The 41,314-nt window shown below is 45.3% G+C and carries 28 protein-coding genes and 2 tRNA genes; 13 read left to right on the top strand and 17 right to left on the bottom strand.

Annotated elements, in window-relative coordinates; translation table 11 throughout:
* The 4 genes from VIM72_RS30535 to VIM72_RS30550 all read right to left on the bottom strand — a co-directional run.
* The coding region (locus VIM72_RS30535; protein ID WP_332006583.1) for a phytanoyl-CoA dioxygenase family protein at positions 1-434 on the bottom strand (434 nt) is incomplete at its 3' end.
* A gap of 68 nt (positions 435-502) precedes the next feature.
* Complete coding sequence (locus VIM72_RS30540) at positions 503-3,481, bottom strand: glycosyl hydrolase (RefSeq protein WP_332006584.1); 2,979 nt, start codon at positions 3,479-3,481, stop codon at positions 503-505.
* A 186-nt stretch (positions 3,482-3,667) separates the two neighbouring features.
* The gene (locus VIM72_RS30545) at positions 3,668-5,446 is read right to left on the bottom strand and encodes a RagB/SusD family nutrient uptake outer membrane protein (protein WP_332006585.1); all 1,779 of its coding nucleotides are present in this window, start codon (positions 5,444-5,446) and stop codon (positions 3,668-3,670) included.
* Positions 5,447-5,457: 11 nt separating this feature from the next.
* Positions 5,458-8,595 carry a TonB-dependent receptor gene (locus VIM72_RS30550; RefSeq protein WP_332006586.1) on the bottom strand — a complete coding sequence of 1,046 codons (3,138 nt, stop codon included), beginning with the start codon at positions 8,593-8,595 and terminating at the stop codon, positions 5,458-5,460.
* Between the two features lie 379 nt (positions 8,596-8,974).
* Here VIM72_RS30550 and VIM72_RS30555 point away from each other — a divergent pair, with 379 nt between their 5' ends.
* Complete coding sequence (locus VIM72_RS30555) at positions 8,975-9,868, top strand: AraC family transcriptional regulator (RefSeq protein ID WP_332006587.1); 894 nt, start codon at positions 8,975-8,977, stop codon at positions 9,866-9,868.
* Positions 9,869-9,900: 32 nt separating this feature from the next.
* Here VIM72_RS30555 and VIM72_RS30560 read toward each other — a convergent pair whose 3' ends face one another.
* Together VIM72_RS30560 and VIM72_RS30565 are read right to left on the bottom strand one after the other, a co-directional pair.
* The gene (locus VIM72_RS30560; protein ID WP_332006588.1) at positions 9,901-10,785 is read right to left on the bottom strand and encodes an AraC family transcriptional regulator; all 885 of its coding nucleotides are present in this window, start codon (positions 10,783-10,785) and stop codon (positions 9,901-9,903) included.
* Positions 10,786-10,936: 151 nt separating this feature from the next.
* Complete coding sequence (locus VIM72_RS30565) at positions 10,937-11,758, bottom strand: hypothetical protein (protein ID WP_332006589.1); 822 nt, start codon at positions 11,756-11,758, stop codon at positions 10,937-10,939.
* Between the two features lie 431 nt (positions 11,759-12,189).
* On the opposite strand from VIM72_RS30565, the gene VIM72_RS30570 reads away from it, so the two are divergent.
* Positions 12,190-12,762, top strand: coding sequence for a hypothetical protein (locus VIM72_RS30570; protein ID WP_332006590.1), 573 nt, complete (start codon positions 12,190-12,192; stop codon positions 12,760-12,762).
* Positions 12,763-12,957: 195 nt separating this feature from the next.
* Here the strand turns inward: VIM72_RS30570 and VIM72_RS30575 are convergent, their stop codons facing one another.
* Positions 12,958-13,515: an AraC family transcriptional regulator gene (locus VIM72_RS30575; RefSeq protein WP_332006591.1), complete on the bottom strand. Its 558-nt coding sequence runs from the start codon at positions 13,513-13,515 to the stop codon at positions 12,958-12,960.
* A gap of 184 nt (positions 13,516-13,699) precedes the next feature.
* On the opposite strand from VIM72_RS30575, the gene VIM72_RS30580 reads away from it, so the two are divergent.
* Positions 13,700-14,311 (top strand): hypothetical protein, encoded by a 612-nt coding sequence (locus VIM72_RS30580; protein WP_332006592.1) that lies wholly within the window; start codon positions 13,700-13,702, stop codon positions 14,309-14,311.
* 108 nt (positions 14,312-14,419) lie between these two features.
* Here the strand turns inward: VIM72_RS30580 and VIM72_RS30585 are convergent.
* The 6 genes from VIM72_RS30585 to VIM72_RS30610 all read right to left on the bottom strand — a co-directional run bounded on the left by VIM72_RS30585 (position 14,420) and on the right by VIM72_RS30610 (position 24,143).
* Positions 14,420-14,504: transfer RNA gene (locus VIM72_RS30585), tRNA-Ser, on the bottom strand.
* A gap of 210 nt (positions 14,505-14,714) precedes the next feature.
* The gene (locus VIM72_RS30590) at positions 14,715-16,136 is read right to left on the bottom strand and encodes an efflux transporter outer membrane subunit (RefSeq protein ID WP_332006593.1); all 1,422 of its coding nucleotides are present in this window, start codon (positions 16,134-16,136) and stop codon (positions 14,715-14,717) included.
* A 41-nt stretch (positions 16,137-16,177) separates the two neighbouring features.
* The gene (locus tag VIM72_RS30595; RefSeq protein WP_332006594.1) at positions 16,178-19,342 is read right to left on the bottom strand and encodes an efflux RND transporter permease subunit; all 3,165 of its coding nucleotides are present in this window, start codon (positions 19,340-19,342) and stop codon (positions 16,178-16,180) included.
* 133 nt (positions 19,343-19,475) lie between these two features.
* Positions 19,476-20,669: an efflux RND transporter periplasmic adaptor subunit gene (locus VIM72_RS30600; RefSeq protein WP_332006595.1), complete on the bottom strand. Its 1,194-nt coding sequence runs from the start codon at positions 20,667-20,669 to the stop codon at positions 19,476-19,478.
* A gap of 345 nt (positions 20,670-21,014) precedes the next feature.
* Complete coding sequence (locus tag VIM72_RS30605) at positions 21,015-21,899, bottom strand: helix-turn-helix domain-containing protein (RefSeq protein WP_332006596.1); 885 nt, start codon at positions 21,897-21,899, stop codon at positions 21,015-21,017.
* Between the two features lie 123 nt (positions 21,900-22,022).
* A complete protein-coding gene (locus VIM72_RS30610) occupies positions 22,023-24,143 on the bottom strand; it encodes an endonuclease MutS2 (RefSeq protein ID WP_332006597.1) in 2,121 nt (706 codons plus the stop codon).
* 429 nt (positions 24,144-24,572) lie between these two features.
* On the opposite strand from VIM72_RS30610, the gene msrA reads away from it, so the two are divergent.
* The 4 genes from msrA to ygiD all read left to right on the top strand — a co-directional run bounded on the left by msrA (position 24,573) and on the right by ygiD (position 27,214).
* A complete protein-coding gene (gene msrA, locus VIM72_RS30615; RefSeq protein WP_332006598.1) occupies positions 24,573-25,220 on the top strand; it encodes a peptide-methionine (S)-S-oxide reductase MsrA in 648 nt (215 codons plus the stop codon).
* A 243-nt stretch (positions 25,221-25,463) separates the two neighbouring features.
* Positions 25,464-25,883 carry a hypothetical protein gene (locus VIM72_RS30620; RefSeq protein WP_332006599.1) on the top strand — a complete coding sequence of 140 codons (420 nt, stop codon included), beginning with the start codon at positions 25,464-25,466 and terminating at the stop codon, positions 25,881-25,883.
* Positions 25,884-25,940: 57 nt separating this feature from the next.
* Positions 25,941-26,351: an Rrf2 family transcriptional regulator gene (locus VIM72_RS30625; RefSeq protein WP_332006600.1), complete on the top strand. Its 411-nt coding sequence runs from the start codon at positions 25,941-25,943 to the stop codon at positions 26,349-26,351.
* 41 nt (positions 26,352-26,392) lie between these two features.
* Positions 26,393-27,214: a 4,5-DOPA dioxygenase extradiol gene (gene ygiD / locus VIM72_RS30630; RefSeq protein ID WP_332006601.1), complete on the top strand. Its 822-nt coding sequence runs from the start codon at positions 26,393-26,395 to the stop codon at positions 27,212-27,214.
* A 106-nt stretch (positions 27,215-27,320) separates the two neighbouring features.
* Here ygiD and VIM72_RS30635 read toward each other — a convergent pair whose 3' ends face one another.
* Complete coding sequence (locus tag VIM72_RS30635) at positions 27,321-29,714, bottom strand: ABC transporter permease (protein WP_332006602.1); 2,394 nt, start codon at positions 29,712-29,714, stop codon at positions 27,321-27,323.
* Between the two features lie 155 nt (positions 29,715-29,869).
* On the bottom strand, positions 29,870-34,501 hold the full coding sequence (locus VIM72_RS30640) for a DUF3320 domain-containing protein (protein WP_332006603.1): 4,632 nt from the start codon (positions 34,499-34,501) through the stop codon (positions 29,870-29,872).
* 190 nt (positions 34,502-34,691) lie between these two features.
* Between VIM72_RS30640 and VIM72_RS30645 the strand changes: the two genes are divergently transcribed.
* The 3 genes from VIM72_RS30645 (at position 34,692) to VIM72_RS30655 (ending at position 35,944) form a co-directional block, all read left to right on the top strand.
* Positions 34,692-35,105: a hypothetical protein gene (locus VIM72_RS30645; RefSeq protein ID WP_332006604.1), complete on the top strand. Its 414-nt coding sequence runs from the start codon at positions 34,692-34,694 to the stop codon at positions 35,103-35,105.
* Positions 35,106-35,273: 168 nt separating this feature from the next.
* Positions 35,274-35,732, top strand: coding sequence for a DUF6934 family protein (locus VIM72_RS30650; RefSeq protein WP_332006605.1), 459 nt, complete (start codon positions 35,274-35,276; stop codon positions 35,730-35,732).
* A 35-nt stretch (positions 35,733-35,767) separates the two neighbouring features.
* Positions 35,768-35,944 carry a hypothetical protein gene (locus VIM72_RS30655; RefSeq protein ID WP_332006606.1) on the top strand — a complete coding sequence of 59 codons (177 nt, stop codon included), beginning with the start codon at positions 35,768-35,770 and terminating at the stop codon, positions 35,942-35,944.
* Between the two features lie 355 nt (positions 35,945-36,299).
* Here the strand turns inward: VIM72_RS30655 and VIM72_RS30660 are convergent.
* Positions 36,300-36,373, bottom strand: a tRNA-Arg gene (locus VIM72_RS30660).
* 114 nt (positions 36,374-36,487) lie between these two features.
* Between VIM72_RS30660 and ung the strand changes: the two genes are divergently transcribed.
* Positions 36,488-37,159 (top strand): uracil-DNA glycosylase, encoded by a 672-nt coding sequence (ung, locus tag VIM72_RS30665; protein WP_332006607.1) that lies wholly within the window; start codon positions 36,488-36,490, stop codon positions 37,157-37,159.
* 11 nt (positions 37,160-37,170) lie between these two features.
* The gene (locus VIM72_RS30670; protein ID WP_332006608.1) at positions 37,171-37,914 is read left to right on the top strand and encodes a lysophospholipid acyltransferase family protein; all 744 of its coding nucleotides are present in this window, start codon (positions 37,171-37,173) and stop codon (positions 37,912-37,914) included.
* Between the two features lie 43 nt (positions 37,915-37,957).
* Here VIM72_RS30670 and VIM72_RS30675 read toward each other — a convergent pair whose 3' ends face one another.
* The gene (locus VIM72_RS30675; protein WP_332006609.1) at positions 37,958-40,588 is read right to left on the bottom strand and encodes a putative LPS assembly protein LptD; all 2,631 of its coding nucleotides are present in this window, start codon (positions 40,586-40,588) and stop codon (positions 37,958-37,960) included.
* Between the two features lie 326 nt (positions 40,589-40,914).
* On the opposite strand from VIM72_RS30675, the gene VIM72_RS30680 reads away from it, so the two are divergent.
* On the top strand, positions 40,915-41,314 hold a 400-nt coding region (locus VIM72_RS30680), incomplete at its 3' end, for an N-acetylmuramoyl-L-alanine amidase (RefSeq protein ID WP_332006610.1).

The following is a 41,314-nucleotide window of genomic DNA, read 5'->3' on the forward strand; positions in this document are numbered from 1 at the left end:
CATATAGACAGGGCCCGCCTGTCGGTGAACGACCAGAAAGGCGTATCCAGGTGCCATGAGGTAGGGTTGGCCCAGGGTCGCTTTATGAGCACCTGGTCGTGCCAGATGCGGGTACCATCCCACCCGGCCAGCTCTGCGGCCATTTTGCCCAATCTTTCATCCAGCATCATCTGCTTTGCGGCATCATTGGTTTGCCAGATATTAATCATCTGGTCAAACACCTTTCCAAAATATTCACTTTCTTTATTGATCCCATCGTCTTCGCCTATTTTCTTATCGCTGCCGGGCATTTTCCTGCCCTCCCGCTGTTCAACGGCTTCCGTAACAACCTGCCGCCAATGGGAAAGTTCTTCCTGGTTAAGAAAGTTCTCAATTACTAAAAATCCATCTTCCCTGTAAGATTGAATCTGCTTTTGCGTGAGTAACGTGTTCATATATCTGCAACTTTTTTTGAAAAAACATCAGGCGTACCATACAAATACCTGTAAGCCCCATAGTATCATTATTTTGCCTGTATTAACTTAACGGGGCCTAACAAACCAGCATTGTACTTATCAAAATCAGGCGTCCCCACCCAGCCCCAGGTACGGAGTTTGCCCATATCTGCCTTCATCCACATTTCATTCACCATCAGGTTCCCAACCCGTATTCTTATTTTGTTTTCTCCCTCCTGCAGGTATTTGGATATATCAAATACAAAGGGAGGCCATAGCCGGCCGCCAACGGATTTGTTGTTAACAAACACTTCTGCCATATATTTTACATCCCCCAGGTCAATGGAGGTCCTGGTATTTATATCTTTCAGCACAATCGGCATTTCATAATCAATATATCCTGAATACTGCTGAAGGCCATAGGTGTACCATGATTGCAGTGTACGGTTCTGTTTATTCCCAACAACAAATTTTAACGGGGCAGTTAGCGTCTGTTCACTTTTAACAGACCGTGCAAAGGATAGTAACCGCGCATCAGCAGGTAAGACAACTGACGCAACTGCCACTTCTTTTTTTACGCCATCTATCCAAACCGTTGTACCAGTCATATTATCAGGAAATACCACCGCGTTTGCACCAACCGGTATATTGATCCTCCAGTAGCGATAACCGGTGGTATCGTTATCTTTTATTTCATCTTTCTGCCCCTCCCCACCCCGCTTCTGTGATGCAGTAAAACTGGTATATTTCCATTTTGAATCATCGTATGCCAACATCATAAGATCTTCACTTAACTTGTTACCGGCTAAGGTGAATGAGGTGGCTGTGGTTTTATAAACAGTGTCTTTCCCCGGATAGCTGATGGTCCATTTACCATCGAGCTTTATTTCTTTTATATTAAATTCATGTTGCACCAACGGCTCCATATCACTTGTTCCGGGCTCAAATACAAGCCAATAACCTTCGTAAGGCTGTAAAGTCATTTTTACTTTGTTGTATCCCTTCTCCTTCACATATGCAATGGGTTTTCGCTCCCCGGTTTCGCAGTTCCATATCTGGGCCGTACCATTGCCCTCCCGGAACCAGGCCGAAAAATTTCTCAGGGTATCCGAGTTATTGGCAAGCCAGTAAAAGTGGCTATTGGAAATAGTTCTGTGAGCTGTGTAAAGCCGGCCTGAATGTTCCAACCGGATCTGCGGGCGGATCTTTTCATTCAAAACAGTAACCATTTTATTCAGCCTATCCTTATTTCCCGACAAGTCAATAACATTGGGTAATTGTTTTAAAGCGTTCATCTGGCTAATGATCAAGGCATCTTTCATACCCTTCTCCGGCGATCCTTCGGGTGTTGTACCCAGGAGTAAAACGACCCCTCCTTTCTTTGCAAATTCAAGTACCTTAGCTGATACGGCGTGAGAAATAACACAAGCCGGGGGAAGAACTATGGCCGAGAAGTCGTGGTCCTTAATCGTGATCCTTACACCGTTATCACTGATTCCTGTTTTTCCTTTATCCAGGTAATATTTATCAGCGATTAAAAAGTCGATGTTATTTTTATTCAATTCTCTCATCGCATCGGAATACACCTGGTTGATCTCCAGTGAAAGCGTATCCCATACTTCTTTGCCTTCCAGCAGGCTAAAACTTTCTTCATGTGTAAAAAAGCCTTCAGCATTTGCCCAGATACTTTCAAGCGGATTCACCAGGAGCACATCTGCAACAAGCTTACTTTGCCGGTTTACAAAAGCAGCCCGCCTGGAAAAATCCGTCCAGTTATGCAAATAAGGCCAATATGGATTTTCGGTAAACCAATCCGGCGGATACGGATCCTGTTCAATTTTCCGGTTCACATTAATGCCATGCGGTACTACGTGGTTAATACCAAATGATGTAATAGAGTTAATGGTCATTTTCATCATAGCAGGTGTTTGCTCCCATCCTGCAACGCCCATAATTTCACTCATAAAAGGGCGATCTTCCAATTCGGCTACTGTTTGCACTTCTTTAAAGTCATGCACATCCTGCGACTTCATTAAAAGGCAATCTGTTCCGGGCATGGTTGCCGTTCTTGTAACACGCATAAAGTCGCCCATAGCGGCAGTTTGCAGCAATAACGATTCTTCCCACAGATTGGAAATGTAATACATATTGTATTGTTTGAGCCAGTTCACCAAAGGTTCAAAGTAGCACTTGTTATATACGTCTGAAACAACGTCAAACCAATCGCAACGGGCCTTTGCAAATAAACCGTTGTTGTCCTTCTCCGTTAAAAGAGGAAGCCATAAACGGATATCCTGGTTTTTCATTTCCTTATACCGTTGGGCAAGATATTCTGACCATGCCATCCGCCAGCCATAGTCGCCTTCATTATCAACAAAAACACCCGGAATCGTTTTCCCCATGTCATTTGCAAAATGTTTGGCATACTGCGCATGAACAAGCGGAATGAAAACTTCCATTAATTTGGGGTCGAGGTAGTTAACTTTCCCTCCGTCGATCCCGGGATGGAATCTTTTTCTGTAAGTATACACCACCCAATCGCCTGGTGGCGCCGTCCATTTTAAATGATTTCCTTCTCCAATGATCCGCAACGATGAGGCATCAATGGCATTGCCAGCTATTTTACCTGCCACGGCAAAATCTGTTGAATCATAATAAACGGTCGATTTCCCTTTTACACTATACCGCTTCCAATCCAGGTATTTTGCCTCCAGCTCAGGATGCTGTGCCAATACCCGTCCTGCTGCCTGTCCGCTCGGCCAGTCATACTCATCGCAATACCCCAGGGTAAATCCCTTGTTCTTTGCTGCCTGCATGGCATTCCCGAAGCTGTTGAACCAGGGCTGTTCCAGGTATTGCTTATAGGGCAATGAAGAAAATGTGGGATTTAACCGATCCATTGAGCCCCGGGGATGTGCATACCCGGGGTTTAGTCCCTGCTTCATCATTTCCTCTGCCATGGTAGCTGTAAAATGCTCATCCCTGATGGTATCATCCCAGAACCAGAAAGTATGGGGAGCATAGAACATTGGGGGGCTAACAAACATTTGTTGAACCGTTTTGGGATCGTTATATTCTTTTTGCCATTCAGCTTGCCCTGATATGTTTAACGTAATTGTCAGCAACCAACCGGTAAAAAGAATGTTCAGGTACGTATATTTCATTATTGTTTTGAGTTAATAACTGATATGAATGTTAGTTTCAATAAAATTGCACCACTGCTACACATTATATTAATTATAGCCCGGGTTCTGCACCAACTTAGGGTTCTTATTCATTTCGCTCCTGGCAATTGGCAGGAAGTAGGCTTTATTATCCCACTTTCCGCTCGTGATCTCCACCGGGGTAACGGTGGGGATAGTGGCGGTGGTATGATCGGGATTCAGCTTGTACACCACATTAACCCCATGCATCGGATGATAGGCTTCCGGCCCTATCATCCAGCGGCGCACATCAAAAAAGCGGTGATTTTCGTACACCAGTTCAATACGTCTTTCATTCCGGTATCTTGCTGACAAGGCTGCGCCGGCGTCCATTATATCAGGCATGGCTGCTCTTTTCCTGATCATGTTAATGTAAGTGCGTGCTTCCGCCTCCTCACCCAGTCCAATACAGGCTTCAGCATAATTGAGTATAATTTCACTGTACCGGATAAAGCGCCAGGTGAGATCATCCTGGTGATTTACATACATATCAGTTTTGCGATTTATAAATTTGAGCATACAGGTGCCGGTATTATTATAACCGCCTCCGTAAACCACGCTATTCCTGCTATCTAACCCGTAAGTATAAACGATCTTATTAGCAGCTGCATCCCATTTTTCCCAGGTACCCACCTGTAAAACGCCTACAGGGTCGGCTGCCAGTAAGTTCGAGGGCCTTGACCTGAACTTCGCCCCTTCATACAAAATGGAAGCGTAAAAACGTGGGTCCCTGTTTTTATAGGGTTCCAGGTTCTGTGCAGGACTAGTTCTGGAGAATTTAGTGCCATCTGCCATTTCATAAGCGTCTACCAATTCACTGGGAGCGCCGTTTGTTTCTATACCTCCATATCCATTGGGGAAAACCTGCCAGTAATCGGCTCCCTGGTTTACGGAAGCGTTGTAGTAACGAATGAAGATGTCTTCTACGCTATTTTTTGAGATAAACAGGTCTTCATAATTCTGAACGGCCTCCTCCGTTGATGCGGGAACAGGCTGGTACAAACCATATATCCCCAGGTCCATTACAGCCTTGGCAGCAGCTTTGGCGGCCTGCCAGCGTTGCTTCCTGTCGCCATCAATATAACCCAGCAGTTCAGGATTGGAAAACCCGGGGAATGTTGTATTGTGAAGATCGCTGGCTGCATAAAGCAACACTCTTGACTTAAGCGCCAAAGCGGCTCCTTTCGTTACTCTTCCTTTGTTGGCCCCGGTATTCGCCAGGGGCAACAATGCAGCGGCCTTATCACATTCACCCGAAATGAACTGCACGCACTCCGCATAACTGTTTCGGGCGGCGGAGAAGTCGTCTGATAATTTATAGGATTTCGTGATCAGGGGTACACCGCCGAAATAACTGATGAGCAACTGATAATACCATGCCCTGAAAAAAGTGGCTTCCCCTTTCAACCTGTCTTTTAGTGTAACGCCATCAATCAGCGCCGGATCATCCGGCAATTTGTCTATATTCTCCAGGAATATATTGCAGTCGCGGATAGCGCTGTACCTGCCGTTCCAGTCGCCCCAGCCTGCATTATCAGGCGACATCAGCATGTTGCTCATATTATAATCATTTCCCGCATCGTAGCATCGGGCCTCATCTACAGCCAGTGATGTCAGGAAGAACGACCAGGGGTTCTGGTTATAAATACTGTTCATATTCAGTTGTACCAGGTTGGGATCAGACCAAACATCCGCTTCTGTAAATTGCGTGGAAGGTTTTGTATCAAGGAAGCTTTTGCCACACGATGTTAGCACTAAGGACACTGCCCCGATAACTATATATATTAAGTTCGAGTTTCTGTAATTCATACACTTTGATTTTAGAAGGTTGCTGTTAATCCAATGTTGGTTGTTTTGTTCAAAGGATATACTTCGCTGTTTACCCAAATGGAGCCCGGAGCATCGTCTGGAGATTCAGGATCGAAATCCTTCATCTTTGTAAACGTTAAAAAATTCAGGGCGCTGACGTAGATCCTAAGTGATTGTATACCGATTTTCTGTGCAATGCCGGATGAAAGGTTATAACCAACTTCAAAGTTTTTCAATCTTAAATAATCGCTGTTTCTAACGAAATAAGTATTATTAGGTTCTCCATCTGTCATCCAGTATGCGCCTCCACGCTCCCATACTCTCGGGTTAACAGCACTTGGGTTTTCCGGTGTCCAGCGGTCTTTTACGAGGTTATACATAAAGTTTCCAACACCTGGCCCGCCGGAGAAAGTCCGGTAGGATCGTTCCGCACCGGCCGCTCCCTGGAATAATACATTTGCATAAAAGTTCTTATACTGTAAATCGATACTGATCCCGCCGGTAAATGTTGGTATGGTGGTTTTCCTGCTTCTCACCTGGTCCTGGCCATCAATATGTCCATCGTCATTTACATCTTTAAATATAATATCACCAGGACGGGCGCCTGTCCAATGAGGGTATTTATCAATCGCCGCCTGGTCTGCGAACACACCTATTGCCTGGTAATACAATCTTGCATTCATCTGGTTACCCGTAGATCTCTGGTAGTCGGGAACACCGGGTGTTTCATCCCAAAACCTGATATGATTCTTTGCCCAGGCCCCGTTGGCAGATACCTGGTATTTGAAGTCGCCGGCACTACCGCGATATGATGCCTGCAATTCAAAGCCTTTGTTAACCACTTCCCCGATATTCTCCTGCGGCAGGCTTAATCCAGCAGAACCCGGCACAGAAGCATTTCTGTAGGCCAGGATGTTAGTACGCAGATTATAGAAATAATCCGCGCTTACCGCTAATTTATTATTGAGCAGTTCTACATCAGCTCCGATATTGGATTGATTGGCTATTTCCCAGGTAACCCCGGCGTTTGGAATACGTAATGCTTTCAACGCTTGTTGCGGAACATTTTCATTAAATACATAACCACCATTATAGCCATAGGTAGTAAGGTATTGATAGGGCCCTATCCGGTCGTTTCCTGTTTTTCCCCAGGATCCTCTTATTTTCATTTCATTGATAAAAGAGATATTATCCTTCCAGAATCTCTCATTGGAAATCCTGTAGCCCAGGGAGATACCGGGAAAAAATCCAAATTGTTTACCTGCCGGATCGAAGATATAGGAGCCGTCGTATCTCCATACAAATTCAGCGAGGTACTTTGCATCGTAGGCATAGCTCAATCTTCCGAAATAGTCCAGCCTGCGGGCCACACCAGACGATCCTCCATTGTCTTTTAATTCATTACTTCCCAGATCCAGTTCGTCAAGGATATCACTGGTATAGTTCCTTCTGAAAGCCCAGAAATTCATGTTATCACCGGCGATACGTTCTGCGGCGAAAAGAACCTTGATATCATGTTTATCAAAAACCCTGTCATAATTTAACAGTGCGTTGAGGGTTACGTTGGAATTGTTATCCATCCACTGTTGCAGCCGCGGATCGGTATTTCCTTTTTTGGATGCTACCAGCACCGGGGTTCCGTTGGCATCTACACTTGTTTTATCCCAGGTATAGAGGAACCATGGCTTCCTGAATTGTTTGGTACTGACAATGGTCCTGTCCATTGCTGCATTACCTGTTAACGACAATCCTTTTACCCATGGAATAGTAATCACGAGCCTTACATTACTCTGAAAAATATAGCTTCTTGATTTGGTGTAACCCGTGGCATCTGTAACCAACACTACCGGGTTAGCGCCATATTCAATATCCGGTCCGGGCAAGCCATTGGGCCATCTTGCGGGCCAGGTGGGAAAAGACCTGTTTAATGCCCAGAAAACATTTTGTGCCTGATCGGCGCTTCCTCCATTGGCGCCTCCTCCGGAATAGTTCCTGTTTTCCTGCCGCCCTACCACGTCAAAACTTAAGCGGATGCTATTAGTAACTTTTGCGTCGATATTGCTCTGAAAATTAGTCTGCGAGTAATTGGTGGCACCGTCCCTGAAAATCCCGTCGGTAAAATTCGATCCGAGCGAAATGAAATATTTTATGGCTTCAGCGCCGCCAGACAATGTTAAGTTGCCGTAACGTTGCGGTGAATTCTTCTTTATGGTTTCTTTAAACCAATCTGTATTGGGATGCCCCCAGGGGTCAGAGCCATCTTTATACTTTTGGATATCTTCTGCTGAATAAGGTAATGGGTCGCCGGGATGATAAGCAGCGGAGATTTCATTCTGTAACTGTGCATAAAGTGGTGCATCCGCCATTTTGGGAAGAACGGTAGGTGTATTCCATCCCTGGTTCAGGGAAAACTGGATGGTGGGCTTACCGGATGCGCCGCGTTTGGTGGTAACAAGGATAACGCCATTGGCCGCCTGTGATCCGTATATCGCAGCAGATGCATCTTTTAAGATCGTAACAGATTCAATAGTGGCGGGATCCAGCCGCTCCAGGCTTCTGCCGGCAATACCGTCTACAACAACAAGCGGGGAATTATCGCCAAGTGTATTGGCGCCACGTATCCTTAAGGTAGATCCGTCGTTTCCTGGTTCGCCGGTCCTTGTAATAGCCACCAAACCCGGTAACCGGCCTGCCAACGAATTGGAGAAATTACCCGCCGGTGATTTAACCAGGTCGCTTCCCTTAACAGATGCAATGGAGCCTGTCAGGGTTTCTTTTTTGCGCGTTCCGTATCCAACCACCACAATGTCATTTAACCGGGCGTTACTCGGCGTAAGCATTACCGTTAGTACTTCTCCGTCTTTCGTGGCTGTTACCTGTTTTTCTTCATATCCTATAGAAGAAAAAAGGAGGACTGCACTCTTAGCAACGCTAATCTTAAAGGAGCCGTTTTCATCAGTGGTTCCACCGGCAGTCCCGCCTTTTATTCTTATAGATACATTGGAAAGGGGCTGACTGCTGTCTGACACAACATTACCGCTTACCGTTATTTTTTGCTGAGCAAAGGAAATTTGTAAGACGCTCAAAAAGAATAGCAATAAAAATGATGCTTTGATAGGCAATAGAGAATCAAATTGCTTGTTTAACATAACATGAGATTTTGGTTTTAAACATCGCTGGTAGTGGAATTATCTACAATTTAGAAATGACGGTTACTTCTGTGCGGCGGCAGGCCGACAAGTAGTTGATGCATTCATAAAGATTAATTTTTCAAACGTGAATTTAACCTCCGGTTGCTGCTTTGCAGCCCGAATGAAACGTTGATATCATCGTAAAAAGCGCTACTTTTATATGAAAATCTTCTATCAGAAATTTTTCGCCGTACAACAATTTAAAGTCAGTCGAAACTTTAATATTTCAGTAATCATCTATCCTGTTCTTCAATTAAGTTGGTAATGCAAAGTAACCTGAATCTAAAAGGTGCAATGATAAATTCTGATGGAATCATTTAACTTTTTGACACACCCAATGAAAAATAAAAGGAATCAAAACGTCAATTACCTGACAGTAAATGAAACAGATGAACTGTGGGGATTATATACTACTACTATTGGTTTCCAGGTGATATCACCCAACAGCGATTACCCTCCCAAAAGCCATCCATCGGCTTATTGGTTCAGTCCCAATACAGGAAGAGTATTGCAGGAATACATCCTGCTGTATATTACAGAAGGAGAAGGCTCATTTGAATCAGCAAGCTGCAAGCCGACTAAAGTGGTTGCCGGTACCATCCTGTTGTTATTTCCCGGCGAATGGCATACCTACCGGCCGCTTAAAGGCAAAGGATGGAATGAATACTGGGTAGGTTTTAACGGCAGCTATATGAAACAGTTAACCGGTAATCTTTTCTTTTCCAGGAAAAACCCGGTGTACAATGTGGGATTTAATGAACAGATAGTGGCTTTGTTCAACCAGGGTATTGAAACAGCCAATTATCAGAAAACGGCCTACCAGCAGGTACTTTCCGGCATTACCAGCCTGCTGCTAGGCTTTATCTTCTACTCCGAAAAAAACAACTCCTTCAGGGATAAAGCCATCATCGCCCAGATTGATAAAGCGAGAATGATGATGCGCGAAAAAACCGGTGATGATGTTACTCCCGAATCCATCGCTAAAACGCTAAACATCGGTTACTCCTGGTTCAGAAGAGTATTTAAACAGTATACAGGGTTTTCACCTGCACAATATCAACTTGAAATAAAGTTGCAGAAATCAAAAGAATTACTGGCCAGTACGGTATTGCCGGTAAAGGAAATTGCTTTTCACCTGAACTTTGAGTCTACCAGTTATTTTGTAACGTTCTTTAAATCAAAAACGGGATTATCGCCCGGTGAATACCGCGATAAGATAAAAGGCAAATAAGGTGATGAAGCCTGCTTACCGGCAACGGAGTTTCATTCAACGGCAAATGTTTTACGATAAGTATTAGGAGAAAGGCCGACCTTCTTCTTAAAGATCCTGGAGAAATAATAAATGCTGTCGAACCCTGTTTGATCGGCGATTTCCTCTACGTTAAGCAATGTTGACTCAAGCAGTTCCTTTGCCCGTTCTATGCGTAGATTTAAATGGTATTGATTAGGCGATAGCCCCGTTACTGCCTTAAAATTCTTCCTGAATGCAGAATATCCCATAGGCAATTGCCGGGCAAGTTCCGGGATATCCACAGGATGCTCCAGTGATTCCTGCAGCAGGAACCTGGCTTTTGTTATTGCCTTTTCCAAGGGGCTATGATCGTATTGTTTACTAAGCGATATGGTATTGACCAGGCCAAGTATCTGAAGCGTTAAACCCGCAATCTGTTGTGAGTAACCCACAAGTGAAGCATTTACAACATCGATCATCTTTTTAAACAATACCAGCATTTCTCTATCCAGACCTGTTTTGAGACATGGCAAATTGGGATCAAAAAAGCCCTGTTCCATCAGTTGGTCAACATAGTACCCGTGAAAGCCTACCCAATATTCCTCCCATCCCGAGCGGATATCCGGCCTATAACGATGCCATACTCCCGGGAAAAGAAAAAAACAGGTTCCTTCTTCAATTTCCACCGGCTCGGTTAATGCCGAACAGAATGTTCCTTTTCCTTTTGAAATAAATATCATGTAATAGTCCGTCAGGATCCTTCCCCTGTTCCATGTAAGCTGATGGCTTTCGGGATGCTCTTCTTTGGGATAACGTTCGTTCGGTGTCACTTTTGAATAACCCACCGTAGTTACATAGATTCCCCATTTCTCCTCGATTGGACCTGTATTCAGATATTTAAAAAAGTTATTACTCATTGAAGTATCTTTTCTCTTTACTATTGGTTGCAACCGGCCTTATTAAAGGTGGGAAAGACTTCCGCCCATCAGCACAACATAACGTGTTAAGAGATAAAGTTAGCAAAAATGCGTTACCGGGTAAAATAATGTGGAGTTGAATATATGAGGGTTATTGTTGTGGTGTAATTATATCTCTCAGCAGATGCATCATAAATAAATTCAAATCCCATTGTGAAGTAACGGGTATATTGCCCGGAGAGGTAGTCCACATATAAGGCGGCGGCCCGAACTCTGTTGTAATAGTAAGCAGCGATGTGCCCTGGGCTTCTTTTTCCCGGATAATCCCGGACCACAAGCTGGTAAAATAGTTTAGCGGTTCCCCCCACTCCGGCAGTCGCGGGTCAGGGATCTGTGGTCCTTCAGGAAAACCCACCCGGGCATGTATATGTACGGTGCGCCGGATTGCTTCGTCAACCGTTTCTTTGAACCCTTCAAGATAACTTTCCGTAACGCAAACCCAGTGCGAGAAATCGGCGGTTACTTTCATAGAAGGTCTTAGTTTAAACAGTTCTCCTGCATTCGCCGGGCTGAAGCCAATCCTTCCCCTGTGCGTTTCATGCGCGATAACGATATTATTCTTCGCTGAAAAATTCTCCGCAGTGTCAATAACGGCAAGTTGTTCATCCATTGTAAAAAAATCTCTCCCTGAATGCGAATTAATGATTACCGGGTTGCATTCCATTGCTGCCTCCAGGTGGCATTCAAAGCTCCTGCAAAAGCTGTTTATATCCCGGCCTTCTGCCTGATGTTGTTGTACAACTACCGGCACCCCTAGTTCCCTGCTACGTTTGGTAAACAACTTCCTGTCATTTTTATTTCCGGGCAGCCAGGAATCAATACCGTCATATCCTGCGGATATTACCTTTTCAATAAAAGCTTCTACGGGGATATTTTCGTGGCCCCATCGTGTACAAAGGATCTTTATCTGCATACTAAAGGCTTTGGCTTTAAATAAGTATTTTTTAAAGGGTACTACTTCAGGTGACAAAAGTAAATGGTGTGTTTATCGGCAAAGCAACATAAATGCTGTTTTTTTTGTGTTTTCTGACATTTCCCTGGGGCTGTGGCTGTAAGTATGGAGAATTATCCGGGGACAAGCCATAGTAATATGATTTGTTCTTTCACTTCCGGGAATCAGTTTTGCAATCATCTTTAATGCTATCCCCGGAAGCAGGTAAGATATTTCAATCCACTCCTAAGCCGCTGCGAAACACCGGATCTGTAAACGCAATAAGATTAACATCAATTCTGACAGAAGTAAAGTAAACTAAAATAAAATGCGTTTAATTTTTTATAATAGTTTTATACTTAAGTTAAGTGTTGATTTTTGGGAAGCCCTTTTTAATTAAATTATGCTAAAAAATGAAAGAACTGATCTTAAAAAAAATTGCTCTGCGTAGACGTTGGAGCTTAGGCATATTCTTCACATGTGTTATATTGATGTGGGCTGGACTGTTCATTTTATTGTATTTTACCTACTGTAATCATAATAGCTATTTAAATTTGCCTCTTCTTCTCATTTTGTTTATCTGTATACTCTTTAGCACCCTGGGGATTTATTTGTCCAAATTCTTTAAAGCTTATATAACTATTGTTAATGAATTGAGCGAAAAGGAATCATCAATATTTGTTGAACAGGGAACCTCCCGCCATTTTGCCGAACAATGGCTACCTTCTTTTATTATTTATCGGGATAGCGTGAAATTTTTTAAAATACTTAAACAACCGGAGTATGCTTTTGCTGATATAAAAAGTATTCAATTTAAAAGATTTCATCTTACAAGAAGCAGACAAGATTGCAGGATAACCATTCAATTGTTTAATGGAATGAAACATCATTATAATGTAAATGGAAATCCGACCCAAAGGACCTTTTTAAAAAATGAAGCGATGGCGCGTAATCCAAAGATCATAATTGATGATCAATACGCTTAAATGTTGCCCGTTATTAAAAATGAAAAAATAGCTGGTTAAAATTTAGTTTTATCGATCTGTGTGCCCAAACAATCCATTAGCCAGATTCGTTTATAAAATAAAGGAAAGGTTATGTCTACTGCCGGACTTTAAGTTCAGATGAACCCCGTTTTTAACGGTTGTGAAACGGAATTAAAATAATAGTCTCGCCCAGGCTCATGCGATCAAAGAATATCTCTTTGGTTGAATGCCATGATGTTGCTCGAATATTCTCGTGAAGTGCCCCAGGTTTGTAAAGCCCAGCTGATAGCCTACTTCTGACACAGTAAGTCGTCTTGATCTGAGTAACCGGGCAGCTTCCTGCATTCTCAACCACTGAAAACATTCAAATACAGACTTGCTGAAGATCTGGTTGAACAGCTGGTGAAGCTTCCGGTTGCTCATACCTGCTTCCCTCGACAGTTGAACAATGTCAGGTGGCGTTCCTAAATCTGACTGAAGCCGCTCTTTGATTGCATAGATTGCCCGTATATCTTCCACATGGCTCTGACTTGCAGGCAACGGTTCCCGTTCGATCAGCATGGAGAAAATATGACAAGGCAACTCCTCACTTTTCAATTTATAGTACTGGCTTTCTAATTCTGTAGGCAGAGATAGCTGCTGCATTTCGGCCGCGATGCCAAACATCGCGGGAGATACCGTTGTTTCATAAGCGAAATTTTCATTCCTTTTTAAAATACGCTGTACGGCAGGATGCCTGAGGTGCCCGAACATTTGTTGAAGGTAGGGTAAGAAGACGGCAATGGTTACGCTACTGAAAGCGGTATCCGACGGCATAGCGATCACAGAAATAAGCAACGGGCTACTTTTAAGGATCTATATTTATTGGGTGTATCACTAACCTGTTGAAAATAACAGTAAATTTAAAGTTGAATGTAAATAAAGAAAAGATATATAAATGAGTAACATCCCTCATAAGATACAAAAGAATATTGATCGCATTGAAGTGTTAAAAAACCAAATATCTCAATGGAGAAAACTTAGTCTTGAGGATCTTTTTCAAAGTGTAAAGGAATTTGAAAAGACCTTAAGGCTAGAAGTATCGATTTATTATAACGACCTTTTTAATGATGCAAAGTTTTCTGAAATACTTTTAGACATTTATAAAAGCAATGCTGATAATGCCAAAATGGTTATCCTTCTTATTTCTGCAATAGGAAATATGATTCAAAGATACAACTTGCCGGAATCCCAGGATACGTATGAGTTGATGGTTGAAAACGCTTACAAAAAAAATGTAGGGCCTTATGTGGCGATATTTCTTCCAAGACTGGAACATTTTAAAAATTACAGCAAAAAATGGCAGTATTTTATGAATGTAAAGGAAATGTCTCCTAAAAAAATAGCAGAAAGCTCTTTCGAGGTCATTATGGATTTGCATGGTAATGAGATACCTGAAGAAAATAAAGAAGAGGTAGTCCATTATTTCAACAAAAAATCTGAAGAATCAAACAATGAATATGGCAGACAACACTATTTAGATTTAGCAAATAAATTTAAATCATGCTAATCTGAATACCTTAAGTAATTGTGGATGCTGAAAGTAAATAATAGACTACGTCTTAAAAACGAAAATGTGATACAAAAATCCATCTCTGAACTTTTGTATCACATTTTGCGGAGAGTCAGGGATTCGAACCCCGGGACCTGTTACAGTCAACAGTTTTCAAGACTGCCGCAATCGACCGCTCTGCCAACTCTCCAGGGACGCAAAAGTATAAAAGAAATTGAAAATAAAAAAAATTTGAGCTATTATTTTTAAAACGCCCTGCTATCAAGGCTTTCGGGCATAAAAAATCCCGGTTTACGGACCGTAAACCGGGATGGTATGATGAAAATGACGGACCTAAGCGATCTGATGATTCTAATGCTCTGCTGATGGTCTACCCGCTTTGATCCGTCATTTGCATGAGCTATTTCCAGCCTCCACCCAGGGAGCGATACAGATCTACCATAGCGCTAAGGCGTTGGCGGTCTATATCTGCCTGGGCAAGTTCGGCTTGCAGGGAGCGGGACTGCGCCGTAATTACTTCCAGGTAGTTAGCCAAACCGCTGCGGAACAGGAGCTGGGCCTGTTGTACTGCCAGCTGTGAGGTATTCACCTGGCGGATAGCGATTTCCTGCTGTACTTTCACTTTATCCAGTTTCACCAATGCATCACTCACCTCTCCTATTGCATTCAGGGCCGATTGTTTAAACTGGATCACCGCCTGCTCACGTTGTATTTTGGCTACTTCCAGTTGCGTTTTCAACTGGCGGCGCTGGAAGATAGGCTGAGCCACACTTCCGGCCACAGTACCAAACAGCGAGGCGGGCAAATTAAACCAGGTGCTGGCTTTAAAGGCGTTCAGTCCCCCGCTGCCGGTAATGGTGAGCGTAGGGTACATACTACCTTGCGCCACGCCAACCTGTGCATTGGCTGCTACCAGCCCCATTTCACTGGCGCGTACATCCGGGCGACGGCTGATCATAGCTGCAGGAATACCTGCCGGCAATGAATCCCTTACCTGGAGGTCGCTCAGCTTAGCGCTGCGTGCAATTGTTGCTGGTAACTCACCAGTTAAAATGCGCAGGGCATTTTCCTGGATAGCAATACCCTGTTCCAGCTGTGGGATCAGCAGTTCAGCAGTTTGCTGCTGGGAAATGGCCTGTTGAACGCCCAGCTCTGTTACATCTCCGGCTGCTTTCTGCAGGCGGATCATTTTCACAATAGTATCGCTGAGCGCAAGATTCCTGCGGGCTACACTGAGCTGGTTGTCCAGCATCAGCAGGTTGAAGTAGCTGTTGGCAATAGCTGCCACCAGGCCGGTTTGCACCGCATGCTGACCTTCGTAAGACTGCAGGTAAGTAGCCAGTGCAGCTTCTTTCTGACGTTTTATCTTACCCCAGATATCTATCTCCCACGACATGCCTACACCGATATTGAAATCTTCGATATGATCACCGAGATTATTAACGGAAAGGTTCAACCCGTTGAAACTATTCTTGGATGGGAAATTGGTACTGCCTGATGCCGTTGCTGTAAAAGCCGGCAGCCAGGCCACCTTCGCCTGTTTCAGGTAAGCCTGTGCCGATTCTACTCTCTTCACTGCCAGCTGCAGATCATAGTTGCCGGTAAGTGCCTGGCTGATCAACTGCTGTAAGGTAGCATCTGTAAAAAATTTCTTCCATTCTATTTCTGCTATGCTGCTGGTGTCTGAAGGCGCAGTGTCATTATTGAACTGCTGTGGCAGCGCCACCGGGGGCCGCTCGTAATTGCGGCCTACCCGGCATGCTGCTAACCCTACAACTAAGGAGAACAACAAAAAGTAAAATGAGCTATAACTTGTTTTCATTTGTCTTTTTTCTGATTCTGATAATAGATAATGCTAATATTTTAGTGCGCCAGCTTTGCCGTATGTTCTGCTTCCACTTCCGCTATCGGCTTACGGCTGATTTTCTCCTGCAGGAACTGGAAAATTACAAACAGCACAGGTATGATGAATACCCCCAGGATCACCCCGGTAAACATGCCGCCTACAGTGCTCCAACCGATGGAATGGTTGCCTTTGGCAGATGCGCCTTGTGTAAAGATTAATGGCAACATACCAACAATAAAGGCAAAGGAAGTCATCAATATTGGACGAAGACGAAGCTGTGCTGCTTCCAAAGCCGCCTCAATAAGCTTATAACCCGCTCTGCGCCGTTGTATGGCAAACTCCACGATCAGGATCGCATTTTTTGCCAATAATCCTATCAGCATGATCATACCTATTTGTACGTAGATATTGCCTTCTATACCGCTAAAGCCAATGAAACTATATACGCCTAATATACCCGTAGGTACGGTAAGGATTACTGCCAGTGGCAGGATATAGCTTTCATATTGTGCAGCCAACAGGAAGAATACGAACAATACACTCAATAAAAACACGAACGCAGTTTGGTTACCCGCTCTTATCTCTTCCCTCGTAATACCTGTAAACTCATAGGCATATCCTTGTGGCAACGCCTTCTTCGATACTTCTCCAATGGCTTTAATTACATCACCGGTACTATAACCTGGTTTGGGTGTAGCATTAATGGTAACAGCGCTATACAGGTTGTTTCGTGTAACTGTTTCCGGGCCATATACACGTGTGAATTTGGCCACCGTGCTTACCGGTACCATCGTACCCAGGTTGTTCTTTACATAAATAGCATCCAACGAACTTTTATCCATGCGATATGAAATATCGGCCTGCGCCATTACGCGGCTATATTTCCCGAAACGGTTAAAGTCTGAAACGAAACTACTACCATAATAGGTTTGCAGCGTATTCAACAAATCACCAACAGATACACCCAGTTGTTTCACTTTTATATCATCTATATCAATGGTGTATTGTGGATTCCCCGTATTAAAAGTAGTGAACGCACTTGCCACTTCCGGCCGCTGACTTAATGCACCAATAAAACCCCATGCCGTTCCTGCTAATTTCTCGAGCGATCCGTTTGTTCTGTCCTGCAACATCATTTCTACCCCGCTCACATTACCGAAACCCTGTATTGTTGGAAAACCAACAAAAAAAGTCAGGGCATCATGTACCTGCATTGATTTGCCTAACAAACCGCCTGCAATAGCAGTCGGGTCTTTTACAACCCCTCTCTCCTTACGATCTTTTAACCTTACAAATACCGCAGCATTAGGAGAAGCGTTCGCATTTGTTACGAAGTTCATCCCATTTGCAGCCCATACATCGCTCACACCCTCGTCTTTCATCGTAATTTTACTGATCTGGCTCGTTGCATTCTCTGTTCTGCTAAGTGAACTACCGGGAGGTGTTTGGGTAATACCAATTACGAATCCCTGATCCTCATCCGGAATAAACCCGGTAGGTGTTGTTTTGATCAGCAAAACTGTAGCAACCACCACAAGCAATAATCCGGTAATGGCCACCCATCTGTTCTTCAGCAGGAATTTGATGCTCCGTATATATCTTGCCGTCATTGCATTAAAAGCGGTATTAAATGCATCGAAGAAGCGGGCGCCAAAACCTTTCTTCTCTCCACCTTCGCCTATATGCTGGTTCTTTAAGAATAAAGCGCACAACGCCGGGCTTAACGTTAACGCATTCACCGCAGAAATAAAGATAGCAATGGCCAGTGTAAAGGCGAATTGTTTATAGAATACGCCTGCAGGGCCTTGTACAAAGCTCACTGGTACAAACACTGCTGCCATTACCAATGTGATCGAAACAATCGCGCCGGATATCTCACTCATCGTTTTAACGGTTGCGTCTCTTGCCGGTAAATGTTCACGTTCCATCGTTGAGTGTACCGCCTCCACTACCACAATGGCATCATCCACCACAATACCAATAGCCAGTACTAATGCGAACAATGTAAGCAGGTTAATGCTGAAGCCGAATAGCTGTAAGAAGAAGAAGGTACCTATGATCGAAACAGGAACCGCAATTACCGGGATCAATGTAGAGCGCAGATCTTGCAGGAAAACGAAAACCACGATGGCCACAAGGATGAACGCAATGATCAGTGTTTCTTTTACCTGGTCGATAGATGCATCCAAAAATTCCTTCGAGTTGTACATGATCTTAAACTTCATACCATCGGGTAACGCCTTTTCATATTCCCCGATCTGGTGTTCCAGTTCGGTAAGAATTTCATTGGCATTGGAACCCGGTGTCTGCAAAATACCAAAACCGGTAGCCGGTTTGCCATCGAGCAAATTCGAGGCGGTATAAGCATAGCCCCCAAGTTCAACCCTGGCCAGATCTTTAAGGCGAAGAACAGAACCATCATTATTTGCCTTAATCACCATGTTTTCATACTCTTCAGGCTTGTTCAACTTTCCCTTGTACTTAATAATATACTCGAAAGATTCTTTACTACTTTGGCCCAAACGCCCTGGTGCAGCTTCTACGTTCTGATCTTTGATCGCATTCATCACCTCTGTTGTAGAAAGATTATTGGCAACAAGCCTGTCTGGTTTCAACCAGATACGCATCGAATAATCTTTTGTACCAAATGGCTGTACCTGTGCCACCCCTGGTATACGTTGTAACTGGGGGATGATATTAATTCTTGCATAGTTACTTAAGAACAGTTCGTTGTACTTCACGCTATCCTCGCTATATATCGCCACGAACATCAGGAAGCTGCTCTGCACTTTCTGTGTAGAAAGCCCGGCTTGCAATACTTCCGGAGGTAACTGGCTATTAGCTTTGGATACGCGGTTTTGTACGTTTACCGCCGCAATATCAGGATCCGTTCCCTGTTTAAAATAAACTGTCAGTGTGTAGCTACCATCGTTGTTGGAATTGGAGGTCATGTACGTCATGTTCTCCACGCCATTTACCGATTCTTCTATGGGGGTAGCAACTGTACGGGCTATCACCTCCCCGTTGGCGCCGGGGTAATTGGCTATTACCTGTACAGATGGCGGCGCAATCTCAGGAAATAAAGCCGTAGGCAGGGAGAATAAAGACAACGCTCCCAGTATAACCAATATGATAGAAATAACCGTAGATAACACCGGTCTTTCAATAAATCGTTTTAACATAAATAATAATTATGGGTTGCGGTATGTCCGCACGAACACAAACAGTGCATGTGTATAACAACACTGCCTGCGTCGCAATTGAATAATGTTTTGTGTAAGCGTTCTTAACACCGGCGTGCTTTCACGCTTAATTTTAAAGCAGCGGCTTTGCTTTCAACAAACTATCTACAGATACCATCTGTGGCTGAATAACAACGCCATCTTTTAAACCACCGGTCATCATGGTAGATTGAGAAGATAACACGATCTTATCTCCCACTTTTACGCCATCAGTAACAAAATAATAATTAGGCGTTTTGCCGGAAATGGTGAGTGGTTTTGTAACGATTTTATTACTATCGGCCACTGTATAAACGAACACTTTGTCCTGCAGTTCAAATGTGGCTTCCTGGGGAATTACCAATGCAGAAGCATATAAAGTAGGTACTCTGACTTTACCGGTGCTACCACTTCTAAGTACTCCCTGTGCATTAGGAAAGCTGGCACGTAAACTAATTGCACCAATAGTCTTGTCAAACTGCCCTTCCACTATTTCAACTTTTCCTTTTTCAGGATAAACACTTCCATCTGCCAGGACTAATTCTACCGCTGGCATTGCTTTTACTTTTTCAGCAATGCTATTGCCCGGATATTTTTCCTTGAATTTGAGAAAATCGGTTTCACTCAAAGAAAAATAAACACGCATATCCTTTACTTCAGAAATAGTAGTCAATGCGCCTGTCATTCCTCTGCTAACAAGGCTTCCCGTTTTAAAGGGAATACTACCTACATAACCATCGCTGGGTGCGGTAATATTTGTGAACCCAAGATTGATACGGGCGGCTTCTACCTGGGCCTTTGCCTGGGCTACATTAGCTTTCGCAGAGTTGTAACTTGCTTCGGCAGATTTTAATTGAACATCCGATACTACATTATTACTAAGTAGCGGTTTCAATTTGTCAACGTTGATTTGTGCATTCTCTAATGCCGCTGTTGCAGCCTGTAAATTTGCAGTAGCATTGTTAAGTTGCTCTACATAAGGTCTTCTGTCGATCGTGAAAAGTGTCTGACCTTTTCTAACGTAAGCACCTTCATCTACCGAAATATCGGTTAGATAGCCGTCTACCTGTGGTCTTATTTCCACATCACGGGTTCCTTCTACCGAAGCAGGGAAATCCTGAAACGTTGTAGCAGGCAATGTAACTGCTTTAATTACAGGTAAAGATGCTGGCGGCAGTGCTTCATTCTTTGCCTGCGATGTGCTGCAGGCAGACAATACCGAAAGAACAAAAAAACTATAAAGTAAGCCTGCCGGCAATGTGGTCAATGGTGATTTCAATGGTTTCATTACTACTTTGTTTTAAACGACTAACAATAAAATTCCCCGGTACGATCAAGGCCAATACATGGCAGCCTTGCTTCGCAGCAATCAATATCAGTGACAGCAATCGGGTTTTGAAATACAGGTAGGTAGTCCCGCAACACTCAGACACCTGTAATGTTACAGCACATTACACGTTTGAGCACAGCAATTTGTTACTACTGTAAAAAAAGAAATTGAAGATTTGCGGTTGGCCGCTAAAAAATTCTCATCGGTTTTCAAATTTTGAATGATGCACGGGCGACATCATTATTTTAAACACAGTGCAAAAATAGATATTTAAAGTTAACGAACGTTTAAATTATTACGGGTTTAATTGTACTTTTCACGGATACTCTTTTGAAATGATGCAGGAGTGAATCCAGAATGCTTCTTAAAAAAGCGGTTAAAATAAGCATCATCTTCAAAATTCAACTGCGCCGCGATCTGCTTGATAGAGTGCTCACCCCAATACAGTAGCCGTTTTGCCTCCATAATGCGTTTTTCATCGATGATGAATTTTGCATTTCTTCCCAGCAACGCTTTTACCGTGTCATTTAAGTGTCCCGGTGAAACGTACAACATTTCCGCATAGTCAGATACCTGCGCTTTCTCATGAAAATGCTGATCAACCAGGATTTTAAACTGCCGTGCAATATTATATTGTGAACTTTCTGCATTCATCCAGTTGCCGGATGGCTCAGAAATACGTCCGCATGCAATCACAAAGGCATTTAAAAGATTACGGATAATCGCTTCCTTACGCAGCTTGTCGCCGTTGTATTCTTTCCTGATCAGGTCTGCATACGACAATACTTCTTCCAGCTGCTCCCCGTTCAACGGCACCATACCGGAACTGAACACACAGCGCCAGCAACTCACCACTCCCTGCATTTCGGGCACCAGGAAATCGTTGGTGAAATATATATTAATCAACTCTGCATCTTCACTCATTTCATGCTGGTGTACCTGGTTTGGCTCCATCAGCATCAGCGCAGGCGCTGTCATATCATATTTTTTAAAATCGATCGACTGCCTTATGCTGCCTTTTATCAATATATCTATGCTGTATCCGTTATGACGATGGGGAACATTCATATCGCCCATACATTCAAGTCCACTCCATTCACTCATGAAAAAGTTAGCCCCTTCTGCGTAGTCGCAGTTATAAACCTGTACACCCGAATTTCGTGTTACAACACGTTCTAATAGTTCCATTGGTTTACTAATTTATAGGTAACCATCAATAAATTTGAGCAGTAAAGGTAGTTGAATAAATATTGTTGCTCCAACTATACCGAGTATAGATAATTTCTATATCACTTCCTTTTATCTGCTATATCATTTCCCATCCTCCACTTTCTCCACAGGTTTTTCCTGCACCAGTACAAGATCGCTCAGCTTCACATTAATAGGGATATTACCGATTTTCACAATGGCGCGTTTGTCGCGTATCTCCAGCACCTTGCCTACCTGCCGGTTGGTCACAATCTTCACCTGCATTCCTACTTCTATCTGGCCCTTGATCTCCTCAAATTTCTCCTGTACTTTTTTATTGAGATGTTCGGTGTGTTGCTTCTCCCTGCGGCGGAACAACAGGATCTCTGCCTGCTTCATTACTTTTTCCTTATCGTCGGCGCGTTTCCACTCAATCACAATCTGCTTCAGCTTACGCTCCATATCTTTCAGGTACTGCAGGTCATCTTCCTTGATCTGGTTCTGTAATTTCAGCAAAGTATACTGCTGCTGCTTACGTTCCTTATCTGCCAGGATCTCATACTCTTTTTTCAAACGCTCATTTTCCTTCAGTAATTTCTGTAGCTCTTTCTCTTTCTGTTCTATTTTCTGCAGATCCTGTTCGGCTTTGTTCAACAGTTTATCCAGCTGGAAATGCCCTTCATCCACCAGTTTCTTGGCCCGCGCAATGAGCGAGGGATGCAAACCGATCCTCTCCGCAATGGAGAACGTATAGGAACTGCCGGGTTTACCCACCATCAGTTTATACATAGGCATCAGGGTTTGCTCGTCAAAGCCCATAGCCCCGTTAACGATCCCTTTCACCTTGTTGGCCATTACCTTCAGGTTCAGATAGTGCGTGGTAACCACGCCATACGCATGCTTCTTCGCCAGTTCCTCCATGATCACCTCTGCAAACGCGCCGCCCAGGTTGGGATCTGATCCGCTTCCCAGCTCGTCTATAAAGAACAGCGTTCTGCCATTGGCGTTTTCCATGAAGTATTTCATGTTCTTGAGATGGGAACTGTAGGTGCTCAGCTCAAATTCGAGCGACTGCGTATCCCCAATATGGATCATCAGCTGTTTAAAGATGCCGATCTGCGACGATGGGTGCACCGGTACCAGCAGGCCCGACTGCAGCATCAGCTGGATAAGCCCTATGGTTTTCAGGGTCACCGTTTTACCACCAGCGTTAGGCCCGCTGATCACCAGGATATGCGCGTCTTTATCCAGGTTAATGCTCACCGGGATGGTAGGCTTCTGGTTCTTCCTGTTATAAAGCAGCAGCAACGGGTGGTAAGCCTGCACCAGGTTGAGCTGCGAATGCGGCACCAGCATGGGGTAATTGGCGTCCATATCCAGCGCCAGTTTGGCTTTTCCCCGGATAAAATCGAAGGTGCCCAGTATTTCATGATAGCCGTTCAGCAGGAAGGAAAACCCGCTTAATGCGGCCGTCATGGCTTTAAGGATACGGTATACCTCGCGGCCCTCCTCCCTTTCGAGCGATTGTATATCATTATTAAGCTCGATGGTTTCTTCCGGTTCCAGGAAAGACGTTTTACGGGTATCCGATTCCCCGTGAATGATCCCCTTTACCATGCGCTTATTTTCCGCATAAATGGCCACTACCCTGCGCCCGTTGAGGAAAGCCTCCTCCTGGTCGGCCAGGTAGTTGAGTTTCTGCAGCTTCTGCAGGATGCGGTCGAACACACGGCGTAATTCCGTGCGCTTGCGGTACAGCGAAATACGGATGCGGGCCAGTTCCTGGGAGGCGTTATCCCTTACCTGCCCGGTTTCATCCAGTACCTCGTCGATGGTGGCAGTGATCTTTTTTTCGTAATGGGTTTCTTTGATCACTTCATACAACGCCGGGTACTGGGTACGGTGGTCGTGATCAAAAAAACGGACAATGCTATGCATGCTTTCTGCCAGTTTACGCAGCAGCATGGCCTGTTCCCCGGTAAGTACCGCACCGTCGATCGACAACAGGCGCAGCTCCCTTTTGAGGTTCAGTATAAAATCGTTCGGAAAGTTTTCCTGTAACAGGGTGAGCTGTTTATATTCATGTGCCTGTTGCAGGGCTGTTTTTACGTAATCTATATGCGTGTGCAGGCGGAGGGCTGCGGCCATTTCCTTGCCCAGCTCTGTTTTGCAATGCTCTTGCAGCAAAGCCTGTACTTTGTCGAATTCCAACTGCATCAACGCAGATTCAGGAAAATATTTCAAGTGTTATTTATTTAAAGTAAAAAGGCACCAACAACCGGGTATTGTTCGTGTCTGCGTAAAAGGTTTACGTTCATATGCGCGCAAAGGCGCTGCCAATATAGTGGCGGAGAAAGCTGATCCGGGAAAATTAATTAATTCTTGTTCATCTTTATTGTCATTATGCTATCAAACGTTATCCGGCAATTCCGGCTTACTATCGGTTCCTGCTGCTGCTGACGTATGCTTTTGGACGGTTTCCGGGGCGCTCCTGAGTACCCGGAAACTGCAAAAGAATGTTAAAGTTACTTAACTTGTCCGTCTCCTCCATCATATATTACGTAAATTATAAAAAGGAAAGGCGTTTTAATGGTGCCCGGAATAGCTGCAACGCCTTAACAGCACCGGCTCCGGACATATAAAAAAAAGCTGCATCTTTGAAATATTATTTTTATGAGAAAGTATTCAATATTCATTTGCCTGATCGCCCTGGCGTTTTCCGCCTGCGCCCAGCAAAAAAAAGACAAAGTGCCAGGAGATATGGAAGTAACCAACAATGAAAAAACAGCCACTGCTACCTTTGGAGGCGGCTGCTTCTGGTGTACAGAAGCCCAGTTCCAGTACCTCGACGGAGTAATTAAAGTACAATCCGGCTACGCGGGGGGCAATGTGCCCAATCCTACCTACGAACAGGTATGCACCGGTACCACCGGCCATGCGGAAGTGATCCGGGTTACTTACGATCCGGCTAAAATCAGTTACGAGGAGCTGCTACAGGCCTTCTGGCTGAGCCACGACCCTACCCAGCTGAACAGGCAGGGCAACGATGTGGGTACCCAGTACCGCAGCGTGATCTTCTATAATAGTGAGGACCAGAAAGAGAAAGCGGAGTTTTACAAGAAGAAATTGCAGGAATCCGGGGCATACGACAAGCCCATTGTAACGGAAATTGCGCCGCTTACCACCTTTTACGAGGCGGAAGACTATCACCAGAACTACTATAACCAGAACGGGTCCCAGCCGTATTGCACCTTTGTGATCAAGCCCAAACTGGAAAAGTTCAAAAAAGCGTTTGCCGGGCATCTGAAAAAACAGCCCTGAGGAGGCTTAGTACGAAGACACTCCCGGGCTACAGTATAGATACTCCCTGTTTCCGCCGTATATTCTCCCTATATACGCCGTATCCGAGCAGTATTTAAGCCGTATCTATTAAATATGGCGTATTTACGGCTTATCATATTCTGTCACCCGGGAATAATCTTCCTGCTACTGCCTTATGGTTATAGCTGAAACCTGAAAAACTTTTATTAACTTATGCAGCAGTTATAAAAAGTTCCACCATTAATGAGCACTGTACAAGTATGTCCCTGGTGTGGGAGCACGGATATAATCCGTACCATACCGGAAAAGGACCCTTTTAACGTACTGGTTATCTGCCAGAGCTGTCAAAAGGTAGTTATCGACGAAACATCCCCGGAGAAACGGAAAAATTCAGCTACTAAACGCACTATAGAAGAAAAGGCTATACAACTGAGCCTGCATTCCGGGAAATTACACGCCATTAAATACTACCTGACAGAAATGAATAAGCTCCCGGACACCAATATTGGCCTCCTGGAAGCCAAAGAGGCCGTGGAAGCCCTGATTGGCGCCCGTGGCGTGGCCAGCGCCGTTAAACAACCCAGCCGGAATGGTTGCGTGATCGCCCTTATTATACTGGTGCTCATCATTGCCAGCGTCGTTTATTTCTATACCCACAGATAAATTTTTCCGTTCCCTCCTATTATTGTACTTTTGTACTGTAATAAAGTAAATTACAGAATGAACAACGGTAGATTTCCCATATCACTGCATATTCTCACGCTGCTGGCCAGCGCAGAGGGGGAACTTCTATCGTCCGACTATATTGCCGGCAGCATTAACATTAACCCGGTACTGGTACGGAAGGAAATCAGCAACCTCCGTAACCACGGGCTTATAGAAAGCAAGGAAGGCAAAAACGGCGGCGCCACCCTCGCCAAACCAGCCGAAAAGATCCGGCTCTCGGAGGTGTATCACGCCGTGCAACAGGCATCACTGCTGGGAAACAGTAAAAACAAACCTAACCCCGATTGCCCTGTAGGGAAACAGATTAACCAGCATCTGGACCACCTCTACCAGGAAATTGAGGGGGCCCTGCTGCATAAACTGGAAAAAATGAGCCTGGCCGACTTCTTACGCCAGTTCGCATAAATTTTATCATCAAAGGCATCGCTGCCACCTGGAGGAATAGCATGCAACTCAACGATCTCAAAAACATTACCGGCGAATTTAAAAACAGCGCCCGCATGCCCGTAATGTTCATCGGGCACGGCAATCCCATGAATGGTATCATGGACAATCCCTTTACGCGGGCACTCGGGAGTATGGGACAGGACCTGCCTCAAAAACCCAGCGCCATTCTCGTAATATCCGCCCACTGGCTTACCAAAGGAACTCATGTACTGGTAGCGCCCCAACCGGAAACCATTCACGACTTTGGCGGGTTCCCGGAGGCGCTATACGCTGTACAGTACCCCGCCCCCGGCGCACCGGAACTGGCCCGGGCAACCAAACAACTCATCACTTCCACCAATGTGATAGAAGATGATCACTGGGGCCTGGACCACGGTTCATGGACAGTGCTCAAACATATGTATCCCCTGGCGGATATTCCTGTATTCCAGCTAAGCATCGACTACCACCAGCCACCGGAATATCACTTTAAACTGGCGGCAGAACTGAAAACGTTACGGGATAAAGGCGTGCTGATTATGGGGAGCGGCAATATTGTGCATAATCTCCGGCAGGTACTGTTTACTGATAATGCCAAACCGTTCGACTGGGCCATTTCCTTCGATCAAACCGTGAAACATAAACTGGAACAGGGCGCATTTGCCGACCTGGTGAACTATCATCACCTGGGCAGGGAAGCGGAACTATCGGTTCCTACCAACGATCACTATCTCCCCATGATCTATACCCTGGGACTGGTCGATAAAAACGAGGAAATAAAATTTACTTACGAAGAAATACAAAACGGCAGTATCAGCATGCGATGTTTTAAAACTGCTTAAATGATACAAGGGTAAAGTGAAAGCTTAGGAAATCGCTGAAACAATAAGCCTTCAACAGGTACCCGAACCAACCAGGGCAGCGCAATATTTTTTGCACTGCCCTTTTTTATTCAGCCCTTAAACTCTTCACAGGATTGGCCAGCGCAGCCTTCACCGCATGGAAACTCACAGTGGCCAGCGCTATTACTACCACCGCGCTTCCGGTAAGCACAAACACCCAGATGCTGATGCCCGCATGGTAAGCAAAGTTATTCAGCCACCGGTCCATGATCCACCAGGTAACAGGGAAAGCTACCACCGCAGCAATCAACAGCAACTGCAGGAAATCTTTTGATAATAACTTCACAATGTTCCCCGTAGTAGCGCCCAGCGTTTTGCGCACACCTATTTCCTTTGTCCGTTGCACAGCGGTGAAAGCGGCCAGGCCAAAGAGCCCCAGGCAGGCAATGAACAATGCCAGTACAGCGAACAACATAAATATGGTTTCCTGTTTTTGCTCGCCTGCATACTGTTTCGCAAAATTCTGGTCTATGAAGCTGTAATCGAACTGGTGCCCCGGATCAAAAGAATGAAATACCTTTTCAATATAGGCAACCGTAGCGGGAATATCTGTTTTGCTCACTTTCACGTATATATTATCTTCCATGCTGGTAAAGGGCGGCATTTCCAGTACCAGCGGCGCTATTTTGTGCTGCAGGGAATAAATGTGGAAGTCCTTCATAACGCCTATGACTACACGCTCAGCACGGTTTCCCTCCTGGTCTATTTTGAATTGTACCCGTTTCCCGATAGGATCAGTCCAGTTCAGTGTTTTTGCCAGGGTTTCATTGATCAGCACTGCATGATGCATATCCGACTCTCCGGTATCCGAAAAATTTCGGCCGCTTTTCAGCGTAATGCCCAGTGTTTTCAGGTAATCCGCATCTACCATATAGTTTTGTGCAATAACTGAAGCATCCGAAATACTACCGTTCTGCTCAAAGAAAAAGCCATGGCCGCCAATATTATTCCGGCCAATAGGGTTGCTGGCCGCAGCCACCTGCTGTACCTGCGGATTGCGCAACAACTGCTCTTTCAGTACCGGGATCTTATTCCGCATTTGCTGGTCCGGTAAATGGAAAGACAATACCTGGTCTTTATTGAAGCCAAGATTCTTATGCATCATGTACTGCAGCTGGTCGTATGCTATCATGGTACTGCCTGTTAGAATGATAGCTATCACAAACTGGAAAGTAACCAGTCCTTTACGGAAACCTACATGACCGCTATTTCCCAGCTTGCCTTTCAGTGAGTTGATCACTTTAAAACCAGACATAAATACCGCCGGGTAAACACCCGCCAGCAATCCCGTAAGTAAAGCCAGCAATAGCATCACCGCAATCGTTCTTAATACGCCGAACTGCCACAGCTGCACCTGCGATCCGGTAAAACCATTGAACCAGGGCAGTAACAAGGCTACCAGTCCCATTGCGGTAAGCGCTGCAAAAAAAGTAAGCAGCATGGATTCTGTCAGGAACAGGCGCGCAATTTCCTCCCTGCCGGATCCCATACTTTTCCGTACGCCTACTTCCCGTATACGTGCGCTGGCACGGGCCGTGGCAAGGTTCATATAGTTGATGCAGGCAATCAGTAATGTTAGTAAACCAATGCAAAGAAAAATATAGATGTACAGGATATTTCCGTTGGCCGATATTTCATAATCAAGATGCGAATGGAGATGAATATCTTTTACTGGTTGCAATTCCATTTTATAGGTCACTTCTCCCATGCGTGGTTTCAGGTATCGCTCAAAAAACGCCGGCAGTTTGCTTTCCAGCGCTTTGGCATCAGCCCCGTCCTGTAGTAACAGGTAAGTATATACGTCGAAATTCTGCCAGCCATTGGCATTGTAATCACGCGGCATTACCCGCAGCCCGCTGAAAGAAAAATGCGAGTTCGACGGAACATCTTCCATCACAGCGCTAACTGTGTAAGCGGTACTGTCTTCCGTAAGAATGGTTTTCCCTACCGCTTCTTCGGGGCTGCCAATAAGTTTTTTGGCGAGACTACGTGTGAGCACCAGCGAATTGGGCTGTGCCAGCGCAATAGCAGCATCTCCTGCCGCCATCGGGAAATTGAACACTTCGAAAAAGGTACTGTCTACAAAAAACATATCCCCTACTTCCAGTTTCTTTTGCCCGTATTTCAATGCAGCGCCACCGTCTGTTTCCACCCTGGTGATCTGTTCTATTTCAGGATAATCTTTCTTTAATACTGCGGCGAAGGGGGCAGAGGTAGAGGCCAGGTGGAGGTTTCCGCCCGACCATGTGGCATGGTTAACGGCCCTGTATATACGATTTGCCTGCGGGTAAAAATTATCATAACTGGTTTCCCGCTGTACATAAAGAAGGAGCAGCCAGCAAGCGGCCATACCTATAGAAAGCCCGGCTATATTGATCAGGGAATAATATTTAAACCTTACCAGGTTACGCCATGCTATCAGGAGATGATTTCGAAACATCGGGAGAAATTTTTAAGTTGATGACTATCTCACACTTTCTCTTCTCCACACCTGGAAAGCAAAAACATGCCATCCCATGCCTATACTCTATACCAGCGCCAAACACATATCAACATATTACATATGTCCGGTTTCAGTACATTGCCTGTACGATATCACGCCTTCAGCAGGTCTCCTTCCTGCTGCACCAGGTTATTGGCAATACTGATATCAATAGCTTTAAGGATCTCTTCTTTCATTTCTTCGGTAACGCGGCTGTAGCCAAACATTTTGGCAATGAAAGGCACTGCGTCTTCCCGTTGAATAGCTACAGCATCTTTCACCACTTTTTCCAGTGCTACGCCTATTTCTTCCACCGCAATGTAGCTGATCTTCCTGGCGGAAGCCGGTAACTGGCTGCGGTTCCTCACTACCGGTGTTGGCAGCGAAGTATGCCAGAGGAACTGACCTTTGATCTTTATCCGCTTGCCGGCATCGGAATGCCGCACTGCATGACGCAATATTTCCCGGATACGGGGACCTACCCTGGTAATGCCCGCCGCTTCTACCATACGACGTGCCAGCTCATCAAAATGAACCGGGCTCTCCACAGTAACTACCTGTTCTATCCAGTTACATAATTTGCCAATCGGTGAAAGATGGAATTCCTGTTCCCTGATTTCATCGGGCAGCACGGCCATTTCATACTCCGGCACTTCTTCTTCTGTTTCGGGCACTGCTTCCCTGGTTATTATTTCTGCTGCTTCCTTTTCTACATCTGCAGCCACCTGGTCGTCGATAGCCACCGCCGCTTTTGCTTTTTCGATAGCTCCCACCAAACGGTTCAGCTCCCGCTCCGGATTGCGGAACCAGTCGGTGCTCCACACCCGGTGGATCTTCCAGCCGATGGCTTCCAGCACCTGCTGCCGCAAACGGTCACGGTCGCGGGCAGAACGCGCAGAATGATAAGCCGCACCATCACATTCTATCCCCAATATATAACGGCCCGGGTTTTCCGCATCAACAATAGCCAGGTCAATATAAAATCCTTTTGATCCTACCTGTTTGCGAACGGTATAACCGAGCGCCTCCAGCTTTGCCGCTACGTTTTCTTCAAAAGGGCTCTCAGCCGGAAGCCCTGTTTCCGCTGTCATATAAAGTTTTCCGTGCTGCGCGAAATACAGGAAGTTCTTCAACGATTGTATGCCATAACTTTTTGTTCTGTTCATATCAATATCATCGGCGGTGATATTGGTGAATACTTCACACCGCATTTTCGCTCGGGTGATCAATACGTTGAGCCTTCTTTCGCCGCCTTCATTATTCAGCGGACCGAAAGACATAGCCACATAACCTTCCTCCGTACGTCCGTAACCGATAGAGATAAAGATCACATCCCTTTCATCTCCCTGTACGTTTTCCAGGTTCTTTACAAAGAAAGGCTCATCCTGGTGCGCCATGAAATATGATTCCAGTTCCGGCGATTTACGGCGCCGGGATTCCAGCGCATCGCTGATCGCCTGCCGTTGTGAAGTACTGAATGCTACTACTCCTAAACTCAACCCCGGATGTTTACGCGCATGCTCCATTACCGCATCCGCAACAATCTCCGCTTCCTTTGGATTGGTGCGGGTTTTACCACGGTCATATGCTGTATCTTTCAGGTGATGAAATACCAGCCCTTTTCTTTCTTTATCACCGGGGCTGGGGAAGATGACCAGTTTATTTTCATAAAATTCATGATTCGATAAAGTGATCAGCGATTCATGCCGGCTCCTGTAATGCCAGCGCAGCATACGTTGCGGCGCGCCCTGTGCATCACATAGTCCCAGTATGCTCTGCATATCTGCCGTTACATTTTCTTCATCATCAGTTTCACGGGTAAGCGAATCGAAGAAACTGGTAGGAGGCAACTGTTTATTATCTCCCACAACCACCAGCTGCCGGCCCCTCAAAATAGCTCCCAAAGCCTCTACAGGCTTCACCTGGCTGGCTTCGTCAAAAATAACAAGATCAAACTCCAGTGTAGCGGGTGGTATGAAGTTGGCGATAGATAATGGGCTCATCATAAACACCGGCTTAATGGCCTGTATGGCCAGTCCGGCTTCCTGCATCAGTTTGCGGATAGGCATATGCCGTGCCTTTTTATTAAACTCTGTACGCAGGATATTTACCTGTCCGCCTGCTTCCATGCGGGGCATTTGTTCCCAATGCTGTAAAGCAGCGCGGGCGCGGTTATACTGGAGATTCAATACATCCAGTTTCCGGAATTGCTCCACTATTTCCTCATGGCTTGCCCGTTCAAACTTACGAAGCGCCGGTTGCGATTTCACTGCTGTTTCGACCAGGTATTCATACCATGTTTTCTCCAGGGCCGTTCTCAGTAACCTGGCCCCTCCTTCCCAGTCCTGTACCGGTGAAATCAGGCATCCCAGCTGTTCCTGTATAGCCGTTTCCGTTATATTGTTCCATGCAATAAGATGGTGTATCTCCGGCAGTTTATCTGTCCATGTTTGCAGTTGCCATTGCTGCGCATCCAGCAACACCGGGAACTGTGTGGCCGGCATCTCCAGCCGGTCAAGCACAGCGCTGTTGCGTTGCTGCTGTTCCTGTAACTGTTGGGTGAGCTGTTGCTGGTCCGTAACCGCTTCGGCTGCGTTGCGGTTGTTCTGCAGCCATGCTATCACCTGCGGGGGGCAGGTACCTGCTGAAACGCGTGTATGCAGCTCCGTTATATAACCGGCAACTTCCTGCAATGCGGGCCAATTGGTATGCGATTTCTGCCATCTGCTGCCAAACAGCTCGCGGCCCAGGGCAGCATGTTCTTTCAGTAATGCATCCTGGCGCCTGAACTCCATGATCGCGTCTACATACTGCAGTTTATCTTCCTTGTCGCGCGGCAGCTCCTGTTTACATAAAGCCGCCAGCTGCCGGTTACTTCTTTTGTAAGCGCCTATGAGGAATTTGTACCACTTATGACCATGCGCCAGCAGGTTTTCCCGGATCTCCATTACGTTTTGCTCCCAGGCTTCAGGAATAAAGGTCTCCTGGTACTGGTCCTGCACCGCAGTAGCCGCCATACCTGCAGCCAGCCATTCGGTGATGTCCTGTTTTTGCTGCAGCCATGCTTTACTGGCAACATCTATATCGTGGAGATCTGGTTGGTTTGCCAGCACCGAGCAAACATCAATAAGTGCATGTATAGCAGTAATATCTTTGGGAGATGGAATACTCATCTTCCCGGCGATAGCGGAAGCAGTTTGCATCAATGCCTCCTGCGCCGTTAACGCCTCTTTGAGTAATTGCGCAAACGCAGTTTGCTCATGCGGTAATAATACCGTAAGCCGGCTGCCACGGAAGGCAAGGTTGGCCGGTACGCCGGTTTCCTGCAAACATGCCTGTATCCGCAATGCCATGGCGGTGGCCTTGTTCATAGCCGCGGCATCCCATTGTGCAATGTCCGGTATTTGTATAGCGGGTATTGTAATGCCGGCGGTTTCTTCGTTTAACCGTAACAGGTAGCCTATTACCTGGTGCGCGGTTAAACCGCTTTTTTCTACAGCTCCGTTTATAGCAAGACAATAATCGTTCAGTTCTTTCCTGTAATTATCCAGGAGCAGCACTTCTTCCTGTAACTTGCGGATAGACGGGCGCCCCAGCTCCAGCACTTTTCGCAGTTCCTGGTGCAGTTCTTTTTTATTGGCTTTATGACTATGCAGCTCCAGACAGGCTTCTCCCAGTTGTATATTATCCAGCCGGCGTTTCACCACTTCCAGCGCCGCCATTTTCTCCGCTACAAACAACACTTTTTTTCCGCGCCCGATGGCATCGGCAATAATGTTGGTTATGGTTTGTGATTTGCCTGTTCCGGGAGGTCCCTGTATCACCAGGTTACGGCCTTCCTGCACGCTGAGCATCGCCATGATCTGGGAGCTGTCGGCGTCCACTACCTGGAACAGTTCATGCGCATTGGTGTCGTTGTCAATGAACACATCGTCTGCCAACTGAGGCGTAGTATCCGAAAATCCGCCGCCAAAAAGGCTTTGAATAACCGGATGTGTAAGTATGTCATCTTCCTGCCGCCATTTGGAGACGTCCAGGTCGTTATAGATCAGGAATTTACCAAAGGAGAAAAAGCCCAGCTCTACTGCATCCGGGGCTACTTTCCATCCGGGAATGTGCTCCACTGCCGCGGCTACTTCCGCCAGGTAGGCGTTCACGTCAAAGTCTTCTGTATCCGGCAGATCCGGGATATCAATATTAAAATCCGCCTTCATTTTCGCCTGGAGAGAAATGTTGGCGCCTACTTCTTCCAGGGAGTATTTCAACCGGAAACGCTCCCTGGCACTGGAACGGTCCAGCAGCACCGGCACCATGATCAGCGGTGCAAAGCGCGCTTCCTCACTGCCGGGAGCCTCATACCATTGCAGCATGCCCAGTGCAATATAAAGGATATTGACCCCTTGCTCTTCCATGCTCATCCGTGCAGCATAATAGGTATTCAGCAGCCGGGAATGCAGGGTTACCTGGGTTTCGTTGGTTTGTAAACGGGTATCGGTGAACGCGTCTTTGGATACCGGCTCATTATACTGTACTGTTTCCTCTTCCTGCTTCTTTTCCGGGCGGCCGAGAAACGACATGGTTTTACCTTCCCGCACCAGTATGTCATAAATGGCAGCAGATTGTTCTTCTACAATATGTAAACCTTTGCCGGCTGGCAACTTGTAATTCAACAATGGATTCCTGAGGCCCAAATCCAGTAATTCCTTCCGGGAGGATTCCAGCCTGGTTAATATGGATGCGATCATAATTGGCAAAATAAAGCGCTACAAATATAATTTTAATAAACGGTGAAGAAGGAGAAGAAGTATACAAACGGGGAAAATCCCGCTTTCCGGGGTAGGCGTTACCGTGAAGGCGCCTGCCTGCATGTAATTATATACCTATATTTGTGGCCTGAAACCAAACCCCGTTCTGCGGTGCAGAACATATACCCATATGAATACAAGATCTATTATTTCACTCTCCACTTTTGTTCTTTTAGTGTTTACCGGCCTGGTTATACTTGGATTATGGGGCTGCCCTAAATACAAAGTGTATTCCCAGCGCATGGAAGGGGAAGCGCTGCTGGCGCATGCACAGGCGTCTAAAGAAGTAGCCGTGGCGGAAGCCCGCGCCAAAATGGAAAGCGCTACTATGCTGGCCGCTGCAGATACCATCCGCGCGCATGGCGTGGCCCGTTCCAACCAGATCATCGGCGAATCGCTGCGCAACAATGAAGCCTACCTGCACTGGCTGTGGATCGATAACATCGAGAAAAATCCGCAGGCAGTGATCTATGTGCCAACGGAAGCGAATCTGCCTATACTGGAAGCGGGGAGAAGGCCATGGCTGAAGGATACGGCGAGGTAATTTTTTTTAGGAGCAAGGACCAGGAAAATCCTGGTCTTTTGTTTTAAGCGTTTCTTGTTTACAACACACAGCAGGGATGAATTTATTTCGATGCCTGCTTTTTTCTACTGGTAAATAGCAGGTGCATCACAATTAGATTTATATTGCGATCTATCTAAAAAACCAGAGATGAATCTTGACAGATATGATTGTTTCACAGATCCAACATTTGCCAGTTTCTCTTTTGATAGTGTTGGCCCCAATGGAACGATAAAAAAAATTGTTAACTACCAGCCAATCCCTGATGCGGTATGGCCTGACGGAAGGCAGGTTGTTAATCTGGGATTTGGGGATTGGAACGAGGAAGAACAAAAAGTTGACGATTCAACCGCCTCCAATAATCAGGATAGAGATAAAATTCTTGCAACAGTAGCGTGTACAATAATCTCTTACTGCGAGGAGTATGGAAATTTACCGATCTTTGCTCAGGGAAGTTCTCCTGCCAGAACCAGGCTTTATCAAATGGGAATTAACGCTCACCTCAGCGAAGTTGAAAAATTGTTTGTTATATATGGGCTGTTCAATGGTTCATGGAAAAAATTTGAGCCAGGCTTAAATTATGACGCATTTCTGGTTATTAAAAAATAATGCTAACTTCACATAAGTTAAAATGGAGATTTTTTATGTTTTCTAAGTTTATAAAGAAGAAAAAGGAAAAAGCTCTCAAAGGGGGAAATGCTAAGGTTCAAAAGTCAATGAAGGACTATAGCAAGGAGGATTTTTTTGTAAAAAAAGTAGAAACAGCTAAAGAAGTGTTAGGTAAATGGGGCCTCCCTAAAGATTTACCTGCTAATAAATAATAATTAAACTTGTAAAATAAATGAGGGTATTTCGATATGAGATACCCTCATTTGTTTTAATACAAGTACAAATTGCTTCTACTGCAACAGATAATAACGGAGGAAATTGAAAAAATGTATCGTCTGAGCAGAAGTAAAATATCAAGCTGCAATTGAAATGATTCACTGATTATACCATAGAAACTTTCACAGGAACAATGGATCATCAAGCGTATGAGCCGTGATCATAAACCCTTTCAAATTCTCTTCAGACTTATGATGATTTTGGCTTGGAACTAAGCTGATTCCGACAAGCATATCAATTTCAGGAAACAAAAAAAGGAAAACCGCTTCCGCAATTTTCCTCTTCTTTTCGTGTCCCGGATTGGATTCGAACCAATGGCCTACTGCTTAGAAGGCAGTTGCTCTATCCAGCTGAGCTACCGAGACTTATCTTCAAAATGTGAAATAAAATGTTATATTTATCTCGCATTTTGGGAGTGCAAATTTATGTAAAAAACTCCCAATAAATCAAATTTAATTTATTTTTCTTTAAATATCAGTATGGACGTACAAATAGAATCTAGCTGGAAGGAAGCGCTGAAAGATGAATTTCATAAGTCTTATTTCGATCAGATCGTAATGTTTCTTAAACATGAAAAAGCACTGGGTAAAGTGATCTATCCCCCCGGCAACCTGATCTTTAATGCTTTTGAAAAAACACCAATAGACAAAGTAAAAGTAGTGATACTCGGCCAGGATCCTTACCACGGTGCAGGACAGGCGCATGGGCTCAGTTTTTCTGTGCCTGATGGCGTGAAACCACCTCCCTCACTGGTGAATATTTACAAGGAAATGAAAACAGACCTCGGCCTGGAAATACCCAACAGCGGTAATCTTACCAAATGGGCGGAAAATGGTGTAATGTTGCTGAACGCCTTTCTTACCGTAAGAGCAGGAGAGCCCGCCTCTCACAGCAAAATAGGTTGGGGCGATTTTACAGATGCTGTGATCCGCAAAATTTCCGATCAGCGCAGTGATGTAGTATTTCTCCTCTGGGGCCGCTTCGCACAGGATAAACAATACCTGATAGACGCAACAAAACATCATATACTGCAGGCTGCACACCCCTCTCCTTTCAGCGCAGATAAAGGCTTTTTTGGATGCAGACATTTTTCACGGACCAATGAAATACTCACAAAGGCAGGCATAGCACCGGTAGACTGGAGACTATAAAAAAACACCCTATGTTTAAAAATATCTTCGGCAGAATATTCGCAGCATGGATGCTGGTGATGTTTGCGCTCACGATGCTGGTCATATTCATTCCCGTTTGGATCATCTCTTATACGCCGGAGCCACGGAGAACCAGAGGTTTTCTCTTCTTCGGAAGATTATGGATGAAGGTATACATGCCGCTGATCGGCTGCCCTGTACGAAAAAAAGGACTGGAATATTTTGCGCCCGGACAAACCTATGTGGTAGTTTGTAATCACAATTCACTGATCGATGTTCCGGTCACTTCAGCAGAAATTCCCGGCGTCAATAAAACACTTGCAAAAGCGTCACTCGCTAAAGTACCCCTGTTTGGTGTACTGTACCGCATAGGTGGTATCCTGGTAGACCGCAGCAGTGAAGCCAGCCGCAAACAAAGCGTGGTGGAAATGAAAAATGCGCTCAGCCTGGGTATACATATATTGCTATACCCTGAAGGCACGCGTAACCGCACGGATCAGCCCTTAAAGAACTTCTACGACGGCGCCTTTGCACTGGCTATCGACACACAAACACCACTGATGCCATCACTGCTCTTTCACACCAAAAAAATATTACCTGTAGGAAAGAAATTTTTTGCATGGCCGCATCGTATCGATTATCATTTCCTGCCTCCGCTGCAAACCACCGGGATGACAAGAGACGATATTCCCGCTTTCAAAGAAAAAGTATTCCGCCTGATGTGGGATTATTACGAAAGCAACAACCTGAAATAATAACAACGAAAACGGGGATAGCCAATGGCCATCCCCGTTTTCGTTAAAGATCCTGGAACTGTCTCGATCGGTTTATCCGCAGGTCACGCAAAATACCCGCCTTCGGGTTAATGGTAATGCTAAACTGCCGGAACGTACCAAATGGAATAAGGTTAATGGACATCTGCCAGCAGTGCAGGTCCCGCGAGATATACATATTCGTATAGGCGATCTGCATATTGGTGAAATCAAAACCACTGTTTAACCCTATCTTCCATTTAGGCGTAAGACTAAAGTCGCCATTAAAACTTACATATTGGGTGATACGCCTTACCACACCGCCGGAATCGGGAATAATAGTGTTGGTATAAGATAAGCTATAGGAAAGATCCACCCGCCACGGAATGTCAAAATCCACGTATTCGCCGGGGTTGTTGCGCACCATTTGCAGTTGCCGCTGCTGTGCCGCAAAAGCAGCATCCGCACTCTGCGCATTTTCCAGGGAATCGATCTTCTGTTCCTTCTGCTGGCTCTTTTTATCCTTCGACTGGAACGAAGTGCTCATGGAAATGCTGGCGTTGGTTAAACGGCCCAGGCTGATCTTGCCCTGCTGCCATACATATTTATCGAGGCGGCGACCGCGGGCATCCACCTGGTAGGGATCTATGTTTCCGCTGGCGGAGATATTCAGTTTATCGAACAGGTTGGTACGGGCGTACAAGCTGAACGTCGATAATTTAAAGGAGTCGGCTACCAGGTTGTAACTGCCATTGATCCCGAAACCATCCAACAGCTTTATTTTCTTTTCGTGGTTCCCGGTGGTATCTTTTTTCGAGAATACCTTCATCTCCAGGTTATTGTCCAGCCCAAAATTCAAACCCCCAAACGCCCCGGGAGAAGGCACCCCGATGATGGCTCCGTCAAAATCGGATACCATTTGTTTGTCGCCCGCACTGTTATACTGCAGCTCGTGATAATACTTGCTGGAGAGGTCCGGGCGATAACTGGCGCTCAGCGTAGGGCGCATCACGTGGCGGATAGCTTTGATCTTGGAAGTTTTTTTGAAGGTATACATACCGTAAATAGCGGTAGACAATGACATGCTGGCGCTGATGTCGCGGGCACTGTAAAAGCCGGGAACATAAGTGGTATCAATAGCACCTACGGTATCAAGCCCCGGATTCCACTTATTCGGGTCCCATTTACGCACAAATTTCTTCGTATACCAGTATTCTGTATAGTTAATGCCCGGGGATAAAGTAAAGGTTTTAAACACCGGGATGGAGAATGAGATCGGGATATTATGCTGCATACCCGTTTGCATAGCGTCAAACATGGCTTGCTTGCCAAACAGGGAATCCTTGAAATTAGCCTGGTTCCGCAGGATGGTGTTATAGGAAACGCCTATTTTTTCATACCATTTTGGAGCGCCTACCATTTCCTTTGGCTGGAAAGGATAAATGGTATTTACCGTGAAGGTCGCGTCCGGAAAGGAGATAGACACATCGCGGGTACTAAGGTTCTGGGAGTGGTTCAAACCCATGGTAAGGTTATAGGGTTTGCCCTGCCAGGTTTTGGAAAAGGTGATAGACGACCCGATATTATTATTTACACGGGTGTTATAGTCATACACGTTGTATTTGTTATAGGAAGATGTTCCGAAGTTCACTGCCGCACCAAAGTTCACACCGGGGCGGGCTTTACTGTCCATGCTATGGTTCCAGGTAACGCGGAAATCTTTGGAAGTGGCGAACTCCGATTTAACCGCCGGATCGCCGAAGCGGGTATTGGCAAAGCTCAGGTTAAGCCCGCCATTGTACTTATAGCGTTTCCGGTAAGTAGGACTGGCGGTAAGGCTCCAGCTACCATAGGAGTACACATCCCCGCGCATGGTAAGGTCAAAATGATCACCCAGGCCGATATAATAACCACCGTTTTCCAGGCCTATCCCCTTTTGCTGGTTTACCACATATTGTGGAGGCAGGATACCGGAACGCTGCCCCTGGGTAATGGGGAATATGGCAAAAGGAATATACAGCGGAGTAGGAATCCCTTCAATTTCCAGGTTAGCCGGCCCGGAGATGACCAGTTTATCGGGAATCACCTTTATTTTACGGGCTCTGAAGCTAAAATGGGGCGTATCCAGGTTACAGGTGGTATACCCGTTCTTAAAACCGAAAATGGTGTTATCTGCCGCTTTCTTGGTTTGCTGGCTGTGAATATAGCCTTCTCCGTACTGGGAGCGGGTATTATAGATCTTTGCTTTCTGGGAGGTAAAGTTGTACTTGAGGGTGTCCGATTCAAAGCTTTGTCCGCCGTCGTTCATTACCGGCCCCCCGAACAGCTTGCCGGCGGTATCTTTGGCGTTGGTGGCTTCAAGAATACCGGTTTCCTGGTCGAAATTCATTTTTTCGGCAGAAAGATCGATCGTTTTGTATTTTGTGTTAGCCGTGCCATATAAATAGAAGCGCTTATCAGGCACCATCAGGATAATGGAGTCTTTCGCCTTATAATTTACAGGGGCATCCAGCGTGTCTTTTGATATCTTTGGTACAAACAGGGTGTCTACGGTCGTTCCCCCGGTGGTATCCACTCCTTTGATAAATTGGGTGGAATCGGCGGAATCACGGGGAGCGGCAGCCGGTTTGGGTATTTTACCCGTATCTTTCCGGGTAGGCGCTGTGGTATCTGCCAAACTTTTGTTAAAATACGTACCAACTTGTGGCCTTCCACCCGCAACTGCATCTATAATAAAGGGAATGGCGATGAACATACCGGCAAAAACCAGGTATGTATGCCGAAAAAACTTTTTATAATTATTTTTGTAGCTAGCGTTCATGTGTTATGGCGGCAAACCTACAAGATTTTATACAATTTATTACAAATGGTAACTTGTATTGTTTGTAAGATAATATAATAAAAGCTGGCGGAAACTCGCGTGGAACAAGCGGATTATTAATTTAACAGATAAACTTATTTTTTTATTTTTTGTGAAAAACAGCACCCATTAAAATGAGAATCATGCGCTGGAACCGATTTTGGATTTTAGGACTGGGAACACTACTCACCTGTACCTTATTTATTCAGGCCAAAACAAATCCCGTTTCCGATAAACAGGACAAGCCTATACGAACGATTATAATTGATGCCGGCCACGGCGGTGAAGATCCCGGCGCCAAAGGCAGCTATTCTACTGAAAAACAGGTAACCCTTGAAGTAGCGCTGAAACTGGGAAAGATCCTTGAAGAAAATATGCCCGATGTAAAGGTAGTGTATACACGAAAAACAGACCGCTTCGACGATCCCCGTAAAAAAGCCCAGATTGCCAACGATAATAAAGGGGAACTTTTTGTATCCATCCACTGTAATTCTACCGGTAAAATCCGTAAAGTAACCGGTTATAAAACCGTTTACCATAAAA

Source organism: Chitinophaga sp. (genome assembly GCF_036569185.1).
Lineage (GTDB): Bacteria > Bacteroidota > Bacteroidia > Chitinophagales > Chitinophagaceae > Chitinophaga.

Excerpts from the sequence above, each read along its gene's own strand:
- VIM72_RS30540 (WP_332006584.1), bottom strand. The coding sequence starts at position 3,481 with ATGTTTGTTAGCCCCCCAATGTTCTATGCTCCCCATACTTTCTGGTTC.
- VIM72_RS30545 (WP_332006585.1), bottom strand. The coding sequence starts at position 5,446 with ATGAATTACAGAAACTCGAACTTAATATATATAGTTATCGGGGCAGTG.
- VIM72_RS30550 (WP_332006586.1), bottom strand. The coding sequence starts at position 8,595 with ATGTTAAACAAGCAATTTGATTCTCTATTGCCTATCAAAGCATCATTT.
- VIM72_RS30555 (WP_332006587.1), top strand. The coding sequence starts at position 8,975 with ATGAAAAATAAAAGGAATCAAAACGTCAATTACCTGACAGTAAATGAA.
- VIM72_RS30560 (WP_332006588.1), bottom strand. The coding sequence starts at position 10,785 with ATGAGTAATAACTTTTTTAAATATCTGAATACAGGTCCAATCGAGGAG.
- VIM72_RS30565 (WP_332006589.1), bottom strand. The coding sequence starts at position 11,758 with ATGCAGATAAAGATCCTTTGTACACGATGGGGCCACGAAAATATCCCC.
- VIM72_RS30570 (WP_332006590.1), top strand. The coding sequence starts at position 12,190 with ATGAAAGAACTGATCTTAAAAAAAATTGCTCTGCGTAGACGTTGGAGC.
- VIM72_RS30575 (WP_332006591.1), bottom strand. The coding sequence starts at position 13,515 with ATGTTCGGGCACCTCAGGCATCCTGCCGTACAGCGTATTTTAAAAAGG.
- VIM72_RS30580 (WP_332006592.1), top strand. The coding sequence starts at position 13,700 with ATGAGTAACATCCCTCATAAGATACAAAAGAATATTGATCGCATTGAA.
- VIM72_RS30590 (WP_332006593.1), bottom strand. The coding sequence starts at position 16,136 with ATGAAAACAAGTTATAGCTCATTTTACTTTTTGTTGTTCTCCTTAGTT.
- VIM72_RS30595 (WP_332006594.1), bottom strand. The coding sequence starts at position 19,342 with ATGTTAAAACGATTTATTGAAAGACCGGTGTTATCTACGGTTATTTCT.
- VIM72_RS30600 (WP_332006595.1), bottom strand. The coding sequence starts at position 20,669 with ATGAAACCATTGAAATCACCATTGACCACATTGCCGGCAGGCTTACTT.
- VIM72_RS30605 (WP_332006596.1), bottom strand. The coding sequence starts at position 21,899 with ATGGAACTATTAGAACGTGTTGTAACACGAAATTCGGGTGTACAGGTT.
- msrA (WP_332006598.1), top strand. The coding sequence starts at position 24,573 with ATGAGAAAGTATTCAATATTCATTTGCCTGATCGCCCTGGCGTTTTCC.
- VIM72_RS30620 (WP_332006599.1), top strand. The coding sequence starts at position 25,464 with ATGAGCACTGTACAAGTATGTCCCTGGTGTGGGAGCACGGATATAATC.
- VIM72_RS30625 (WP_332006600.1), top strand. The coding sequence starts at position 25,941 with ATGAACAACGGTAGATTTCCCATATCACTGCATATTCTCACGCTGCTG.
- ygiD (WP_332006601.1), top strand. The coding sequence starts at position 26,393 with ATGCAACTCAACGATCTCAAAAACATTACCGGCGAATTTAAAAACAGC.
- VIM72_RS30635 (WP_332006602.1), bottom strand. The coding sequence starts at position 29,714 with ATGTTTCGAAATCATCTCCTGATAGCATGGCGTAACCTGGTAAGGTTT.
- VIM72_RS30640 (WP_332006603.1), bottom strand. The coding sequence starts at position 34,501 with ATGATCGCATCCATATTAACCAGGCTGGAATCCTCCCGGAAGGAATTA.
- VIM72_RS30645 (WP_332006604.1), top strand. The coding sequence starts at position 34,692 with ATGAATACAAGATCTATTATTTCACTCTCCACTTTTGTTCTTTTAGTG.
- VIM72_RS30650 (WP_332006605.1), top strand. The coding sequence starts at position 35,274 with ATGAATCTTGACAGATATGATTGTTTCACAGATCCAACATTTGCCAGT.
- VIM72_RS30655 (WP_332006606.1), top strand. The coding sequence starts at position 35,768 with ATGTTTTCTAAGTTTATAAAGAAGAAAAAGGAAAAAGCTCTCAAAGGG.
- ung (WP_332006607.1), top strand. The coding sequence starts at position 36,488 with ATGGACGTACAAATAGAATCTAGCTGGAAGGAAGCGCTGAAAGATGAA.
- VIM72_RS30670 (WP_332006608.1), top strand. The coding sequence starts at position 37,171 with ATGTTTAAAAATATCTTCGGCAGAATATTCGCAGCATGGATGCTGGTG.